This window comes from Rhodococcus sp. EPR-147, assembly GCF_001647185.1.
In the GTDB taxonomy this organism is placed as follows: Bacteria; Actinomycetota; Actinomycetes; order Mycobacteriales; family Mycobacteriaceae; genus Rhodococcoides.
This window is the reverse complement of sequence record NZ_LVCU01000575.1, coordinates 1-54118: the sequence shown is the minus strand read 5'-3', so window position 1 is coordinate 54118 and position 54118 is coordinate 1. Positions and strand designations below refer to the sequence as shown.

General features: G+C 63.3%; 53 protein-coding genes and 2 pseudogenes. 30 read left to right on the top strand and 25 right to left on the bottom strand.

The window, feature by feature from the left end; translation table 11 throughout:
* Both A2J02_RS25985 and A2J02_RS25980 read right to left on the bottom strand, forming a co-directional pair.
* Positions 1–324 (bottom strand): annotated as a pseudogene (locus tag A2J02_RS25985) (phosphoketolase); the annotation flags it as partial.
* Entirely contained in the window at positions 321–1199 is an 879-nt protein-coding gene (locus A2J02_RS25980) for a universal stress protein (RefSeq protein ID WP_068055612.1), read from the bottom strand. The pseudogene A2J02_RS25985 and the gene A2J02_RS25980, both read right to left, overlap by 4 nt.
* 151 nt (positions 1200–1350) lie before the next feature.
* On the opposite strand from A2J02_RS25980, the gene A2J02_RS25975 reads away from it, so the two are divergent.
* The 3 genes from A2J02_RS25975 to A2J02_RS25965 all read left to right on the top strand — a co-directional run bounded on the left by A2J02_RS25975 (position 1351) and on the right by A2J02_RS25965 (position 3865).
* Positions 1351–1746 (top strand): DUF6153 family protein, encoded by a 396-nt coding sequence (locus A2J02_RS25975; RefSeq protein ID WP_068055609.1) that lies wholly within the window; start codon positions 1351–1353, stop codon positions 1744–1746.
* 76 nt (positions 1747–1822) lie between these two features.
* Entirely contained in the window at positions 1823–2449 is a 627-nt protein-coding gene (locus tag A2J02_RS25970; protein WP_068055606.1) for a DUF305 domain-containing protein, read from the top strand.
* Between the two features lie 108 nt (positions 2450–2557).
* Entirely contained in the window at positions 2558–3865 is a 1308-nt protein-coding gene (locus A2J02_RS25965) for an NAD(P)/FAD-dependent oxidoreductase (RefSeq protein WP_068055603.1), read from the top strand.
* A 79-nt stretch (positions 3866–3944) separates the two neighbouring features.
* Here the strand turns inward: A2J02_RS25965 and A2J02_RS25960 are convergent, their stop codons facing one another.
* Positions 3945–4340: a hypothetical protein gene (locus A2J02_RS25960; RefSeq protein WP_068055637.1), complete on the bottom strand. Its 396-nt coding sequence runs from the start codon at positions 4338–4340 to the stop codon at positions 3945–3947.
* A 300-nt stretch (positions 4341–4640) separates the two neighbouring features.
* On the opposite strand from A2J02_RS25960, the gene A2J02_RS25955 reads away from it, so the two are divergent.
* Positions 4641–5606, top strand: a complete 966-nt coding sequence (locus A2J02_RS25955) for an alpha/beta hydrolase (protein WP_373455116.1) — start codon at positions 4641–4643, stop codon at positions 5604–5606.
* A gap of 105 nt (positions 5607–5711) precedes the next feature.
* The gene (locus A2J02_RS25950) at positions 5712–6008 is read left to right on the top strand and encodes a hypothetical protein (protein WP_032376174.1); all 297 of its coding nucleotides are present in this window, start codon (positions 5712–5714) and stop codon (positions 6006–6008) included.
* Positions 6009–6057: 49 nt separating this feature from the next.
* On the opposite strand, the gene A2J02_RS29120 is transcribed toward A2J02_RS25950, so the two are convergent.
* Entirely contained in the window at positions 6058–6648 is a 591-nt protein-coding gene (locus tag A2J02_RS29120; protein ID WP_068055598.1) for a CsbD family protein, read from the bottom strand.
* Positions 6649–6947: 299 nt separating this feature from the next.
* Here A2J02_RS29120 and A2J02_RS25940 point away from each other — a divergent pair, with 299 nt between their 5' ends.
* Positions 6948–8147, top strand: coding sequence for a lipid-transfer protein (locus tag A2J02_RS25940; protein ID WP_255137228.1), 1200 nt, complete (start codon positions 6948–6950; stop codon positions 8145–8147).
* Here the strand turns inward: A2J02_RS25940 and A2J02_RS28865 are convergent.
* Both A2J02_RS28865 and A2J02_RS25930 read right to left on the bottom strand, forming a co-directional pair.
* Entirely contained in the window at positions 8129–8374 is a 246-nt protein-coding gene (locus A2J02_RS28865; RefSeq protein WP_156516398.1) for a hypothetical protein, read from the bottom strand. The two genes, A2J02_RS25940 and A2J02_RS28865, sit on opposite strands and share 19 nt — an antisense overlap.
* Positions 8375–8633: 259 nt before the next feature.
* Entirely contained in the window at positions 8634–9308 is a 675-nt protein-coding gene (locus A2J02_RS25930) for a TetR/AcrR family transcriptional regulator (RefSeq protein WP_068055593.1), read from the bottom strand.
* Positions 9309–9452: 144 nt separating this feature from the next.
* Here A2J02_RS25930 and A2J02_RS25925 point away from each other — a divergent pair, with 144 nt between their 5' ends.
* The 6 genes from A2J02_RS25925 to A2J02_RS25900 all read left to right on the top strand — a co-directional run bounded on the left by A2J02_RS25925 (position 9453) and on the right by A2J02_RS25900 (position 17729).
* A complete protein-coding gene (locus tag A2J02_RS25925; RefSeq protein ID WP_068055590.1) occupies positions 9453–10373 on the top strand; it encodes an alpha/beta fold hydrolase in 921 nt (306 codons plus the stop codon).
* A 2-nt stretch (positions 10374–10375) separates the two neighbouring features.
* Complete coding sequence (locus A2J02_RS25920) at positions 10376–11254, top strand: metal-dependent hydrolase (RefSeq protein ID WP_037193972.1); 879 nt, start codon at positions 10376–10378, stop codon at positions 11252–11254.
* A complete protein-coding gene (locus A2J02_RS25915) occupies positions 11251–12357 on the top strand; it encodes a PDR/VanB family oxidoreductase (RefSeq protein ID WP_068055587.1) in 1107 nt (368 codons plus the stop codon). Before A2J02_RS25920 ends, A2J02_RS25915 begins: the two co-directional genes overlap by 4 nt.
* A 42-nt stretch (positions 12358–12399) precedes the next feature.
* Positions 12400–14181, top strand: coding sequence for an N-acyl-D-amino-acid deacylase family protein (locus A2J02_RS25910; protein WP_068055584.1), 1782 nt, complete (start codon positions 12400–12402; stop codon positions 14179–14181).
* Entirely contained in the window at positions 14178–16166 is a 1989-nt protein-coding gene (locus A2J02_RS25905) for an SDR family oxidoreductase (RefSeq protein WP_068055581.1), read from the top strand. Before A2J02_RS25910 ends, A2J02_RS25905 begins: the two co-directional genes overlap by 4 nt.
* A gap of 219 nt (positions 16167–16385) precedes the next feature.
* Positions 16386–17729, top strand: coding sequence for a lipase family protein (locus A2J02_RS25900; RefSeq protein WP_068055578.1), 1344 nt, complete (start codon positions 16386–16388; stop codon positions 17727–17729).
* A 30-nt stretch (positions 17730–17759) separates the two neighbouring features.
* Here A2J02_RS25900 and A2J02_RS25895 read toward each other — a convergent pair whose 3' ends face one another.
* Entirely contained in the window at positions 17760–17966 is a 207-nt protein-coding gene (locus A2J02_RS25895) for a hypothetical protein (RefSeq protein ID WP_068055575.1), read from the bottom strand.
* Positions 17967–18035: 69 nt separating this feature from the next.
* Positions 18036–18614: a TIGR03619 family F420-dependent LLM class oxidoreductase gene (locus A2J02_RS25890; RefSeq protein WP_068055573.1), complete on the bottom strand. Its 579-nt coding sequence runs from the start codon at positions 18612–18614 to the stop codon at positions 18036–18038.
* A gap of 98 nt (positions 18615–18712) precedes the next feature.
* On the opposite strand from A2J02_RS25890, the gene A2J02_RS25885 reads away from it, so the two are divergent.
* The 4 genes from A2J02_RS25885 (at position 18713) to A2J02_RS25870 (ending at position 21775) form a co-directional block, all read left to right on the top strand.
* A complete protein-coding gene (locus A2J02_RS25885; protein ID WP_068055634.1) occupies positions 18713–19777 on the top strand; it encodes an amidohydrolase family protein in 1065 nt (354 codons plus the stop codon).
* Positions 19774–20130, top strand: coding sequence for an EthD domain-containing protein (locus tag A2J02_RS25880; protein WP_068055570.1), 357 nt, complete (start codon positions 19774–19776; stop codon positions 20128–20130). The genes A2J02_RS25885 and A2J02_RS25880 overlap by 4 nt, the downstream gene beginning before the upstream one ends.
* 50 nt (positions 20131–20180) lie before the next feature.
* Entirely contained in the window at positions 20181–20825 is a 645-nt protein-coding gene (locus A2J02_RS25875; protein ID WP_197478144.1) for a TetR/AcrR family transcriptional regulator, read from the top strand.
* Positions 20826–20935: 110 nt separating this feature from the next.
* Positions 20936–21775 (top strand): NADPH-dependent F420 reductase, encoded by an 840-nt coding sequence (locus tag A2J02_RS25870; protein ID WP_156517222.1) that lies wholly within the window; start codon positions 20936–20938, stop codon positions 21773–21775.
* A gap of 5 nt (positions 21776–21780) precedes the next feature.
* On the opposite strand, the pseudogene A2J02_RS27485 reads toward A2J02_RS25870, so the two are convergent.
* Positions 21781–22718, bottom strand: a pseudogene (locus tag A2J02_RS27485) (lipase family protein).
* Complete coding sequence (locus A2J02_RS25860) at positions 22678–23538, bottom strand: GAF and ANTAR domain-containing protein (RefSeq protein ID WP_156516397.1); 861 nt, start codon at positions 23536–23538, stop codon at positions 22678–22680. The pseudogene A2J02_RS27485 and the gene A2J02_RS25860 overlap by 41 nt, the downstream one beginning before the upstream one ends.
* A gap of 270 nt (positions 23539–23808) precedes the next feature.
* On the opposite strand from A2J02_RS25860, the gene A2J02_RS25855 reads away from it, so the two are divergent.
* The 3 genes from A2J02_RS25855 (at position 23809) to A2J02_RS25845 (ending at position 25862) form a co-directional block, all read left to right on the top strand.
* Complete coding sequence (locus A2J02_RS25855; RefSeq protein WP_068055555.1) at positions 23809–24087, top strand: hypothetical protein; 279 nt, start codon at positions 23809–23811, stop codon at positions 24085–24087.
* Positions 24088–24490: 403 nt separating this feature from the next.
* Positions 24491–25258, top strand: a complete 768-nt coding sequence (locus A2J02_RS25850; RefSeq protein ID WP_068055552.1) for an alpha/beta hydrolase — start codon at positions 24491–24493, stop codon at positions 25256–25258.
* A gap of 394 nt (positions 25259–25652) precedes the next feature.
* Complete coding sequence (locus A2J02_RS25845; protein WP_068055549.1) at positions 25653–25862, top strand: hypothetical protein; 210 nt, start codon at positions 25653–25655, stop codon at positions 25860–25862.
* On the opposite strand, the gene A2J02_RS25840 is transcribed toward A2J02_RS25845, so the two are convergent.
* Positions 25822–26508, bottom strand: coding sequence for a TetR/AcrR family transcriptional regulator (locus A2J02_RS25840; protein WP_068055546.1), 687 nt, complete (start codon positions 26506–26508; stop codon positions 25822–25824). The genes A2J02_RS25845 and A2J02_RS25840 overlap by 41 nt on opposite strands.
* A 361-nt stretch (positions 26509–26869) precedes the next feature.
* On the opposite strand from A2J02_RS25840, the gene A2J02_RS25835 reads away from it, so the two are divergent.
* From A2J02_RS25835 to A2J02_RS25825, 3 genes are read left to right on the top strand one after another with little or no spacing between them, the layout of a single operon-like run.
* A complete protein-coding gene (locus tag A2J02_RS25835) occupies positions 26870–28468 on the top strand; it encodes a flavin-containing monooxygenase (protein WP_231893795.1) in 1599 nt (532 codons plus the stop codon).
* Positions 28465–29286, top strand: a complete 822-nt coding sequence (locus A2J02_RS25830; protein WP_231893796.1) for an alpha/beta fold hydrolase — start codon at positions 28465–28467, stop codon at positions 29284–29286. Before A2J02_RS25835 ends, A2J02_RS25830 begins: the two co-directional genes overlap by 4 nt.
* Positions 29283–29960, top strand: coding sequence for a TetR/AcrR family transcriptional regulator (locus A2J02_RS25825; RefSeq protein WP_082899556.1), 678 nt, complete (start codon positions 29283–29285; stop codon positions 29958–29960). The genes A2J02_RS25830 and A2J02_RS25825 overlap by 4 nt, the downstream gene beginning before the upstream one ends.
* Here A2J02_RS25825 and A2J02_RS25820 read toward each other — a convergent pair.
* The 3 genes from A2J02_RS25820 to A2J02_RS25810 are packed head-to-tail and all read right to left on the bottom strand — an operon-like array spanning position 29936 to position 33717.
* Positions 29936–30250, bottom strand: coding sequence for a hypothetical protein (locus A2J02_RS25820; protein ID WP_068055542.1), 315 nt, complete (start codon positions 30248–30250; stop codon positions 29936–29938). The two genes, A2J02_RS25825 and A2J02_RS25820, sit on opposite strands and share 25 nt — an antisense overlap.
* 33 nt (positions 30251–30283) lie before the next feature.
* Positions 30284–32095: a hypothetical protein gene (locus tag A2J02_RS25815; protein ID WP_156516396.1), complete on the bottom strand. Its 1812-nt coding sequence runs from the start codon at positions 32093–32095 to the stop codon at positions 30284–30286.
* 29 nt (positions 32096–32124) lie between these two features.
* The gene (locus tag A2J02_RS25810; RefSeq protein WP_068055536.1) at positions 32125–33717 is read right to left on the bottom strand and encodes an AMP-binding protein; all 1593 of its coding nucleotides are present in this window, start codon (positions 33715–33717) and stop codon (positions 32125–32127) included.
* Positions 33718–33877: 160 nt separating this feature from the next.
* On the opposite strand from A2J02_RS25810, the gene A2J02_RS25805 reads away from it, so the two are divergent.
* From A2J02_RS25805 to A2J02_RS25795, 3 genes are all read left to right on the top strand, one after another.
* Positions 33878–35029: a PucR family transcriptional regulator gene (locus A2J02_RS25805; protein WP_068055533.1), complete on the top strand. Its 1152-nt coding sequence runs from the start codon at positions 33878–33880 to the stop codon at positions 35027–35029.
* 204 nt (positions 35030–35233) lie between these two features.
* Entirely contained in the window at positions 35234–36970 is a 1737-nt protein-coding gene (locus A2J02_RS25800; protein WP_068055530.1) for a hypothetical protein, read from the top strand.
* 32 nt (positions 36971–37002) lie between these two features.
* The gene (locus A2J02_RS25795; protein WP_068055527.1) at positions 37003–37770 is read left to right on the top strand and encodes an SDR family NAD(P)-dependent oxidoreductase; all 768 of its coding nucleotides are present in this window, start codon (positions 37003–37005) and stop codon (positions 37768–37770) included.
* A gap of 6 nt (positions 37771–37776) precedes the next feature.
* Here A2J02_RS25795 and A2J02_RS25790 read toward each other — a convergent pair whose 3' ends face one another.
* The 11 genes from A2J02_RS25790 to A2J02_RS25740 all read right to left on the bottom strand — a co-directional run bounded on the left by A2J02_RS25790 (position 37777) and on the right by A2J02_RS25740 (position 49289).
* On the bottom strand, positions 37777–39126 hold the full coding sequence (locus tag A2J02_RS25790; protein ID WP_442971510.1) for an ABC1 kinase family protein: 1350 nt from the start codon (positions 39124–39126) through the stop codon (positions 37777–37779).
* Between the two features lie 61 nt (positions 39127–39187).
* Positions 39188–39766 carry a hypothetical protein gene (locus tag A2J02_RS25785; RefSeq protein ID WP_068055525.1) on the bottom strand — a complete coding sequence of 193 codons (579 nt, stop codon included), beginning with the start codon at positions 39764–39766 and terminating at the stop codon, positions 39188–39190.
* Positions 39767–39803: 37 nt separating this feature from the next.
* Entirely contained in the window at positions 39804–40958 is a 1155-nt protein-coding gene (locus tag A2J02_RS25780) for an MlaD family protein (protein ID WP_068055522.1), read from the bottom strand.
* Positions 40955–42088 carry an MCE family protein gene (locus A2J02_RS25775; RefSeq protein ID WP_156516395.1) on the bottom strand — a complete coding sequence of 378 codons (1134 nt, stop codon included), beginning with the start codon at positions 42086–42088 and terminating at the stop codon, positions 40955–40957. The genes A2J02_RS25780 and A2J02_RS25775 overlap by 4 nt, the downstream gene beginning before the upstream one ends.
* A gap of 11 nt (positions 42089–42099) precedes the next feature.
* Complete coding sequence (locus A2J02_RS25770) at positions 42100–43200, bottom strand: MCE family protein (RefSeq protein WP_068055517.1); 1101 nt, start codon at positions 43198–43200, stop codon at positions 42100–42102.
* Complete coding sequence (locus A2J02_RS25765) at positions 43197–44207, bottom strand: MCE family protein (RefSeq protein ID WP_082898755.1); 1011 nt, start codon at positions 44205–44207, stop codon at positions 43197–43199. The genes A2J02_RS25770 and A2J02_RS25765 overlap by 4 nt, the downstream gene beginning before the upstream one ends.
* Complete coding sequence (locus A2J02_RS25760; RefSeq protein WP_068055508.1) at positions 44204–45229, bottom strand: MCE family protein; 1026 nt, start codon at positions 45227–45229, stop codon at positions 44204–44206. Before A2J02_RS25760 ends, A2J02_RS25765 begins: the two co-directional genes overlap by 4 nt.
* Positions 45226–46503 (bottom strand): MCE family protein, encoded by a 1278-nt coding sequence (locus tag A2J02_RS25755; protein WP_068055504.1) that lies wholly within the window; start codon positions 46501–46503, stop codon positions 45226–45228. The genes A2J02_RS25760 and A2J02_RS25755 overlap by 4 nt, the downstream gene beginning before the upstream one ends.
* An 8-nt stretch (positions 46504–46511) precedes the next feature.
* Entirely contained in the window at positions 46512–47378 is an 867-nt protein-coding gene (locus A2J02_RS25750) for an MlaE family ABC transporter permease (RefSeq protein ID WP_037193998.1), read from the bottom strand.
* A gap of 1 nt (position 47379) precedes the next feature.
* Positions 47380–48201, bottom strand: a complete 822-nt coding sequence (locus tag A2J02_RS25745) for an ABC transporter permease (RefSeq protein ID WP_156516394.1) — start codon at positions 48199–48201, stop codon at positions 47380–47382.
* Positions 48201–49289, bottom strand: a complete 1089-nt coding sequence (locus A2J02_RS25740) for a ferredoxin--NADP reductase (RefSeq protein ID WP_068055618.1) — start codon at positions 49287–49289, stop codon at positions 48201–48203. The genes A2J02_RS25745 and A2J02_RS25740 overlap by 1 nt, the downstream gene beginning before the upstream one ends.
* 115 nt (positions 49290–49404) lie before the next feature.
* Between A2J02_RS25740 and A2J02_RS25735 the strand changes: the two genes are divergently transcribed.
* From A2J02_RS25735 to A2J02_RS25715, 5 genes are all read left to right on the top strand, one after another.
* Positions 49405–50412, top strand: a complete 1008-nt coding sequence (locus A2J02_RS25735) for an alpha/beta hydrolase (protein WP_269454874.1) — start codon at positions 49405–49407, stop codon at positions 50410–50412.
* Positions 50409–51287 (top strand): SDR family NAD(P)-dependent oxidoreductase, encoded by an 879-nt coding sequence (locus A2J02_RS25730; protein WP_068055500.1) that lies wholly within the window; start codon positions 50409–50411, stop codon positions 51285–51287. Before A2J02_RS25735 ends, A2J02_RS25730 begins: the two co-directional genes overlap by 4 nt.
* Before the next feature lies 1 nt (position 51288).
* Positions 51289–52209 (top strand): hypothetical protein, encoded by a 921-nt coding sequence (locus tag A2J02_RS25725; protein ID WP_037194003.1) that lies wholly within the window; start codon positions 51289–51291, stop codon positions 52207–52209.
* Positions 52206–53741 (top strand): flavin-containing monooxygenase, encoded by a 1536-nt coding sequence (locus A2J02_RS25720; protein ID WP_068055497.1) that lies wholly within the window; start codon positions 52206–52208, stop codon positions 53739–53741. The genes A2J02_RS25725 and A2J02_RS25720 overlap by 4 nt, the downstream gene beginning before the upstream one ends.
* A gap of 80 nt (positions 53742–53821) precedes the next feature.
* Positions 53822–54118, top strand: a 297-nt coding sequence (locus tag A2J02_RS25715) for a MerR family transcriptional regulator (protein ID WP_156516393.1), incomplete at its 3' end; no start/stop codon positions are given.

Here is a 54118-nt window from a genome sequence, read left to right as displayed (position 1 = left end):
AGATCTCGTGTAGGTTCCCTCGAGGTAGGTGTTCGCCACCAACGCCGGACCGCCGTGGCCAGGACCGGTGACGTACAGCCAATCCGAATGGGTTCGACGAATCACCCGATTGAGGAGGGTGTAGATCATCGAGAGTCCGGGACTGGTGCCCCAGTGCCCGAGCAGCCTCGGTTTGATGTGCGCCACCTCCAGAGGACGACGCAGCAATACGTTGTCCTGCAGATAGATCTGCGCCACCGTCAGATAGTTCGCCGCAGCCCAGTAGCGCAGGTCGGCGTCCAATTCATCTGAGCTGTAAGAAAACTTGATCGACTCCACGCTCATCGATCGGTGGGAACGACGACGACGGGAACATCCACCGAATGCAACACCGCACGCGAGGTGGAACCGAGAAGCATCGATGCGAATCCACCCCGACCGCGGCTACCCACGACGATCAACTGCGCTGCCTCCGACGCTCGGACCAGCTCACGAACAGGCCTGTCCTGAACCACCACTCGGTGGATGGTGACGTCCGGGTAGTCCTCCGACCAGCCGGCCAGGCTCTCCGCCAACGACGTCTTCTCGGCGAGTTCGGAATCGACCCACGGACCCTCGTCGTCGCGCGTCAACACGCTGCCGAGTTCGAGGTCGCTCCAGGCGTGTACAGCAACGAGGTCGACACCGCGCAGTGACGCTTCCTTCAGAGCGAATCCGATCGCAGGCTGACTGTTGGCGGTGCAATCCACCCCGACGACGACCGGACCATCGCTGACGATGTTCGATTTGATCACTGCAACAGGGCATTTGGCATGCGTGACCACTGCGGTACTGACCGACCCGATCAAGCCGCCGGTGAACTCACCGAGCCCCCTCGAGCCCACGACGATCATGGCGGGTGCGACGTCGAAGTGCGTCAGGTTGCGTGCAGCAGAGCCGTGTTCGAGGCGCGTGTCGAGAATCAGCGAATTGCCGGCGGCAGTCTTGTGCGCAACATCGACCGCAGCGGTCAGCACACGTTTGGCCTCGACGTCCGGGTCCGAGAATGCACCGATCCGGAGACTGATGGCATCCCCGTAGGTTCCCGGCGCGAACAGAGACGACGTGACCAACTCGAGCGGAGCGTGGCGTCGAACGGCCTCGCGCGTTGCCCAGCGGACCGCGTCGAGCGATGTGGCAGATCCGTCGACTCCGACGACTACCCGACTCGATGCATTCATGACGAATTCCCGTCCATTGACTTACGTGTGCAGATACCCACCGAGCATGGCTCGGATCGGCTCGTCGCCGACAGAGGCGGAAGTCCTTCGGTGCGGGGCGGAAGTCCCTGCCTGCTACCCCTAGGGGGTATGTCTTGCTATCGTCGGAGTCATGCATCCAGTGATCCGACGCCGTCGCCCGGGCATTGCCTCGGCGACCGGATTGCTGATCGCACTGACGATCTTCGGGGTGCTGCTGATGCACTCGGCGACGCCGACCGCGTCGGCGAACACCGATCATGCAGCCATGGCGTCGGCGATGCACCATGAGGGGCCCGTGCAGGTGGCGGTCGGTGAACACGACTGCCCGGCGGCGCACCAGATGATGCATCCGTGCGCGGGAACCACGGTGTCGTGGGCTGCGCTGTCGGTACCGTCGACGAGCGTCGACATCGGCTACTCGCTGATATCGGCGGACGGCATCGGTGGGCGCACCGACTCCATCTCGGAGCGTGCTCCGCCGTGGACCCTCTGGGAGCTGGACAGATCGGTGACCTTGCGAGTGTGACAGGGAGCCCGGTGAACGCACGACCACCGGCGGATTCACTCATCCCTGTATTTCGCACTCGTTCAAGGAGTTTCACATGCGTACAACACTCGTCGCTTCACTGGCTGCTGCCACCGTGAGCGCATTTCTCGTCGCAGGCTGCGGCAGCGACACCTCCGACTCGTCGATGGACGGCCATTCGATGGGCTCGTCGAACTCGTCGTCGGCGTCATCGACCCAGTCCGACGCGTCGGCAGAATTCAACGATGCGGACGTGATGTTCGCGCAGATGATGTACCCGCATCATGCGCAGGCGGTCGAAATGGCGGCAATGGTCCAGGGCCGCACCGACAATCCGGACGTCGTGGCGTTGGCGTCGGCGATCGAGGCCGCACAGCAACCGGAAATGGACCGAATGACCGCCTGGCTTGCCGAATGGGGTCAGCCCGCGCCCTCGTCCGACATGGGTGAGATGGGCGGAATGGACCACAGCTCGGGCATGGGCATGATGGCCCAGGAGGACATGGACGCGTTGAGTGCGGCCACCGGTGCCGAGTTCGACCGCCAGTGGCTGACGATGATGATCGAGCACCATGAGGGCGCAATCGAGATGGCGAACATCGAGATCGCCGACGGCTCGAACCCGGACGCGCAGGAGATGGCGCGCACGATCGTGGCCTCGCAGCAGCAGGAAATCGACACCATGCGGACGCTGCTCGGCTGACCCGGATCGACACCGAGGGCCGCACTCCTGACCAGGGGGTGCGGCCCTCGAGTAGGCTGGCCACTCGGAGAGTCCTTCTCTGCGGTCGGTCCGAGGGAGAACGTTCACATGGCACGTCCACGGGTATTGGTCATCGGCGGAGGGTTCGGCGGGCTGCACGCGGCCCGGCGCCTGCGTAACGAGGACGTCGATGTGACCGTGCTCGAGCGTGGCACCTCTCACGTCTTCCAGCCACTGCTCTATCAATGCGCCACCGGTCTGGTGTCCGAGGGTTCGATCGCCAGTCCGCTGCGGCACCTACTGCGTAAGCAGAACAACGAGTATGTGGCGCTGGGTGAAGCGACCTCGGTGACCGCGGTGGGTGACGGTGGAGTGGTGACGGCCAGTCGGTTCGACGGCTCGACCTTCGAGCTGCCCTACGACTACCTCGTCGTTGCCGTCGGAATGCAGCAGGCGTATCACGGCCACGACGAATACGTGCAGTGGGCACCGGGGATGAAGACCCTCGACGATGCCCTCGCGATCAGGCGAAAGCTGATCTCCGCCTTCGAGATGGCGGAGTCTCTGCCCACCGTGGAGGAACGCCGACCATGGCTCACGTTCGCCGTGGCGGGGGGAGGCCCGACCGGAGTCGAATTGGCCGGTCAGATAAGGGAACTCGCGACTCGGGCGTTGGCGAAGGAGTTCGACACCATTCAACCGTCGGAAGCGCGAGTGCTGCTCTTCCACGGCGGTGACCGCGTCCTCGAATCGTTCCCCGATTCCCTGACGAAGAAAGCGCAACGCACCCTCGACGCGGTAGGCGTGGAAACCCATCTCGGAGTTCACGTCACCGACGTCACGGCCACCGACGTCGAGGTCACGGCCAAGGCCGAACCCAAGACCGTCACTCGCTACGACACCCACACCGTGCTGTGGACCGCAGGCGTCGAAGCCGTTCCGTTCGTGAAACGACTCGCCGACGCGATGGGCGTCGAACAGGATCGCTCCGGACGCATCGCCGTGCAGCCGGACCTCTCGATCCCGGGACACCGCAACGTCTTCGTCGTCGGAGACATCATGTCGCTGAACAAGCTCGCGGGAGTCGCCGAAGTGGCGATGCAGGGCGGACGCGCTGCGGGCGCGGCCATCGCAGCAGACCTGTCCGGCTCTGCGCGTATGGATTTCAAGTACCGAGACCTCGGCACCGCGGCCTACATCGCCCGCGGTCACGCACTCGTGCAGGCCGGACCGCTGAAGATGTCGGGCTTCGTGGGCTGGGTGTCGTGGGGAGTCATCCACATCGCATTCCTGGCCGGCAACCGCAATCGCGTCGGGACACTGATCAACTGGGCCGCAACCCTGGCCACCGGTACCCGACGCGAACGGGCCATCACCTCCGGCGACCCGGAAACGGCGCGTAAGCCGTACAACTGAGCGAACGCCAGCGTTCAGTACCGTCGCCGATCGGCGGAAATCCGCTATCGGTCGACGATAGTGAACAATTAGGTGCGGGTCAGCCGATGCCGGGAATGAAGCCGGGGTAGACGAAGTGCCCTGGACCTCCGCCGGGCAGCAGTTGGCCCGTCGAACCCGGATAGTTCATGTTCAGCAGAATCAGCTTTTGCGGGTTGCCATTCGAATCGGCCTGCCAGCAGGAGGACAGCACTCCGTGAAATCCGGTGCAGACGATGCGGGTGCTGTTGCCGTAGGGCGAGGTCAGTCGATTCTTGCTGACGAACGGGTTCCAGTAGTCCGGGTCCTGCGGGGTGAGGAATCCGGTGACATCCTGTGGAGCCGACGGACTCGGATACGGCGGCGGAGTGGGCCACTCGTCGGCTGCGGCCGTTCCCGTTCCGAAGGCAGCGGCACCTGCAATGACGCAAGCAATGACAGCGGTGCGACAAAACATCTCGATCGACTCCTTCGCGGGACGGGCACCCAATAGACCACAGACACGCGTCTCGTGGGAACACCTCTGCGTCTGCGTTGCCGAGCGCATCACGATCGCGTCTCGGATTCGTCCGGTCCATAACGCTCGGGACGTTTGCTCGAGGTAACGTCACCTCATCTTCGGCCGATGTAGAGACTCGACCGGTGTAACTCGACGAAAAGGTGAAACAGCGTGCCACGATCTCGACGACACGGCTTCCGGCGAATCGGTTCGGCTACGGCCGTCGCCCTCGCAGTGGCGATCCTCCCGACCGCGCTGATGACGCCCGTCGCGTCCGCGGAAGAGCTGCCTGCGGCTACGACGCAGTCGAGCAACGGATCGAGGATCGAGTCGGTGAACACCCTCGAGAACCGCCAGGTCCAGCTCCAGGTGTACTCGGCGTCCATGAACCGCACCATTCCCGTGACGGTGCAGAAGCCGGCCGACGACAGCGTGTCCCGCCCTGTGCTGTACCTGCTCAACGGCGCAGGCGGCGGCGAGGATGCCGCATCGTGGCAGTCGCAGACCGACGCCGAGGCCTTCCTGTCGGACAAGAACGCCTACATCGTGACTCCGCAGAAGGGCAAGTGGTCCTACTACACCGACTGGCTCCAGGACGATCCGAAGCTCGGCAGCAACAAGTGGAGCACCTTCCTCGGTGAAGAGCTGCCCCCGCTGATCGACGCCCAGTTCGACACCAACGGTCGCCAGTCGCTCGCAGCGCTGTCCATGACGGGCACCTCGGTCCTGAACATCGCGATCAAGTACCCGGGCAAGTTCACCGGCGTCGCGGCGTACAGCGGCTGCGCTCAGACCTCCGACCCCATCGGTCAGCAGTTCGTCAAGCTCGTCGTCGAGACCTACGGCGGCGGCAACGTCGAGAACATGTGGGGACCGCTCGACGGCCCCGTGTGGCGCGAGAACGACCCGCTGCTCAACGCCGAGAAGCTCCGCGGCACGCAGATCTACATGAGCACCGGCAGCGGCCTGCCCGGTGCCCCGAACGACACCTTTGCCAACCCGCGTCTGAAGAACGACCCGGCAACGCTTGCCAACCAGGTCATCGTCGGCGGTGGCATCGAAGTTGCCACCAACTTCTGCACCTCGAACCTGGCCAAGCGCCTCGATCAGCTCGGTATCCCGGCCACCGTGGACTTCCGCCCGGTCGGAAACCACTCGTGGGGCTACTGGCAGGACGACCTGCACAACTCCTGGCCGTTCCTGGCGGGATCGCTCGGAATCTGATCTTTCCAGCACCGAACAACGGCCACCTGCACCTCGTGTGCGGGTGGCCGTTCTTCGTTGTCCAGGGCGGTGGATCGACGTACTGATCGAACGTATGATCGAACGATGGCACGGCGCGCACAACCTCGACCGGCGTCTGCCGTGCGCCCGTTCAAGCTGCTCCGACCACCGCTGAAGGTGTGGATCGACCTGAACATCCTCTACCCGCTGCCGCCGCACCACGCGTCGAAGTTCAATCCCGAGGGATTCGATGTGCGACGCGTCGTGCCGGGAGATCTGGTCGAATGGTCCATCACCGTGGACGGGGATTGGCTGGGCCGCGTCACGTACGAGTTGATGTCACGAGACCGCAGCGAAACCGTCACTCACTGGGTGCCCAGCCGGGCGCTCAAGCCGCTGTAGGACGCAGAAGGCCCCGCCTCGATCGAGGCGGGGCCTTTCGTCATCACCTTCAGAAGCTGTGCTTGCGGGCCTTCTTGGCGAGCTTGCGGGTGGTGCGCTTCGACGGAACGAACAGGTGCGCAGCGCTACGGCGACGGTTGCGTCGACGGATCAGCACGAACGCGACGGCACCGGCTGCGGCTGCGACGGCTGCGATGATCGGAGTGCCGACCTTCGCCGCCTGGGCGACATCCTCGGAGTCGATGTTGCGAACCGTGTTCTTCACGTCGTCGGCGACGGCGGAGGCCTTGTCGGCTGCCTTGTCGGCGACCTGGGAGGCCTTCTCCTTCACGTCGTCGGCATCGACGTTCGAGACCTTGTCCTTGACGGTGTTCTTGACGTCCTCGGCCACGTCGGACGCCTTGTCCGCGACATCGGCGGCTGCGTGCTTGGCCTCCTTGGCGGCACCGGCTGCGGAGTCGGCGGCGCTTTCGGCGACGTCGGAGACCTTGTCGGCGGCCTGATGAGTGTTGGCCTTCGCCTGATCCTTGGCACCCTCGGCGCGAAGGCTGTCGTCACCGGTTGCCTCGCCGGCCTTCTCCTTCGCAGTCCCGGCCAGTTCCTCTGCCTTGTGCTGAGCCTTGTCGATGAAGTCGGCCATCGGTGCGTACCTCTTTCGTGTAGGTCGTCTCCGGATACCCGGAGCTGGGGGCGTCGCGGACGACGCCGTTAGGTATGAGTCGAACCGGCTGCTCCGAAACATACGTCCGACGGGAGTGTGATGGGTCACTATCGACCGGGCGCACTCGGCGTTGTGCATTGTGTCCATCCGGGCGGTCGAAATGTCGGAGAAGTGCACCTGTCGAAAAGATCGGTTCTACGCCACAGTCGACGGGTGTCCGCACGGATGCGCCGACCGCCACTGTGGTCGATTCCATGTCGAGGGGAGCGCCCAGAACCGTGAGCGGCAACAGAGTGTTCGTCATCGGCGTCGGGATGACCAAGTTCGAGAAGCCCGGCAGCAAACCGGGGTGGGATTATCCGGACATGGCCCGGGAATCCGGTACCGCGGCCCTCGCCGACGCAGGTGTCTCGTACGCAGACGTCGAACAGGCGCATGTGGGGTACGTGTACGGAGATTCGACGTCCGGTCAACGCGCCGTCTACGAGCTCGGCATGACCGGCATTCCGATCACCAACGTCAACAACAACTGCTCCACCGGATCGACGGCCCTGTATCTGGCGACTCAGACGATCCGGGGCGGCCTCGCCGACTGCGTCCTGGCGCTCGGGTTCGAGAAGATGCAGCCCGGTTCGCTGTCGGTGGCCTACGAGGATCGAGCCATGCCGCTCGGGCTGCACATCCAGGCCGAGGCAGAGCTGTTCGACTTCCAGTTTCCGGCCGCGCCCTGGATGTTCGGCGCAGCGGGGCGCGAACACATGGACAAGTACGGCACCACCACCGACCAGTTCGCGCGGATCGCGGTGAAGAACCATCGCCATTCGGTGAACAATCCGTACGCGCAATTCGACGACGAGTACTCGCTGGACGACGTCACGGCATCGAAGATGATCTACGAGCCTGCGGGATTGACACGCTTGCAGTGTTCGCCCACCTCCGATGGATCCGGTGCGGTGATACTCGCCAGTGAGGCATTCGTGGAACGGCGTGGTCTGTGGGATCGGGCGGTCGAAATCGTGGGGCAAGCAATGGTCACCGATCTGCCGTCCACGTTCGACGACCACAGTGCCATCAGCATCGTCGGCGCGGACATGACCCGTCACGCAGCTCGAAAAGTGTACGAGCAAGCGAACATCGGCCCCACCGACATCGATGTCATCGAATTGCACGACTGCTTCTCGGTCAACGAGCTGTTGACCTACGAGGCTCTGGAGCTGTGCGACGAGGGCATGGGCGGGACGTTGATCGATCAGGATCTGACCACCTACGGCGGCACCTGGGTGGTCAATCCCTCCGGTGGACTGATCTCCAAAGGTCATCCCCTCGGTGCGACCGGTCTGGCCCAGGCCAGCGAATTGACGTGGCAGCTGCGTGGGACAGCCGGGGACCGTCAGGTGCCCGGTGCGCGAATTGCTCTGCAGCACAACATCGGGCTGGGCGGTGCTGCGGTGGTGACCGCCTACCGTTCGGTGATGTGAAGCCTGGGCGCCACGCGGTGCCGGACTTGCTGACGTTGAACAGGGATCGCGTTCGTCGCCTCGACGGTTTCTACGATGTGGATCGCTTCACCGTCGACGACGAAGCTCGAACTCACATGCAGCACTGGCTCTTTCGAGCTGCTATCGATGTCGGGGCGATAACCTGGGATATAGCGAGGTGGGGGCACCCGGAATTCGTTGCGGTGTTCGCGCATCGGAATCAACACGAACTCGAATTCGCGATAGTCTACGACGTTCGGTCGGCGCCTCCGGTCCTGTCCAGTGACGTGACGGCTTACCCTGCGAATGCTCGCTTGCTGTCCGGCGACGCATTCGCTCGCCTGCCTTCGACTCTGATTCCCGATCCTCCGACAGAGTTGGCGTGGCTGGCGTATCTGGTCTGCCGTTTCAACGATCTGCATCGTCGCACCGCAGCGCTGGTGGACAGGTGGCCTCGATGAAGACCACGAGTGTCTCAGCGGCATCTCATTGCTTGAGCTTCGCCAGGATCACGAACACAGGTTCTTCCGGGTCGATCTCGACTCCGGTTCGCTCCAGGAAGGCTCTCAGGAGTCCGCCGATCAGATCGGTCAGCTGGTCCACGAACCGATCGATATCCATGGTCTCGGATTCCTCTTCGAGCCACAGATCCGTCGTCGCGACGATCGCGCCCACCGCAGCTCGACTGGTGAACTCGACCCCGTCGTTCTCGAGGCCTATCGACTGCAGCACGGAGGTTGCCACTCCGGCGAATCGGCGCGCAACGTCCCTTCCGATATCGAACGCACCCGAGGAACTGTCCTCCGTCCACGAACGCGATTGGGCCAGAACGCGGAACACATTGGGGTGTCGATCCACGACGTTCGAGTAGCCACGCAGCGCGTGGCGCAATGCCGACGACGGAGCGTCCAGAAGGAAGTTGAAGTCCGCGACGGCGAGTTGATACACCTCGTCGGCCATGCGTTCGCCGAGCGCGGAGAGCAGGTCGGACTTGTCCGAAAACTGTCGGTACAAGCGAGGTTTCGTCGATCCGGCCTCACGAGCAATGGCGTTCATGCTCGGATTCGGACCATCGGCATCGATGACTCGGATCGCAGCATCGACGAATTCCTCGCGGGCGCGGGTCTGCCGGGAGTTCGGAGATCTTCGAGAGTCGGGCACGGCGGTCAGTCTAGGACGCTCTCGCGAGCTCGGTGTTGTCCGACAGGGGTTGACATACCGCGTCGGACTGCGCCATGGTGTAGCCGTAACCGCCGGTAACGAAAAGCGTACCGACGGTCCATTTCGTTGAGGAGCGTCCTGCCGATGCCAGTCTCCTACGACCGGTCGTTTCAGCCACAACACAGAACGGTGGAGGTAGCCGGTGCGCAGCTGTCGGTATTCGAGCAGGGAAACCTGCACGGTCCGACGGTGATTCTCGTGCACGGGTGGCCGGACACCCACCACCTGTGGGACGGCGTCGTGCCGGGTCTGGTGGATTCGTTCAGGGTGGTCACCTACGATACCCGCGGTCATGGACGGTCCACCTCGCAAGGAACTGTTGCCGAGATGCGGATCGAGCAGTTGGCGGACGACTTCCTCGCTGTCGTCGACAGCGTTCGGGCCGATCGACCCGTTCATGTTCTCGCGCACGATTGGGGATCGGTGCAGGTGTGGGATGCCGTATGCAGGCCAGGAGCGCATCGGGCCATCGCATCGTTCACGTCGATCTCGGGACCGAGTCTCCATCACATGGGTCGGTGGATGCAGTCACGGCTCGCCGCGCGAACCCCGATAGCGCTGTGGCAGTGGTTCACTCAAGTCATCTCGGGCATGTACACGCTCTTCTTCATGTCGGGGATTCTGTCGAGGACCTTCTTCAGGGTCTTCGGGACGCGGTATCTGTGGTCGTTGTTCCTGCGCCTCGTCGAACGGGTCGACCGCCGAGACATCCACCTGGCAGAGAGTTTCACCGACGACATGGTCTCGGGTCTACGGATCTACCGGGCCAACATCTTCCGCACCGTTCTGTTTCCGAGCATCCGTTTCACCTCGGTGCCGACCCAGTTGCTGATACCCACTCGCGACCCGGCCGTTCGCCCGGCCTCGTTCTCGGACATCGACCAGTGGGCCGCCGAGGTCGACATCCGTCGAGTGAAGTCCGGGCACTGGCTTCCCTTCAAGAACCCCGAGCTGGTGGCCTCGGCCACAACAGCTTTCATCGACAAGCACACAGCAAAGGATTAGCCGTGGACCCCCTCGATCCAGGTGTCGTCTCGCTCACCGCGCGCAACGTCGAGTTCGATTGGACGGATACACCTCTGCACTGGCTTCCCGACGAGCCCGTGGCCTCGCACACGATCAGCGCCCTGAACTTGTTGCTTCCGGAAGGTGAGCGCTGGTTCTGCGCCACGTACGCCGAAGCCCTCCCGTTGATCGAGGACGACAGGCTGCGCGAAGACGTCCGTGGCTTCATCGGACAGGAGACGATGCACGCCGAGACCCACAATGTGGTGCTCTACGACTTTCTGGACACCCATGGCATAGATCCTCGGCCGTTCGCTGCGCAGGCAGAGTTCCTGATGCGACGTGTCCTCGGTCCACGCCCCGGCCGCTCACCGAGGGGTGAACGTCAGCAACTCGTCGAACGTATTGCGTTGATCGGTGCCATCGAGCACATGACGGCATTTCTGGGTGACTACGCACTGAATTCGCAGTGGGACACACTGGGCGGCGACCCCACCATGATCGATCTCTATCGATGGCACGGTGCCGAGGAGGTCGAGCACCGGAATGTCGCACACGATGTCGCCCAATACTTCGGCGTCGGCTATTTCCGACGCAACATCGCCATGATCATTGCGTTCGTCGGGTTCTTGATACTCATGCTCCGCGGCACGAAGTACATCGTTCGACAGGACCCGTCGTTGAAGAACAGTGGATACCTGCGCATCTTCGTCGCCTGGATGGGCGCGATGAGGCGTGACGCATTGCCATCGCTTGCGCATCTGACCTGGGGCGTCGCGCGATATCTCAAACCTTCCTACTCGCCGGAACACGAGGGCAACACCGCGCAGGCGGTGGCCTACCTGGCCTGGTCTCCGGCCGCGCGAGCGGCTGCGCGATGACAAGCGCACGTCCGGTGCCCACGGCCGTCCCGCCGGATCTGTACGGACGCCGCCGCCGGGATCTGTTTCTCGGTGTCATCTCTGCGCTGATGAACGCGCACATGGCCGCGGTCGGTCGGCTCCGCAGGACTATGCCCGCCGGGCAACCGGTGGACAGATCCCTCACAGTCGTCGTCAGCGCCCGTAGCGTCGAGGCCCGCGACGACAACGTCGTCGCCCTGACCTTCACCCGACCGTCAGGAGGCGCTCTCCCGCCGTGGCGACCCGGCGCACACATCGATCTCACGCTGCCCTCGGGGCTCCGCCGTCAGTACTCGCTGTGTGGAGATCCGGCCGACGCGGACCGATACCGGATCGCTGTGCGGCGAATCCCCGATGGCGGGGGCGGGTCGGTGGAAGTGCACGACGTTCTGGACGTGGGGACCGAGATCGTGATTTCGGAACCGCGCAACGCGTTCGCTTTTGCCGTGCCGGGCTACGGATCGCCGGCCCGGCATCTGCATTTCGTTGCCGGCGGTATCGGGATAACCCCCATACTGCCGATGCTGCGCCTCGCAAACAGCCTCGGCATCAGCTGGTCGATGGTCTACACCGGTCGCAGCACCGACTCGTTGCCGTTCGTGCCGGAGGTGCTCGCATTCGGTGACAAGGTCACTGTCCGCACCGATGATCTCGACGGCCTACCGACTTCCGCCGAACTTCTCACCGGCATCCGCCCGTTCGCAGCGATCTATGCCTGCGGACCCGCGCCGATGATCGGTACGCTGCGGACCGGTGCCGATGCCCTCGCCGACTGCGAGTTCCATTTCGAGAGATTCTCGGCACCGACGATCGTCGACGGTCGAGCGTTCACGGTCGAACTCGCCCGATCCGGTCGAGTCGTCGACGTGCCCGCCGACGTCTCTGCACTCGACGCGATCGTTGCGGCGCAACCCGACACCACGTACTCCTGCAGACAAGGATTCTGTCGCACGTGCATCGTCGGAGTGCTCAGCGGCACACCGGATCATCGCGACGGCGCTCTGACCGATGCCGAGCGAGCGGACCACATGCTGATCTGCGTATCACGCTCGCAGGGCGAACGGCTCGTGCTCGACCTCTGACCCTTTTCAGGACCACATTCCGAACCAGAAGGAGCACCAACGATGCACGACTTCGATCTCGTCGTAGAGAACGGGCTGTGGTTCGACGGCACCGGAGCCGAAGGGCGGATGCGCAACCTCGGCATTCGCAACGGACTCGTTGCCGAAATCTCCGCCGACCCGCTTCCCGTGGGTCGTGACACCGACGTTCTCGATGCCCGGGGAAAGTGGGTGATGCCCGGATTCGTCGACATACACACGCATTACGACGCCGAGGTGCTGGTAAACCCGTCTCTGCCGGAGTCCGTTCGACACGGGGTGACGACCGTCGTCATCGGAAATTGCTCGCTCTCGACCGTCTTCTCCAGCCCGGAAGAATGTGCGGATCTGTTCAGCCGAGTCGAGGCGATCCCTCGACAGTCGATGCTCGATATCCTCGACGATCACCGTAGTTGGACAAGCCCTTCCACGTATGTATCGGTCCTCGAATCGCTACCGCTCGGTCCCAACATCGCAGCGTTCATCGGCCATTCCGACATCCGCACCACCGTCTTGGGAATGTCAAAGGCCACCTCTAACAGCTACCGGCCCTCGCCGATCGAACTCGATGCCATGGGCGAGATGCTGAACGAGAGCCTCGATGCCGGTTTCCTGGGCCTGTCGTCGATGACCAACAAACTCGACAAGATCGACGGCAAGGAATTCCGATCCAGATCCCTGCCCTCGACGTACTCACGCTGGCGCGAAATGCGTTTCCTCAACCGGATCCTGCGTGATCGCGGACGAATCCTGCAGAGCGCGCCGACCATCAATTTTCATCCCAACATCGCCGGTTTCTTCGCCGAGAGCTCCGGTTTCGGCGGTCGCCCAAAACTGAAGACATCGTTACTCTCGGCCGCAGACTCCAAGGCGTATCCACCGATCGTCTACTTCATGCTGGCCGCAGCTCCACTGTTGAACAAGTTCGCCAAAACCGACTTCCGCTGGCAGCACCTGCCTGTCCCGTTCACCGTCTACGCAGACGGTATCGACCTCGTGGTGTTCGAGGAGTTCGGTGCCGGTGCCGCGGCATTGCATCTGCAGGACGAAGTGGAACGAAACGAACTGCTCCAGGACGAGAAGTACCGCCGCTGGTTCCGTAAGAACTACGACGACAAGCTCAGCCCACGTATCTGGCACCGAAATTTCTACGACGCGGTGATCGTGGCGAGCCCCGATGCATCCATGGTCGGCAAGACATTCGGCCGACTAGCCGATGAGCGGGGAATCCACCCCGTCGATGCCTACCTCGATCTGGTTGTGCTGTACGGAAAGTCGCTGCGTTGGCGGACGACGATAGCGAACGACCGGCCCAAGTATGCGGACAGACTGGCCCGAAGTTCCGGAGTGCACATGGGTTTCGGCGATGCCGGGGCACATCTGCGCAACATGGCGTTCTACAACTACCCGATTCGATTGCTGAAGCGAGTGCACGACACCGGCTTCATGAAGGTCGAGCACGCCGTGCACCGACTGACCGGTGAACTGGCCCAGTGGTTCGGAATCGATGCCGGTCATCTACGGCTCGGTGACCGTGCCGATCTGGTGATAGTCGACCCATCGGGACTGAACGCGAGTGTCGACGGCGTGTACGAGGCACCGATCGCGCAATTCGGCGGAATCTCTCGCATGGTCAACCGCAACGACGAAGCGGTCGACGCAACCGTCGTTGCCGGAGAAGTCGTGTTCCGCGGCGGGCGATTCATTGCGGGCAAGAACGGCGGTAAGACCGGCCGCTTCCTCAGAGCCGGTGCGTATTCCAGAGACATCGACTCGACCGAACAATTGATCAGGAGTGCACTGTGAGCGTCAATTTCTTCGTCACCGGCGGAACCGGATTCCTCGGCAGGCGAGTGGTCCAGGAGATACTCGATCGGGATCCATCGGCCTCGGTCCACGTGCTGGTGCGAGCGGGATCGCTGGATCGCGTTGCGTCCCATCACCGGGTGCTGCCGATCATCGGGGATCTCACCGAACCGGGTCTCGGTATCGACGACGGGGTGTTGCCGGACCGTCTCGATCACGTCGTGCATCTCGGTGCGGTCTACGACCTGACCGCGGGTGACGATCAGGCCGTGACGAACGTGGAGGGAACACGCGAGGTAGCGCTCCTGGCCCTGCGCACCGGTGCCGTCATGCACCACGTGTCGTCCATCGCAGTCGCGGGCGATTTTCGGGGACGATTCACCGAGCACGACTTCGATCTGGGGCAGGGCTTTCCGACTGCCTACCACCGCACCAAGTTCGAGGCGGAGAAGCTCGTGCGAGGCATGGACGGACTTGAGTGGAAGGTCTATCGCCCGGCAGCTGTGATCGGAGATTCGAGAACCGGCGAGATGGACAAGATCGATGGTCCGTACTACTTGTTCGGCGCGTTGAAGTTGCTCTCCGCACTCCCTGCCGGTCTCCCGGTGGCTGTGCCCGCTATCGGCGCGACCAATCTGGTTCCGGTCGATGTGGTCACTCGCGCGCTGGTGCATCTGATGCTCACCGACACCGGGACGGAGCGGGTGTTCCATCTCGTCAACCCCACACCTCAGCCCGTGCGCGAGGTGTACAAGGCATTGGCTTCTGCGGCCGGAGCTCCGCATCCGGTCGCGTCGCTGCCCGGGTCCGTGGGGCGATTCGCGTTGCGAAATCCTCGTCACCGGCAACTACGGCTGCTCCGGTCGGCGGTACTGAGACGTCTTGACCTACCGGGCGTCGTGCTCGAACACTTCGCGATCCCCACCGAATTCTCCTCCGCGATAACGTCGTTGGCCCTGAGGGGGAGTGACATCACGTATCCGCCGCTCGCCGACTACGCCACCGGTCTGTGGACGTACTGGTACAACCACCTCGATCCCACTCGCGCCCGGCGCCCGTCCACCCGGGGCCCGTTGGTGGGCCGACACATCGTCGTCACCGGGGCGTCGTCGGGCATCGGCCGCGCGACTGCGATCAGGGTGGCCGAAGACGGTGCCCTCGTCGTACTGCTGGCCAGAAACGAAGAACAGTTGATGGCAACGGTGAACGAGATCCGCAGCAACGGTGGGCGGGCGTTCGGTTACGTGTGCGACGTGACGGACGCAGAGGCCGTGGACGCCACCATCATTCGTATTCTCGCCGACCACGGTCACGTCGACATGCTGGTCAACAATGCCGGCCGATCCATTCGTCGCTCTCTTGCTCGGTCGACGGATCGGTTCCACGACTTCGAGCGAACCATGGCCGTGAACTACTTCGGTGCCGTCAGAATGACCATGGGTCTGCTTCCGCAGATGCAGGCACGCAGATTCGGCCACGTGGTCAACATCTCCAGTGCTGCGGTGCAGAATCACGCGCCCAGGTTTGCCGCCTACGTGGCGAGCAAGTCGGCACTCGACGGATTCAGCGAGGTGGCAGCGACCGAGCTGTTGCACGAAGGGATCACGTTCACCACCATCCACCTCCCGCTGGTCGATACGCCGATGATCTCCCCGTCCGACGGCTATCACGCCGGACCGATCACGAGTCCCGAGACGGCGGCCGCCATGGTGGTGCGGGCTCTGGTCAAGCGACCTCGGAGAATCGACGTTCCTCTCGGCACGATCGGCGAATGGGGACATACGTTCACACCGCGCTTGAAGCTGTGGATCGCGAGCGCCATGCATCAGGCCATGGGCGACTCTCCGGCTGCCCGGGGTGCGTTGCGGTCCGACATGTCCGACACTGCGGTGCTCGCGGACGTGCCCGCATCGGATCGACGTGATCGGCACGCGCCCAAGCCCTTTCGTCGTCTCGCTGCGATGGTTCCCGGCGCGCAGTGGTAGACCCTCCGGGGTCGTCGTTGGGAAACGGCGTGGATCCGTCCCGTCTCGATAGCCGGATTCGATTCCAATGCAGGCAAATTCGACGCCGCCGACCAATAGTGAAAATTCATCTTGTCAGATGAGTGTGGCGTGGCTTACGCTGATTCTCGGAAGCCACTCGGCTCACTCACACTCTCTCGCGGGTAGTTCGTCGGGACAGCAGAACGGATATCTCATCCAATGATCGATTCAGGTGGTCGGTGGGCGCGACGCGCTCAGGTAGTTCTTTTGGTGGCCGCGTCGGCGCTGGTCGGGGGAGGAGTCGCAGAGGCGAATCCGCAATTCCCACCGGCCTTTCCGTCGGACCAGAATCAGCTGCCACAGCTCCCGTCGGAACCGCAGTTGTACGAGGTGCTGCCTGTGCCGGTCCCCGACGAGGATCCCTGGTACGACGACCCGTCGGATATCGAGAACTTGGAGCCTGGTGCAGTCGTGCGCACGCGTGAGGTGCAAACGCGGATTCTGGGTATTCCCTTTCCCGTCTACACCCGGCAAATTCTGTACCGGACATCGGACGTGCACGACACACCGACCGTGACTGCGACGACGGTTGTCGTTCCGGGAATTCCGTGGACGGGAAGCCCACGACCCGTGGTGTCTTTCCAGGAAGCGATAGATTCCACCGACTCGTCGTGCAATCCTTCCTTCACCCTTCAGGTCGGAACGATGAAAGAGTCTGCGCTGCTTGCAGGGTGGTTGGCGCAGGGATTTGCCATCAATATTCCTGACTTCGATGGCAAGAACAACACGTTCAACACGTACGACGAGGGCAAGATGGTGCTCGACTCGCTGCGGGCGATGAAGAACGAGATGAGCCTGGGGTTGTCGGAATCCGCGATTGCGCTGTACGGCTACTCGGGCGGCGGTTCGGGATCGTTGCGTGCTGCCGAACTTCGGCAGAGCTACGCGCCGGACATCGCGTTGAGTGGTACGGCGATCGGCGGGACGCCCGGCGACCTCGTAACGCTCTCGAATTACGCGACCGAACCACAGACGGGAATTGCAGGCACCGGAAACTTCACGATGTGGCTCGGATTCGCTGCGCTCTCGCGTCAGTACCCCGAAGTCTTCGACAGCAGTGAATTGTTGACCGTGGAAGGTCAGCAGTTGGTGGCCGATCTGGAGAGCCGCTGCGTCTACAGCGCAGCCCTCACCGGCGTGTATCGGCCGATCAGCGAATACTTCCAACCCGGAAAAACTCTGGCCACCGCACCGGGTGTCCTGAAGGTGCTGCAAGACAACAGTCTCGGCCAGCACATTCCGGACAGTCCGATCCTGTGGTGGCACGGAGTGTGGGATGAGCTCATTCCGCAGTCTTCGGTTCTGCCGACGGTAGAAGAATACTGGGCGAGCGGAGCCGATCTCCGGTTCTACACCTCACCGATACCGGAACATCTCGTGAACTCCACAGTCGGTTTTCCGCCGGCGGTGGCATGGATTTCTGCCGTGCTTCGCGGACTTCCCCCCGGCCCGACCTTCAAGGCCGATTTCGCGCCACTGCCGGAGGGATTTCCAGGAAGTTGAGGTGGCGTTGGCTCGGTGTTCGTCGAAGCGCTACTCGTCCGTTGCCTCAGCGATGAGGTCGGCGTGTGCTCGGAGAAACTCCTCGGTATCCGGTGGTCTGAGATCGTTGGTCGCCGGACCGATGAGTATCTCGTCCACCCCGAGGCGGCGGTATCGGTTCAGATCTGCAGTCGCGATGACGCGCCCGGACGGGTTGTAGACGATCCCGAGCGGTCCGAGTGACGACGGCCGATCCACCTCGTCGGCAGCGCGTTCGAGCCCCTGGATCGCCAGTTCCAGGCTGTCCGGACGGGTTTCGTATCCGATTCAACTGTCGCCGCGGGCCACTGCCCGCCGGAATGCGCGTCGGGAGTGGCCACCCACCGCGAGACGCATGCATTCCGGACGTGGATATGCCGCTACGCCCTCGAACGATGTGTACGTACCTCGGTGAGTGGCTGGATCCGATGTCCACAGCGAATTCATTGCGTCCAGGTAGTCGTCGAGGCGATCCCCGCGCTCACTCATACGCACGCCGAGTGCAGCGAGCTCACCGTCCACGTATCCTGCCCCGAGGCCGAATGTGAAACGTCCTCCGCTGAGAACGGACAGGCTGGCGAGTTGCTTTGCCAGGGCGATCGGCTCCCGTTGGGGCAGTACCAGGACGCCTGTACCCAGCCGAATCTGCGAGGTTGCCGCCGCCACGAAGGCGAGGTGTATCAACGGATCGGTGAACGACGTCGAGGGTGCCAACGGTGACTCCGGGGTCTGAGGACTCGGGAGAACGAGATGATCTGCAGCCCACCATGAGTGGAATCCGATCTCTTCGGCCAGCGCGGAAAGTGACCTGACTTCCTTCGGTTCGATCGCAAAACGTCCGTTCAGTGCGGTGACACCGATCTTCATACGTGCTCCTGTCCATTCAGCGGGCGTGTGTAAGCTCGCGATGAACACGATACTACTCCGTCCTAGTTGAAAGGCGTACCGTGCAGAACTTTCACGGAATGACGAATGTCGTCGATGCGCACATGCATCAGATCGACCCCCTGGCTACACCTCGGGCCTTCAGCGGCGCAGCGAGGCGGTGGGCTGCGGATGCGGAAAACCTCTCTGCTGCAGTCGACTTACTCCCGCCAGGCTTCGCCGACCTCGGCGACCCGCTCGCATTGTTCGTGCCGTATCTGCCGACGGACTACGTAGCGGACGCGGTTGGTCTGCCTGTGTGCGAGGCAGTTCACATCCAGGTGGGGTGGGCAAGCGAGGACCCCTCGGAAGAGACGGCATGGGTATCCGGTCTTCAGTTCGAGGGCATGGACATCGGCGCGATCATCGGGGCCGGTGACCCGCGCGACGCCGGTTTCGGTGCCCTTGTCGAGGCCCACATGCGCGCGAGCCGAAAGTTTCGGGGAGTCCGGTTCATGACGGCACATCATGAAGATCCCGGGGTGATTTCGGTGTCCTCTCGGCCATCGGTACTGATCGAGCCCGACTCGATGCGCGGGATCGCGGAGCTGGCCGATCGTGACCTGATTCTCGAGACCTGGGTGTACGCTCACCAACTTCCTGATATTGCAGTGGTGGCCGGGGAGTACCCGGAGTTGTCCATCGTGGTCGATCATCTCGGTCTTCCCGCAGGCGCTTTCGGTCCGGCGGGTGAGCACGCAGGTGCGAGCAAGCGAGTGCGAGAAGAGCTGTTCCGGCGATGGTCCGACGCGATCGAGGAACTGGCGGCGCACCCGAACGTCGTCCTGAAGCACTCGGGCCTCGGCTCGTCCTATCTGGGCATGCCCGAAGCGGCATGGTCCGACCTCGATCGGCTGGAGGCCTGGGTCGGCCCCTACCTCGAGCAGGCCTTCGAGGCTCTGGGAGGCGACCGATCGATGTGGGGGTCGGACTTCCACAACAGCCGAGGGCACATGTCGATGCACGACATCGCCGAGTTGCACGCTCGCTCCAGGTCGCCGAGGGAACTCGACCTGTTGTTTCGTGAGAACGCTCGGAAGATCTACCGAATAGGTGAATTGCCCGACAATCCCTCCGCGGTCGCGGAGGAGTCTCGAGGGTCATGACGGATTTCAGGGTCGTGGCGTTCATCCGTAGAGCCGATGGGGTCAGCGCCGAGGATCTTCGCGTCTTCTACGAAGAAAAGTTGACCGGGATATTCCGTCGTCGATACCCGGATGCTACGCGCTACGTGCGCCGGTATCTCACCTCGTTCCCGAACCCACTGACACAGGAAACCACGCCGATTCGGCACGACATGATGACGGAAGCATGGTTTGCCTCCCGTGCGGACTTCGAGCAGGCACAACAACGCTTGTCGTCGGCGGAGAGCGTCGAAGACAGGCGAGCAATCCGGCTGTTGGAACGCCGCTTCATCGGGTCGATAGAGGTCGTCGTGGTCGACGACGTCGAGGGATGATGGCCTCGTTGGACGACATCCGCGGTGTACTTCGCCGGTACGATCACGTCATGACTGCTGACGCCGCGGGAACCAATCAGTGGCGGCGGCCCGCCGGTCGCTCGGGTCCGCAACGTGACCCGGACCGGGACAAGCGGATTCTCGATGCCGCTATGACGCTCATGATCGACGGCGGTTTTCCCGGTCTGACCATGGACAAAGTGGCAGGTGCGGCCGGAGTGGGTAAAGCGACCGTCTATCGACGGTGGGCTTCACCTGCTGTTCTCGCCGCCGAAGCGTTCGACCGGGCTGGGGTGGTGAACGAGGCGGCGGTCACCGAATTGGGTCAGGGGCACCTGCGAGAGGAGCTTCTTCGCACACTGGTCGATACGGCGCGGTGTTCTGCCGATGACCAGTACTCCGACATCGTGCAAACGATGTTCGAGACGACCCGTACGCATCCCGAGGTGTCCCAGGCCGTCCAACAGCGCTACGTGGACTCGCTCAACGATTGCGTCATGGCGGTGCTCTCGAATGCTGCCCGGCGCGGCGATATTTCGCCACAGCGAATGCGCCGGCTCGGCCCCCGCCCTGTTCCCATCGCAGCTGCCATCACTTTGCTGGTGCATTGGAAGACGATGTACGGGCACGGGCTGAATCGCGAACACATCGAAACGATCGTCGACGAATTGTTACTACCGATCTTCGAGCGGTAGGCGCGATCCAGCGGTAAATGGCTGCGCCACAGGGTTTGTGGCCAGTCGATCGGCATTCTTGGTCGATCCTTGGGCGATCGGTGTACAGTCGAAGTTCCAACTAGGACCAAATCGTATCGAGTTCTGATTCACCGCAGGCTCGCTCGGAGGTCGAAGGAGTGCACATGACGACCGTAGGAATTCTGGGAGCAGGCTACGTGGGGGAAACCCTTGCCCGTCGACTTGCCCAGGTCGGATACACCGTGAAGATTGCCAACACCCGTGGCCCGGAAAGTCTGGGACGCCTCGACGCAGTTGCCGATGTGGAACCGGTGTGGGCAACAACAGTTTTCGAAAACGCCGACATTGCAATTCTCGCAATACCGCAGACGCAGTCCGCGAACTTGGGGCCGGAGGTGTCGAGTGCGCTCGGCCTGGTGCCCACAGTCATCGATACCGGAAACTACGGTAGCGACCGCGACGGTAACGTAGCGGACATCCTGAACGGTCTCCCCGCGACGCAGTGGCTGGCGGATCGACTCGATCGTGTTCTCTACAAGACGTTGAACAACATCGAGGCCCATTGGATGGCCGACGGTGGCCGACCTGTCGGTGACCCGGACAGGATCGCGCTGCCCGTGTCGGGGCCCGCGGGCCCCGGCCTGGAAACGGTGAAGCGCCTCGTCGACGACCTTGGATTCGACCCCTTTCACTACGGTGACATCGACGAATCATGGCGACAGCAGATGGGAACCAGAACGTACTGCACCAACTCGAGCCTGACTGCTCTGCGCACTGCGCTGGCCGGGGCCACGCTCGATCAAACCCTCGAACCGAACCAGGTCGCCTACTTCGTCGAGGGAAGGCTCGATCATGTGGCGGTTATGCGTAACCAAGCGATCAAGCTGAAGGAGAAATTCGGTAGCAGCTTCGGAGACCCTCGTATCAACGCCCGACGCGAGAACCCCTGATCGCGTCAGCGGGGCGAATGCGCCTGCGGGGCAAGTGAGTTACCCGGAGCGATGCGGCCGCAGTTGCTCGGAGCGGGGCGATCCGAGAATCGATCCGTCAACCATGCCGACGCGCCGGGAAGCCACAGAGCTGCGCCGACGGTGTGGCTGATGGTGTCGTACTCGTCGTACTGAATGGACAGGCCGGCGTCGCAGTACGTGTTCATCGGGATGGTGGGAGTCGAAGCCTGTCCCATGTTGATCTTGCGTCCACGGTCGTTGTAGTACGGACCGAAGTCGATGTCGTAGGCACGTCCGAGGCCGATGATCGCCATACCTGCGACGCCTGCGCATCCGATACTTCCTTCGATGCAGCGCAGGTTCTCGGCCGGATCGACCAGCAATCCTCCTTGGGCCGCACCGATCAGGTTGCCGTCGATGTCAGGTGCGTAGCTGGGGGCGAGAATGGCCGCCCAGTTGGTTGCGATCGCGCCACCCGAGTACTCGATCAGCCCGATCTCTGCGTCGTCCTCGATGCCGTCTCCGGTACTCGCTGGGACGCCCTCAGTGAGTCGAGAGTCATCTGCCCGTACTCGGGCCCTGCGGCGAAATTCGCTGTGGGGCATTGTGTATCGGCAACGACGACGGTGTACCCGAGGAGGAGGAGAGGTGCCAGGATGGCAGCTTCACCCGATGCGACCACACCGCCGACCGCGACGTTGCGGCCGCTCGGGGTCAGACCGAGCAGCGGTGTGTTTCCGGCTATGGCGCGTGAGGGGCTGTCGTCGGGATCGAGTGAGTCGTAGGCGGATCGGTATGCGACCACTTTGTCGGGTTGCGCGTTAGGTGGCCGCAGAATGGAGGTGACGTTCGCGACGGGACGGCCCTGCGAGTCCGTCGGAGAATTTTGTTGTTCAACCAAGTCAGAGTGTCGTCGGCGCGGGCCGCTCGTTTCGTGGGCCATGTACCGCAGCGTCGACAATTCGGGCTGCGAGGGCTCCGACGTGTGTGTTCTCGTGCAGTGATTGTTCGGTCAGAGCGGTGAAGGCGGTATCGACGGACATCGCGTGCACTGCCATCAAGATTCCTGTGGCCTGTTCGATGGTTGCCTGAACGAGCATCCTGTGTTGCAGGCCGTCGATCTGGGAGAGGGCCTCGGCGGTGCGGCGTGAACTCCGTACAGTCGCCTCGGCGAGGGTGACGAACAGTGTCACCAGGACCTCGTCTATGTCGGTGAATCCGTCCCCGTCGAAGCTGTACAGATTGAGCGAACCCGCGTGCTCGGCATCGACCTCCAGTGGTGCCGACAGATAGCTTCGTACGCCGACGTCGACCGCGTTGGTTGCGAAGCGTGGCCAGTGGCTGTCTATGTCGTCGGTGCCGACACATACGATCCGCCGTTTGCGAGCGGCATCCAGGCATGGTCCTTCACCGGCGCGGAACTGATCGGAATCTATGTCGAGGACAAGGGCATCCGAGCATGCCACCGTCATCGGATTTCGGTGCCCGGCTCGTGTCAGGGTTACCCCGGCAAAATCGGCACCGGGTACTACTGCAACGGCACGATCGCACAGGCCCTTCAGTGTTCGGTCGGTGGGACCATCGGCGAGCATGCGACCTCGAAGTGCATCGAGGGCTTCGAGTGCGTCATCCCTGCGGTAGTGCGCGAGCGGACCGATCGGCGGGGCCCGGTGGCGAGCCGGTCGCGACAATGCCGCCGATAACTCGGCGTCGAAGGCATCGGCCGATGCTTGCTCAGCCGCCTCGATCGCGTCGTCGTTCATGTAGTCGCTCCATGACTTTGCCTGATCGGCATGCCCCTGCTGCTCGCGGAACCACGCCGCGCCGTCCTGGTTCTTACAGCTGATGAGTAACCCCGGGCCTGGACGGGTCTCGTCGGCATCGCTGATGGATGGCTCTGCGCACACCTCGTCGATCGTGCAGTCCTCGGAAGCGTGGTGATGCGGATCGACTCGCGAAACGATAGCATTCCACTAGGCTATGAGCCATTCACAAGTGGCTTATTCGGATGCACTGTTGACGAGGGCAGATACATGATGTGGGTGATCATCTACGTCGCATTTCTCGGTTGGCTCGTCCTTTCGACACTGCTCGCGGTGTGCATGGGCACGGTCATCTCCCGAGCCACTCTCGAGGACGAGGCCGCCGAGCTTCGTCAGCGTTCGCGCACTGTCCCGCGCAGACGAGAGCGCGAGGACGTTGCTGCGCGTGCCGACCCCTCGCGCCGCGCGAGCGACCGGCACCGCACAGCGGCGGCAGAGCATCACCGCAATCGGGTCGAGGAACAGGCGAGGGTCGAGCGCGAGCGGTAGTCGCCGATGTCGATCGCGCACTGTGCGAGAACATCCTCGGTCGTAGGTCCGCCTCAGTGATTCCGCATTGCCGCAGAGTCGATCAGGGAGTCGATCGAATCACTGTCCACGACTTCCTCCGGTGTTCGTCGATTTACCTTTCGCGCGGACTGGATGCTCAACGCAGTACCGCAAATGTTGCCTCCGACTGGGTCGTTCAGGCCTGTTCAGTTGTACCGCCGCATCAGACGTGACAGGGGCGTGGTTGTAAAGATGCACAGGCCTTTCGCCCCGGAATGATGCAGTTCGTCATTGGACGACGATATGTCGATCGATACAGTATGAGGATCAATCAGCTTGCACTGCACTATTTCTCATGACCACCATCGTCCCCGGATCAACCTGAAAGTGCGTTGTTCGACGTATGGCAATCGTTCTCGTGCACGGAAACCCCGAAACCGCCGCCGTGTGGGACCCACTGGTAGCAGAGCTGAAACGATCGGATGTGGTGCGACTGTCACCGCCCGGATTCGGTGCACCTCTGCCCGAGAAGTTCACCGGTTACCTCGACTACCGGCAGTGGCTCGAAGACGAGCTGGCCGAGTTCGATCATCCGGTCGATCTGGTCGGTCACGACTGGGGCGGCATCCACGTGATGAACGTGGTCATGCATCGTCCCGAATTGGTGCGCAGTTGGGCCAGCGACACGCTCGGTGTCTTCCACCACGATTACGTGTGGAACAACTACGCGCAGGCCTGGCAACGTTCGGGTGAGGGAGAGAAGCTCCTCGAACAGTGGATCGGTGGCTCGATCGACGATCGAACCGGGCGCATGCTCAGGGCCGGCATGCCGATCGACGTTGCCCGCAGAGTTGCTGCCGCCCAGGGGCCCGAAATGGGACGCGCGATCCTGATGCTCTATCGCTCGGCAGCGCAGCCCGCGCTGGCCGACGCGGGGCGCAACCTCGCCAGAGCTGCGGCGCGGCCGGGGCTGTCGTTGCTGACCACCGACGACCTTCACGTGGGATCCACGGGAGCGAAGTTCGAGGTGGCCGCGCAGGCAGGTGCTCGCATTGCAGTAGTGGGCGGAGCGAGTCATCGGTGGATCTTCCGTTGTGCCGCGCGTGGGGCAGCTGCACTGAACGAGTTCTGGGACTCACTCGACTCGTGGCACCGTCCCCGACGCTGCTGAGCAGTTCAGCGGTTGCAGGCCGGAGAGCTGTTGCCCACCGAAGTCCGTCGAGGTGTAGTGCGCCCGTTGACGAAGTGCACAATCGGATGCCCTGAGCGCCCGCCTATTTCCGATGGACGGTCGCGCTGTTCCGGTGGTGGACTGAAGCAGTCGTGTTGCCACCCTCGAAGACAGGACCGAAACGTGGGTAAGGCCGAGAATTCCCCGGATCGCAGGGCTATCGCGGCCACTGTCTGTGTTGCCGCTGCGAGCCCGATACTGCTCTCCAATGGGGGAGCGCCACCGGTCGCGGTGCTCCTGATGTTCTCGCTGTCGTTACTCGTGCCGACGGGCATTCTGGTCACGCGGTACGTCGCACGTGTTGCGGCAGTAGATCGATAGAAACGGAGGCGTGATGCTCAGCACCACGGAGGATGCGATTCTGCTGAATTTCGCGGCGCAATGGCAGCCGTACGGCGGTCCCGAGGCGTCCGAGATCTTTCTCCGGTTCGGCATCGGGCGCGGTGAATTCCGAGCCCGAGTCCACCGGGCACTGACACGCGCCGGCGCTGCCGACATGGACATCAAGGTCTATCGGAGCCTGCTGCGGTATGCGAGCGGGTGACGGCGAGATCGTCGTTCGCTCGGTCGTGATCCACCAGGGCTGCCCTGGCCAGTTCGACCAGGGTGTCGACGTACGGCGCGAAAGTGGCATCGGGCGAAGGTGCAAGTGCCCATTCCTGGGCAAAGATGTTGGCAGCACCGATAATTGCGAGAACGACCAGCCGATAGTCCCTGTCCGCCAGTTCCCCTCGGGCCGCCGCAGCCGATGCAAGTCCACCGAACATATCGACGATCACGTCTCGCTGGCGGGTTCGCCACAACTCGATATCGGTGCTGACGCCGACGACCTCGACGTAACAGACGCGAGCTGCTGTGCGGGTGTGGCACGTGACGTCGAGATACGCGCGAATCGCGGCTTCTATCGATGTCGTCACCGGTTGCGGGCCGGTCGCACCGATGGCATCACGCGCCGCGTCTTCGCCGCTGCGGTTCAGTGACGTGACGAGCAGCTTGAGCAACTCCGAGCGACTGCCGATCTCGCGATAGAAGTGTCGCGTGGAGACATTGGACTCGGAGCAGAGCATGCCTATCGTCGTCGCGGCGTATCCGTGGGTGCCGAACAGCGCCAGGGCTGCGTCCAACAGTCGGGTGACACGCTCGGATGCGCGCTCCTCCGCAGATCTGCCTGCATACTTCCTGTCGGACATGACGCGAGCTTACTGACCGGTGTTGTGGGCGGTCAGCTCGTCGAGCGCAGCCTGCACTTTTCTCGGGGAGCGCGCGCCGAGCTCGAGGCGTACGCCGCCGTGAGGGAACGTCGGTTGAAATCCAGACCCGATCCCCTCGACGCGAGTAGGACGAGGGCGATGACTCCTGCGGCCCCGACCACCACAGGAGTCATCGGGTACTGGTTCCGGGCGCGATGGGGGTGCAGCCGACGGAGGGAGTGAAGTTCATGGGGGTTCCTGTCTTCGGTATGCCTTGAAGACTGTCATTGACACCACCACTCGTCAATGGCACATTATGTGATGTAAGTCGCGATCCGCTGCTGAGTCGGTCGACATTGCGATGGTGTTCGGCAAGACAGTGAGGCGTGGCGTGACGAAAAGCCCAGGTAGGTGGCCCGAGGTCGACGATACTGGGGACAACTTCAAGGACGTTCTCATCATCGGTGCCGGCATATCGGGCGTCGGCGCCGCGTATCGCTTGCAGGAGATGGCTCCGGAGCTGAGCTACTCGATCCTCGAGGGTCGCGAGCGGGCAGGCGGTACCTGGGATCTGTTCCGATACCCAGGAATTCGGTCGGACAGCGACATCTTCACGTTCTCGTTCCCGCACACGCCGTGGCAGGGGGACACTCTGCTCGCGCACGGCGAAGACATCCGCAACTACATTGTCGATACCGCCTACGCCAACGGTATCGACGAGCACACGCAGTTCTCGACCATGGTCACTGCGGCGAACTGGGATTCGTCGACGGACCTGTGGACGGTCGACGCCCTGACGAACGGTGTTCCCACGACGTACCGCAGTCGATTCGTGTTCCTGTGCACCGGCTACTTCGACTACTCGGGTGGGTACACCCCGGACTTTCCCGGACTCGACGAGTTCACCGGGCAGGTGGTGCACCCCCAGCAATGGCCCGAGGACCTCGACCACACCGGCAAGAAGGTCGTCGTGATCGGAAGTGGTGCCACCGCAATCACGTTGGTCCCATCGCTGGCTGCCGACGCCGCGTCGGTGACGATGCTGCAGCGTTCACCCACCTACATCGCGTCACTACCGATGACCGATCCGTTCACCACGATCACCAAGCACCTCCTGCCGGACTCCCTGGCGCACAGTGCATTGCGGTGGCGCAATGCGCTGCTGATGGTCGGCTCGTATCAGTTGTGTCGACGCGCACCGAAGACGGCCCGCCGGGTGTTCCGGGCGATGACGAAGGCGCAGTTGCCGCGTGGATACGACGTCGACAAGCATTTCAAGCCGACCTACGCCCCGTGGGACCAGCGTCTGTGCGTCGTGCCGGACGGCGATCTCTTCAAGGCCATTCGTTCCGGTCGCGCGACGGTGGTGACCGACCGGATCTCCGGTGTTACCGCCGACGGCATTCGGTTGGACTCGGGCGACGAGATCCCCGCCGACATCATCGTCACCGCAACGGGGTTGAAGCTCCAGGCCTTCGGCGGGATCGAGCTGTCGCTGGACGGCAAGCCGTTCGAGGCGCACGACAAGTTCGTCTACAAAGGCCACATGCTCGAGGATGTGCCCAACGTTGCCTGGTGCATCGGGTACACGAATGCTTCGTGGACGCTCAAAGCCGACATGACGGCCCAGGCGGTAGCGAAACTGTTGGTGTACATGCGATCTCACGGATACACCCACGCGACCCCGGACCGCCAGGGCAAGGCCGTGGAATCTCGTCCGGTCGTCGATCTCGCCTCCGGCTACGTCACGCGGTCTCTGAACGAACTCCCCAAATCAGGGACCGAGCGTCCGTGGTCGGTACGCCAGAACTACATTCTCGACAGAATAGATGCGCGCTTCGACGATCTGACGGAATCGATGACGTTCGGCCTTGCGGCGCAACCGAAGGTGGCCGGATCGGACCCGTCGGGTATGGAGAACGTGTACCGCATCGAGCCGAGAAAGATTGGTATGCAGTGACTTCGGACATCGATGGGCTGGCTCTGGCGCACACGATCCGGGGTGAGGGCCCGACGTTGGTACTTATCCACGGCATCGTGCACCGGCAACATGCGTGGGACAGTGTCGTCGAGATCTTGGCACGGCACCGGCGAGTGGTGACGGTGGACCTGCCCGGCCACGGTGATTCGCCGGAGCTCCCCACCGAAGAGTTCGACCTCGGCCCGTGGATCGTCGCCGAGCTCGAGCGATTCCTCGAGCACGTGGCGGTGGACGGTGAGAAGCCACATGTGGCCGGGAATTCGTTGGGCGGATACTTCGCACTCGAACTCGCCGCCCGTGGGTCGGTCGCCTCTGCCACCGCACTGTCTCCGGCCGGCTTCTTCCGCGGACACTGGGATCAGACGCGTGCGCTGCTCGTGTTCCGATTGCTGCGCGCGTTGTCCCGGGCGATCAGTCCGATCGCACCGGCCGTGATGCGTTCGGTCGTCGGTCGCACGATCGCCAATGGCGTCTTCTACGCCAAGCCGTGGCGAGTTCCCGCGGCGACGGCCACCATCGACGCGCTCAGTATCACCACCAACCGCGCGATAGACGCTGCCGGTAACGCCGTGCCGCGCTTCAGCATTCCAGTCGAGGAGTCCGTTCCCGTCACGGTTGCGTGGGGCCGTCGCGACTGGGTTCTGCCGGTGTACCAGGCACCGCTGGTGCGTCGAACATTCCCGCAGGCGGACGTGACGACGTACCCCGGCCTCGGGCACGTACCGATGTCGGACGATCCCGAGCTGGTGGCGTCGATTCTGTTGAGGGGATCACGAACCGTCTCGCAGTCGGCGTGAGCGTTCCGGAGAAGGTCGACGGGCGAAGCCATCGGTGGCGCGATCACCGGATCGCCCGGCGGCGTGAACTGCTCGACTGCACTCTGGCCGCGATTCGTCAGCAGGGGCACAACATCGGCATGGACGACATCGCATCGGCGAACGGTGTCTCGAAAACCGTTCTGTACAAGCACTTCGCCGACAAGAAGGGCCTGGCTGACGCTGCGATGGCTCGATACGTCGAGACGGCGCTGGTGCCTCGTATCCAAGACGCGATGTCCGACGACCTCGACGAGTACCACCTCACCCGCGCAGTGATTTCCGCCTACGTCACGACTGTCGCCACCGATCCCGAGCCCTACATCTACGTTCACGCCAACAACGCCGTCTCCGGCAACCGAGACGTCATCACCGCCGCGGAGGGACTGATCGCAGAATTGCTGGCCGGTGTCATCGCCGACAGATTTCGAGAGCGACAGTTTTCCACGGCCGGCTCGATGCCCATCGCCTTCGCGATGATCGGTGCCGTTCGGCTGGCGTCACACTGGTGGATCTTTGATCGGACCATGACGGTCGACGAGCTCGTCGACTACCTCACCATGATGGTGTGGGGTGGAATCGCGGGTATAGCGCGCGCCGCGGGATCCGCTGCGACGTTCACGTCGGCACCTCACTCGTTGACGCTGGAGGGCTGAGCATCCTCACCATCGGTCATCGGGTCCAACTCGGCATCGTCTGCGAACGCGAGCCGTCCCGAGTCGAGTGCCACGGCCCAGCGACGGGGCGGAGCCCAGTCGCGATCGAGACGACCGTCGACGACCATGAATTCGGCGTAATCCGCGACCAACCTCCCGGATTCACCGGTCCACCGAGGTCCGTCGAAGCGAACTCTGTCGCCGACCGAGAATTCCTCCGCACCGTCATCCGCCCGCCCGTCCACCCCTGAAGCAGGGGGAGCCGGACGGGCCTTCTTCTTACCGACCATCGGTTACCTCCGTTTCGTGAGGTGGTGCGGCCGTCATCGACCGTTGGTGACGAATGCTGCGATGGCTGCACTCGCCGGCTCGGGCAGACCGTTGTTCTGCTTCTCGGCTGCGGTGACGACGTCGTAGTGTCGGTAGCCTGGAATGTATTTGGCGTTGGCCGGAACCAGGCCGCCGTATTTGATGTTCTGTACTGGTGAATCACCGGAGAGCAGGGTGAGGACAGGCACCGACGTCGGCGTGCTCTGCCAACGCTTTCCGTGCAGGAGGTGCTCGAGAATCCCGCCCTCACGGTTCTGTAGACCGGCGAGTTCACCGTCGCGGATACCGCCGAGTGCGAATACGATGTCGGTGAGTAAGCGAACCGGGGTAAACCGCTCGAAGAAGTCCAGCGGTGCAATACCCGGAGTCATGGCACGCGCCAGCTGATCGATATCTGTCACCTCGTGATCGGCGTCGGTCGGCGTGCCGTTGGGTGAACCCGGCAATTCGATCGACGACGGCCACACCTGATCGTAGTTTCTCCATCCGCACAGTGTGTTCGGGTCGGCGGGAGTGTAGTTCTGGCCGAAGCCGACGCGGTGCGGAATCACCAACAACTGTCCGATGATCGGCAGCGACGTCAGGCCGTTGGGTACGGGGTACGTCTTGCCCACCACAGGACAGTCGTAGAATCCGGTACCCGCCTGCAGCACATACATCGAGGAGTTCTGATCGAAGTACATTCCCAGCGCGGCCTGGTTGGTCAGCCGCTGCTGATCCGGCAACGACTGTGGCACAAGGAGATCGATGTAATCGCGAGCGTAGAAGGTGCGCATCCAGGCCTCGGTCGTCAGATCGCGTGGTGCAACCTGCGGCAAGTCGCTTTCGGCCTCCGGTGCTTGGTGCGCGGCCATCGCGGCCAGGCTGTAGGTGTTGAGGATATTCGCGCCGCTCGCTATCGGGGTCTCTGCTACGGGCAGGAAGTCGGTAACAGATCCCGCGATATCCCGAACGCCACCGAGCGAGTCGGAGAGCAGATCGTCGAGCAGGCCGGTGCCGGCGAAGCCGGCTGGATCGGTGACCACCAATCCATCGAGCCCGATACCACCACCGCCGCATAGGGAGAACCCCGCATCGTCCACAGTGTTGGGGTCGGTGTCGAAATCCCAAGCCAGCATGGGCCCGACCAGCCACGCGCCGAGCGAATGCCCGCCGCAGAAGGACTTGCTGCGGGAAGCTGGGTCCGGGAGCGCCTGTTCGATCACGGCGCGCCAGTCGTCCATCGTCAGCGCCAAGCCGAATTCGCCGAGGTAGGAAAGTGATTGCGTTGTCGGCTTCTCGTATCGCCTTCCGTCGACCTCCTTGTTCTGGAAGTAATACTCGGCTGCGCGGTGATAGTCGCCCTCGCGAGCTGCGGCATCCCAACCGGAGTTGTCCTCAGCGCAGTTGGCACGTCGGTCGAGAGCGATGTACTCGACGAACTTGCCCTGTTCGGCTGCTTTTCTCACGACTTGGGGTGCCTGCGGAGCCAAATTGGTCGCGCCGGAGAAGGTGCCGGGCTGGATGGTAACGACAGCGTCGGCGTCGGCACTGTTCTGTGGACCGTCCTTGTGCCGATATCGCAGATAGCTCAACCACTCGCACTCCTGCGGAACGTCGGTGCCGGCGAGGTAGGGGCTCCGATAATGGATCCGCACGTAGGTTTCCTCGATGTCCGAGCCCAGGGCGGAGTCTCCGACGACGGGTTCGGTCACGACATCGGTGACTCCGGTGGCGGGGGCGGCACTCGGCTGCGCAGGAGCGACAGCGGAGTTCGTCAACACGACACCGAGTACCACCCCGCACACAACAGTCGTTCGGGCCAAGCGTCGCAGTGTCGTGTTCGTAGTCGGCATCATTCGACACCCGCAGTGAGAGCAGTCATGACGCGGCGGTCGATCTTGCCCGTGGTGGTGCGAGGGAGATGGTCGACGAACACCACGTCGCGCGGAGCCTTGAAGCGGGCGAGTTCGGTTCGGATGTACGTTCGGACGGTCTCCGCAGTCAGAGTCGGATTCGATCGCACGATGACCGCAGACAAGCGCTGCCCGAACTCTTCGTCGGGTACGCCTGTCACGGCTGCTTCTTCGATGTCGGGATGCGCGTACAACGTTGCTTCGATTTCGCCGGGAAACACGTTCTCTCCGCCGGAGACGATCATGTCGTCGTCTCTGCCGTCGACGAACAACAGTCCGGTCGAATCCCAATGTCCTACATCGCCGGTCGACATCAGGCCATGCGCGAAATTCTTGCTTCCACCGGACGAGTAGCCGTGGAACGAGATGGAATTTCCGACGTGGATCGTGCCTCGGCGGCCTGGCTCGGATACCAGTTCACCATCGCTGTCCACCAATTTCACGACGATGCCGAGGGGTGGACGCCCCACGGTTCCAGGACCCGCCAGCCAATCTGCCGGAGTGGCGACAGTTGCCGTTCCGGTCTCGGTACAGCCGTAGTAGTTGTAGATGACGGGGCCGAACTTCTCGATGGCGCGGTTGCCCAGACTCGGAGCGAGAGCTGCTCCTGCAGTGAAAATGATGCGCACGCTCGAGGTGTCGTGAGTGTCGATGTCGGGGGAGCGGAGAATGCGGTGCAGCATCGTCGGCACCAGGACGACGGCCTCACATCGGTGAGATTCGATCTGGCGCAAAGCCTTCGCGGCATCGAAACGCCCGTGAAGTACTACGGTGCATCCCAAATTGATGGCAATGATGAACTGAGACAAAGCAGTTCCATGGAAGAGGGGAGCGCACAGGAGCACTGTCTGACCGGTCTCGAGGGGTACTCGGTCGAGAAACTGCGCCGAAGCGAAGGCCGAGCCGACCTCACGCGGTGCGCCCTTGGGGGTTCCCGTCGTACCGCCGGTCAGCAGGACGAACTGCCCTTGGCGTGTGGGCAACGGTAGTGCAGTGTCCACCCCGCCCTGGTCGAGACCGTCGAGGGCGCTTCCGAGTCTGGTGATGTGCGGTGCCAGTTCGCCCGCGAGATCATCGAATTCCTCATCGTTCACCACGGCAGAAACACGTTCTCGCACTGCAACATCCGCAAACTGCCGAGCGCTGAATCCGGTATTCATCAGCACCAGCCTGGCTCCGAGTTTGGCTGCCGCAATCATCGCGAGCACCAGACCGCGGTGATCACGGCACAGCACGGCAATGGTCGATTCTTCGCTCAGGCCACACGCATGCCAGTTGTGGGCGATGGCGTTCGTGGCTCGGTCGACCTCCCGATAGGTCAACGGACCGGCATCGTCGACGATCGCGACGTGGTCTGCGTGCCACGCGGCACCGGTGGCGATCCCACTGGCGATCGGTCCGAGAGTGCGTACGGCTCTGGACTTCTGCCGAACGCGTAGCGGACGCTTCAGGTCGATCATTCCGCTGCGCTGCATCACTGCGATCTGTCGAGCGCGCAGCACTGCGGACTCGACGGCTTGGTATTTGGACATCGAAACGTGAGCCCCCTCGGTGTTCCCGTCGCATAGACGAGACGGGTGAAATCGGTGTGCTACCGATCACACAGCAGCTCGAACCGTCCGCACAGTGACGATCCGACGATGTTGAACATCCACTGTTGTGCACATTGCCAATGGGTGAAAGTGTGAACGGATGGACGGCGATTCGGTGCCAGGTTCGGAGTCGACAGTCAGCGAGCGCGTTGCGGCAGTCATCGGTTGGTACGCAAGCCAAGGCGGACCGTCGTATCGTCGTGTGCCCAGTGAGCTGGTGGCACACGAATTCTTCGACGGAATCGAGCTGAACGTCAAAGCACTGTTGGCGTTCATCGAGAGCGGAAAGATGCCGACCGCGCACGAGCTTCGGCCGGTGACCGAACTCGCGATGGCGCGCATGGCCAACGGGGCAAGTCTGCAGGAGGTGATCGGGTCCTACCAAGTGGTGTCCGCCGACCTCTGGCGTCGGTTCATCTCCGAATCCGACCCGTCCGAGCGCGAAGGCCTGCTCGAACTGATGCCGAAGGTCACCGACTACATCTTCAACGTCGTCACCCTCATCGCCACCGAAGCTGCGCACCGGTCGGCCGATCCTCGCTCCGAGGCACGCGAGCGGGACCGCGCGGCCGTCGATGCTCTGCTCGCCACCGGTGAGGCGACGGGGCCATTCGAAATCGATCACCCGTGCTTCGTGATCGCCGTGTTCACGCTCGCAGGCTCACCGGGTGCCGGCTCGTCGGTCGCTGCACTCAAGTCCGGAATCGAATCGATTCCCGACGTACGAATTCGACTCGACCTCAACGGATGGGTAGCGGTCCACTGGTCGGCGCAGGGACGCGAGGCTGCCACAGTCGATTTCAGGAACGCGCTCGAACTCGCGCACGACGCCGCGGCAGTGCGGTGCTGGGCAGGTATCGCAGCGTCGACCACCGCCCACGGTGTGCCCGACGCGTACCGCGTGGCGCGAGGCCTGTCCGGCGCGGCACACAAACTGGACAGACCCGAATTCGTCGCCGATCTGGCGCACCTGACCGTCGAATATCTGGGTGCCGCATCGGGGCCCGATCTTCCTGCCGTCGCAGAACTCGTGGAGCCACTGGCGAATGCAGATCCGATTTTCGAGCAGACTCTGCGAATCTTCCTGGACGAGAACTGCAACCAACTCGCCACGGCCCGTCGCATGCACGTGCACCGCAACTCGGTCACCTATCGGTTGGGCAAAGTGCAGACCTTGACCGGCTTGAACCCGATGGTGTTCACCGAGGCAGCGTCACTGCATGCAGCCCTCGTCGCTCGCGGCATGCTCTGACCTCGTTGTCGAAGTGCACAACAAGCCGATGCCAGACCGTACGCTTTGCCCCTGGACCCTCTGATCGACCCGTGTTGCACTGATCACATCGGGGCGCGTCGAGTCATCCGCAATCGGATCGCACAGTTCTGCCATACATGCGCATCGCACCCCCCGAAATACTCACGAGCACACAGGGGAACGATGTCAACTTTCATTCGAGCCATGACGATTGCGACCGTGGCAACTGCCCTCGCCCTCGGCACGGCTCCGTACGCGACGGCCGATCCGGCACCGGTCACGTCCGCGACCGACCGCCAGGAAACCCCGATTCGGGAGAGTGGCGGGATAGCGGTGTCCTATGTGTCCCTGTATCTTCCGCTGTCCGCCCCAGGGGTCGCCTATCCCGCGGAGTGCGACAGGGTGGGTTACTGGCGGTACCGGCCGGTGGACGGAGCAGAGAATTCCTCGGACGCCGACGCGGTCGTGGTGCAGCAACAGGGACTGGGTGCCGGGGCAGTGCACTCCGAACCGGTGGCACGCAACACCGTTCTATCTGCATTGGACCAGGGCAGGCACATCGAATTCTGGTCGCTCGCCCGCCGAGCGTCCTGCCTCGATGAGATGGCCGGGTTCGACGAGGCACTTCGAACCGGAAACTACCTCGACGCCGTCGACTACTACTTCGGCGACAAGCAGATCGACGGACACGGATTCCCCGGATTTCGACACGGCGAGGATCTGAGGGCACTCGACGTCATGGGACTACCGCGGGTGGTGCGCGACCAGTACGAGGTGATGCTGCACGAGCTGCCCGATCAGAAAGTCCGACAGAGCAAAGCGATCTGCACCGGAATCTCGCTGGGCGGACTCGTCACCGGATTGTTCTCCGACTGGGACTTCGACGGGGACGCGCGGACCTCGGCCGATGCGGGATACAACCAGTGCCAGTCGTTCGCCGCACAGGATTCACTCATCAGCTCGGATCCCGCTGCGCTGCAGAACACTCCCGTGCTCGCCGGCCTGACAAATCTGGTCACCGGTAGTGCCGCAGCCGTCCTCGATGCCGGCCTGACGGCCGGTGTCATTCCTCGCACGTTCGGCGAAGCGCCGGTGCTCGGCACCAAGAGTTTCTTTCTGCTCAGGTTGGCCGGCCTGGCGGCGCACTTGAATCCGCAGGGGGAAAGCCAGCTACTACAACATATTCCGCAAGACGCCGGTTTGGAGCTGTCACTGAACTTTCTGTTCGCGCGTAGCGCAGTGGAATTCGCATCCGATCTCGTCGGTCCGGCTGAGATCAGAAGCTACCGTTTCACCAACGAAGCGTTGCTCGGTGTGCTACTGGACAACAACTCCGTCAACTTCACGTTGTTCCAGATGAGCGTGGGTGCCCTCGACGGTGGCCCGGTGGAGGAGAAGACTTTCCCAGTGGCTGGATCCGTCACGCAGATACCGATTCTCGGCTCGTTTCTGACGCTGGCCGCGGGCAAGCAAACCCGCGTAGCCCCGACCGATCCGACGGCGCTCTACACCTGGCGGGACTACCGCGACGTTCGCGACGTGCCCTACACCTCACCCGCCTTCGAGGTCACCGACATCACGAAGCTGGCAGAGGTGCTCTCGACCGGTAGCCCGAACGGTTATTGGGAGACCTACTTCCCGCTCGAGCTTCTGAAGGACATCGGTGCCGCATACGGCGGTTCGCGAATGGGCGAGTTGTCGCACCTGGCCACCGCCGGAATGAGTCGCACCAAGCCGAACCTGGTTGTGTTCGCCGGTGACAGCCCCGTCAGAGGCACGGCAGGCACCTTTTTCCCCGCTCCGTCGCTCGCGATCGAGCGGCTGCTGCCCGGTTACACGCACGCAGACACCATCGGGGCAGCGGAAATACAGAACGACGGTCACCGGGACTACAGCGGACAATATCTGGCCGAATTCGTTGCGCGTCAGACAGCCGGCTGATGTTGCGAAGCGACTGAAAGAGCAGGGTTTTCATGGATATCGCAGGAACGACAGCAGTGGTGACAGGGGCGGCGTCGGGACTCGGTGCGGCGGTTGCTCGCCGGCTCGTCGACGGCGGAGCACAGGTGCTGGGGCTCGATGTGCCCTACTCGATCGAACGCGCCGGAGACCGCGTGCCCGACGGCATCACCTTGGTCGCAGCAGACGTCACCAGTGAGGCGGAGGTGCAGGCGGCGCTGAGCGCGCTGACCGGTTCTGCCCCTCCGCTACGGGTGGTGGTCAATTGTGCGGGAGTGGGGTGGGCCGGTCGCATCGTGTCGAAGAACGGGCCCCACGATCTCGAGATCTTTCGCACGGTGATGACGGTCAATCTGCTCGGGACCTTCAACGTCATGCGGCTGACAGCGGATCGGATGCAGTCACTCGACCCCGTGAACGACGACGGACAGCGAGGACTGATCGTCAACACTGCCTCGGTCGCTGCATTCGAGGGACAGGTAGGTCAGATCGCGTACGCCGCATCCAAGGGCGGCATCCATGCAATGACCGTCGTGGCGGCACGTGATCTGGCGCAGTTCGGTATTCGTGTCAACACCATCGCCCCCGGCACCGTCGACACACCGATGCTCGCGAGTATGGACGCCGGTTATCGAGCCGCGTTGGAGGCAAGCGTGCCGTTCCCCTCACGACTGGGGCGACCGGAAGAGTTCGCGCAGCTGGTGCAGATGTTGGTCGAGCACGACTACATCAACGGGGAAACGACTCGAATGGACGGTGCGATCCGAATGGCACCCAGGTGAGGGCGGTCAGTCGGGCAGCGTGATGTTTCGCGCGAGAGCGGCGGCCGCGACCTCGTTGGGCAGTATGTTTCGGAAGAGGAAGAGATCTCGGCCCAGTATCCAGTCGGGAGCCAGTGTGGCCGAGTATCTTTCGAAGTAGCCCAGTTGTTTGCCGAACAAGACCAACTCTTCCGGCGTCGCGACGCCCCAGCGCCTACCGGTCTCGACGAGCGACCCCACCAGCCTGCTCAGATCCAGTCGGCCGGCACCTCGGCCGAGAACCGGCTCGAACAGCTTTCGCAACTGGAGGCCGATCAGTTTGTCGCCCAACGTCGTTCCCTCGGTGATGCCCAGCATGCGGATGCGTCGCGCAGCCTCGGTGTAATTACCGTCGAACAGAGATGCACGGAACATTTCGCGCAACACGTCGCGCCACTCTTCGGGCAGCTCGCCGACGATCCCGAAGTCGAGGAACCCGACCCGTCCGTCGTCCAGCTCCCACAGATTGCCCGCGTGCACATCTCCGTGGAACGGCCCGTGCAGCACAACGGCTTCCAGCCAGACCTTCACGCCACGACGAAGCTGTAGCTCCGAGTCGACCGTGGCCAGATCGTCCGACATGATGCGGCCGACCGGAGTGCCGCGAACTCGCTCCATACAGATCACCCGAGGTCCGCAATGGCTCCAGAAGATCTCCGGAACCATCACGTGGGAATTGTCCCCGAACACGTACAGATTGTCGCGAAAACGTTCCTGGCGCAGCGCTTCTGCTGCGCTGTTGAGTTCCTGGGCCGTCAGGTCGTTGAGATCGCGGACGACGGCCGTCGCATTCGTTATACGGAAGAACTCGAAGAATCTCTCCAGCAACGCGGCTCCGGTGTATGCGACCCGGAGATCGACCCGCATGCGACGTCGAATCTCCGGCCGTTGCACCTTCACCACCGCCTCGCGGCCGTCGGGCAGCACGCAGGCGTGTACCTGCGCCACAGATGCAGCCGAGAGGGGCACGTCGTCGAACGACCGAAACAGCTCAGCAATGCCGCCGCCCAGGTCGCGCTCGACCGCGCGGCGAGCCTTGTGCGCCGGGACGGGTGGGACACCGTCGAGCAGTCGTAGACATGCATCGGCCAGAACCGGGGGAAACACTCCGGGTGACGAGGCCATGAACTGGCCCAGTTTGACGAACGTCGGCCCCAGCGCCTCGAACCCCTTCACCACACCTTCGGCGAGAGCAACCGTGAAGCGACGCCGTTTGGAGAGCCAGGACACCGGCCATCGGATGACGGCTATCGCAGCGGCAGCAACGAGGACCACGGTGATCCAGGCGGCGCGGCCCAACTCCTCGAGTCCGAAATGCGTGAGGTCCGGGTATTCGATGTCGAGGGCTTCGGGAGGCGGGCCGTCCGAGTACGGCCCCGGGGAGAACGCGTCGCCCGAACTACTGCGCGGAGCTGGGATTGGCGACGTCACTGGTCAACCACCTACCGTCTTCCTGCTTTTCGAGCGTCATGACCACTGCATTCACCGCCTGACGCGGTTCGGTGACCGTGGCGTTCGATGCCGTCTGATCGATGATCACCAACACTTCCACCCGGTCGACGGCCGTGGACTTCGCAGCGATGTCGAGGACCTGTGCCGTCGATGTGGCACCGGCCTCCACCAGAGTCGCCTGCAAATCGCTGCTGGTCTCGGTAAACGTATCAGCCAATGACCCAGTGGCACCAGATAATACGTCGTCGACGTAGGTGTCGAACGTATCTGCACTGTAGGTGAACAACGTGATCGCGAAGGTACGAGCGGTATCGACGGCCTCGGCGCGGGAGGTGTCGAGCGAGCGTCGGTGTTCGAGCTGGTACGCGAAGACACCCGCACAGGCGATCGCGGCGATAAACGCCAGCGCCAGAGCAGACACCACTGCCGACGGCCGCCGACGTGCGCGAGCCTGCACCGCGGGCTCCTCGGGGGTCTCATCCAGTTTTTCGTCGGGTATCGGGTCGTCGGTTCTCAGGTCGGTCATGTGTACTCCTTCGTTGGGAAGACGGTCGAGGGGTCGGTCAGCCGCCCGTCCGCTCCTGCCCGGTAGCGCCGGCGGGGGGACCGCCGGTGTCGTCGCCTGGTGGACGAGGAACGTTCTGCGCGCCCCGAACCTGCAGCCCCGGGTCGGTGCTGTTGCAGTACATGTACTTCAGCGGCGGAGTCATCGCGGCGATGGACGGCGAGACAGTGGGGTTGAGGTAGTCGCAGGTGGGTCTCGGATACGGGTCGGCGACGACATTGAGCTGGTTGTCGTGGCCGGCGAGTCCGAACGCGCCTGCGCCGGCCGACATCGCCGGGAACAGGGCCTCGATCGCGGGTGTGTGCAGGCGAGCGGCCCTGGCGATGCGGGCGAGGTTCTTCAGAAGATCCCCGCCGGCATCGCGATTCTCCCCGATGACCGCCTTGGCGGAATCGAGTCGAGCAGGGGTGTCGTCGAGCAGAGCGCGAATCTCGGCGTCCGACGCAGACAACTGCTCTGCCAACGCCGTGCCGCCGATCGAGAGTCGGGTCAGATCGGGTTCGATGTCGCCGACGGTCTGCAGCAGCGTCCGACCGGTGCGAATCAGGGTGATCGTTTCGGGAAGAACGGAATCCAGACCGGTGAGCAGTGCGCCACCGCCGTCGATGATCGCTTGCAGTTCCGCGGGCCCACCCGCCGTCGCAGCATCGAGCTCGTCGATGATCGAGGACAGCTGCGCCGGGTCGATCTGGCTCACCAGATCGGTGACACTCACGAGCATCGTGGCGAAGGGGACCGGGGTGTCCGTTCGATCCTGTTCGACCACGTCGCCGTCGGCCAGGTACGGAGCATCGTCGGAATCGGGGCGGAAGTCGATGTACTGCTCGCCCGCAGCGGACAGCGCTGCCACCACGACGGTGCCGTCGGCCGGAACGCGGTGCCCGGCGGAGATGTCCAGTTGCGCTTCGACACCGTCGACGGTGATGTCGACAGCAGCTACTCGCCCGATTCGTTGCCCGCGCACGGAGACATCTCCGTTCGCCTGCACCCCACCGGATCCGTCGAGCCGCACGGTGACGCGGTAGTCGTCCGAGAGCGGATCGATGCGCAGCGCTCCGACGGTCAGGTATGCCGCCCCCACGAGAAGGACGAGCGCGAGTGCTGTGTTCGAGACGAGTACAGGATGTCGAGTCACCCAGTGGCGCAGTGTCATCGGCCGGCCCCCGTGTCGTCGGGAGACGGGGTGCCGGTGGGGGTCGGCAGTTCGACGGTCGGCGCGGGAGTGAGTCCCTGTCCGGTCACCCGACCGTACACACGGTTCAACGTGTCGGTGAGGCTGCCGACGAAGTCCTCGCCATCCTGGGCCCCCGGCCAATGGCTCTCCGGATCGTCCAGCGCAGCCAGGCTCAGCCAGGAGAGCCGAACATAGATCGCGACGGAATTACCCTTGGTGTTCGAGGCCAGTTTCGGTGCGAGCTGCTCGAGTTGCTTCATGGCCACGTCGAGGTCGTCGCCGATCGCAGCGACCGACGAGAGCGTCTGCTCGGTGCCGACCAACAGATCACGCAGCGCCGGACCTGTTTCGTCGGTGAAGGTTGCGAGCTTGCCTGCGGCACCTCCCGCGGCGGCGATGACGTCGGTGATGCCTTTGCTGTTGTCGGCCAGCGTCTGGGTGAGTTCGGGTAGCTGCTGTGCGATCGCGTCTATCGCGTCGGTTCTGGCACCGAGAATCGAACTGAGCTCCTGCGTTCGGTCCAGCATCGAATCGATTCGATCGGTGCGCTCGTTCAGGTCCGTCACCGTGTCGGTGAGCTCGGTGAGAATGTTCGACGCGTCGGCGCTCCGACCGTCGATCGCCGTGTCCAGTTCTGCGATGATGGTCTGCAGTCTGCTGACCCCACCGCCGTTGACGACGAGCGACGCCGAGGCGAGCAGTTCCTCGACACTGGCACCCGCGGAGGTGTAGGCGATATCGATGGTCGAATCGGGTTGCAGCCGAGGGGTATCGGGGCCTGCGCCGGGCGAAGACAGAGAGACGAAGACATCTCCCAGCGGAGTCGCCTGTCGCAGTTCGGCCCGTACGTCGCTCGGAAGGTTCACACCCGACCGAATGGCCATCTGTACCCGCGCCGTGTAGTTCTCGGCGTCGATCTCCTGGACCTGACCGATGTCGACCCCGCCGAGTTTGACCTTCGCCTGCTGAGGCAGGTTGAGTGCATCGGTGAAAACGGCGTCGATGCGGTACGAGTCGGCGCCGACCCCCGGGCTCGGCAGCGGCAGGTCCTCGAGGGTGGTACTGCAGCCGGTGAGAACCGCCGTCGCCGAGATCGCTGCGATCGGCATCGTCCAGTACTTCACGGCTGACTCAGCCCCAGCAGCGCCGCCGAGATGCCGAAGTCCGGTCCGAAGTCGTACACGCGGCCGGTACGGCAACCCTCCGACTTCGACTGGATTCGCTGGCAGAACTCGTTGACCAGTTCGGTATCGAACAGCGTTCTGTCGGTGAGGAAGTGGACGCGCAGAGCTCTGGAGACCGGATCGGTGGCGTTCTCGAGATTGCGGAACAGCGTCGGTGCCGTGTCGATCGTCTCCGACAGTTCACGGCTGTGGTCGGTCAGCCCCGCGACCGTGGTCTCCAAGTTGGCGAACAGTGCAGGGAAGGACTCTCGGTTCGCGTCGATCAGGCCCGTCAGTCGACTCGTCAGCCGATTGATCTGTGCGACGGTATCTCCGAGCGCGGCCGACTGATCACCTGCTTCACCGATCACCTGCGCCATGTCCGTCGAGAAACCACGAATCTGCGTATCATTCTCTGCCGCAACGCGGGTCAGCTCACTGACCGAGGTGATCAGGCGGGTCAAGGAGTCCTTGTTGTCCACCCCGACCGCCAACGCTGCGGACAGATCGTCGAGAGTGGACCGGATCTTGGCCCCGTTTCCCGTCAATCCCTCGTTCGTCACCGCCAGTAGATCTGCGATCGGCCGATTGCCGTCGCTGCTGTCCGCGAGAGTGGCCGACAGCTCGGTGACGGCGTCGAGCACCCTGTCGATCTCGACGGGTACGTGCGTTCGGGAGAGGGGCACGTGCGCCCCGTCCTCGAGAACCGGCCCGTCTCCCGAATACGGTGGCGTCAACTCGACATGCCGATCGGTCACCACCGACGTCGAGATGGTCGCCACGTCCAGATCGGCTGGTAGCTGCACCGATTCGTCGACCGTCATGCTGATGCGTACGTGCGAACCCTGCGCCTCGATGCTGTCGACTGTTCCGACCGACATGCCCAACACCGCAACCTCGTTTCCCTCGTAGAGACCGGCCGCGTTCTCCAGATCGGCGGTGATGGTGATGGTCGAACCGGTCGCCGAGGAGAGCGGTCGAGGCATGCCGCAGCCGGTGCTCGTCAGCAGCACAGCCGACGCGCATACGGCCGTGGCGACCCGAATCCCGGCTCTCATCGGCAACCCTGAACCACGTGGGCCGAGCACAACCAGTTGTCCGGCAGCAGCGACCACGGAGTGGCGATGTCGACGTAGGGACCGTTGCCGAAGGCGTTCGTCATCTGCCGCACGGTGACCGGCAGACTTTCGTACACCCGCCGCAGCGTGTCGTCGTTGTTGGCCAGACCCTGACTCAGCGCAGTCAATTGCCCGATCAACGGGTCTATCGCAGCACGGTTCTCGGCGAACACGGTGTCGAGCTGGGCGGTGAGCGCATCGGTCGAGGCAAGCAAGTTCGCCACCGCGCCCCGCTGCGCGGCGATGGTGTTTGCGAGAGCCGCACCTTGGCCCAGCATCGACATCAGGGCGGCACTGTTGTCCGACAATCGCGCCGTCACCCGATCTGCATCGTCGAGCAGCGCCGCTATCTGATCCTCTCGATCGGCGATCACCCTCGACAGGGCCGAGATGCTGTCCAGTGCCTGACCGGTCAGTTCGGGAGTGCCTTCGAGTTGATCGGCGACCGTGGTCAGTGACTCGCGCATCGTTCTGGCATCGATCTGCTCGATCACCGGTGTACCGGTCTGGATCGCTTTCTGCAGATCGAAGGGAACTGTGCTGTGCGACAGCTCGATCGGACGATCACCCAGCGGGGCGTCGCCGTCCGGTGTGAGTGAGACGTAGCGCGACCCCAGAATGGTGGACAATTTGATCTCGGCTTTCGTCTCGGAACCCAACTCGACGGAGTCGTCCACATCGAGCACGACGTGAACGTGATCGCCTGCCAGCGCCAGAGAATCGACCTTCCCGGCGGAGACTCCGGCGATGCGGACGTCGTCACCGCTCCGCAGCCCGGCGGACTGAGCGAAGAGAACGTCGACGGTCCGATCGCCGATGCCTGCATGCTGATAGCCGAGCACCGCACCGAAGATCAGGACGATTGCCACGCATCCGGCGATACCGCGCCAGAAGTCACGGGGCATCGCCCGGGTCGAGGCTCGAACGCGAGCCGATAGCGACGTCATTCGAGGCAGACCTCCGACTGTGCGGTGCCGCCGACTCGACTGAAAACACCTGGTGGGAAAAGAAGTCCGGCGAAACTGACGTCCAGATTGCAGACGTACATGTTGATGAAGCTTCCGTTCTCGGTGATGCGCGAGAACGACGAGAGCACCGAGGGCAGCATTCCGATGGACGTGCTCAGTTGCGCGCCGTCGCGGTTCACCAGATCGGTGTTCGCACCTAGTCGATCGATGGTGCCCGAGAGCGTCGGCCGTACGTCGTCCACCATCTCGGCGACGGGACCGGCGGAATCTCCGATCGTGCGCACCGCGGTGGCCAGAGGTTCTGCTTGCGCATTGAGATCGGTCACCAATCTCTGCGTGGATTCGATGAGAGCCGTCGTATCGTCACCGCGATCGGCCACCTCGGCCAGTACCTCGCCCAGGTTGGCTACGATCAGACCGAGTATTTCGTCCTTCTCCGCGAATTCTGCTGCCAGCGAGGCGCTTTGCACCACCAAAGTGCTGATCGAGACGCCGTCTCCCTGCAGGGTGGCAACGATGGACTCGGACAACGAATTGACCTGCTGGGGGTCGAGCACGCTGAACAGTGGTTGGAAGCCGTTGAGGAGAGCGGAGACGTCGAACGACGGCTCGGTGCGCTCGATCCCGATCGTTGCACCCGGCTCGACCGTACCGGTGGATTGCCCGATGGTGTCGAGGGCGAGGTAGCGCTGACCGATCAGATTCTGGTACTTGATCGAGATCGTAGTGTTCTCGTACACGGTCTGGCCGCGCTCGAGGTCGAATTGCGCTCGTGCGGTGTTTCCGTCGAGCGATACATCCTCCACTTTGCCCACGCGCACACCGGCGATCCGGACGTCGTCGCCGCTCTGTAGCCCTGATGCATCCTCGAAAAGCGCAGCGTACGTCTCGGTTTCACCTGCCACCGAACGGCCGAGGGTGGTCCAGATCAGCGTGGTCACCGCGATGGCCAAGACCATGAAGATGCCGAATCCGATGAGGGGCCTGCGAATCGACGTCATGGTGCACCGACCGGATCGGCGTTGTCGATCGCGATGGTCTGCCCGCGCAGCAGCGGCCCGAGGAGAATGATCGAGGTGGGATCGGCCGGCCTACCGAGCACATCGTCGATTGCGGCCTTCTCCTCGTCGCTGCCGACGGATCCGATGTTGCCCGGCGAGTACGAGATTCCCTCCGCCGGAACACTCGTGCCGTCCAGCGCGTCGCCGCCCGAGGCTCGCGACGGCGGTGCAGTGGAGCAGCTGGCTCCGGCCATGTCGCCGTAGCGGGGGCAATCTTCCCGGGTGTACGGGGTGAATGGGGTGGCGGTGATGTCGATCGACCAGATCAGTCGCCCGTTGGGGCCGGTGAAGGCGCGGTTGAAGCCTTCCAACGTTCGGCCGAACTCCCGCACACCGGCAGGAAGGTCGTCTCCGTTGACGGCCAGAGCTCCCATGACCGGGTCCAGGTCTCGAACCAACGAAATCGCCCCGGACAGGTTGGGTGCCAGCGCCGCGTCGAGACTCGACGTGGAACCGGCCGCGCTGGTCAGGAATTGCGTCAGCTGATCGCGCTTCTCCGCAATGGTCGCCGCGGGAATCAGCGAACTTTCCAAGGTGTCCAACAACAGCGGTGCCGTTCTGCTCAGGCTGCCGATCGAGGTGTCGAGCAGGTCGATATCGGAAGTGAGATCCGGCATTTCGGCTCGGAGTGTGGTCAGGTACTCACTGGCTGTCGAGATGGTGGAGCCGATCGATTCACCGCGGCCGTCCAGAGCGTCGGCGAGCGTGGACAGCACCGAACTCGACTTCTCGGGGTCGACTGCGGTCAGCACGTTGCGCAGACTCGTCATCGCGGTCTGCAGTTCCAGCGTTTCCTGTGAGGCGTCGCCAGGAATGGTTGCGCCCGCCTCGATGCTCTGTCCGCCACCGGTGTCCACCAGTTCGATCGAGGAAACGGCGAAGATGTTGCTGGGCACGACCCGTGCGGTGACGGTGTCCGGGATCGTCTCGGCACGTGCGGGATTCAACCGAATTTCCACGGTGCTGTTGCCGGTGGGATCGCTGTCCACCCCGGCAACCGCGCCGACCAGAACTCCGCGGAATTTGACGTCCGCATTCTGCGGCAGACCGTCTCCGAGTGTGGACATCGACGCGACGACGTCGACGGTGTTGCGCCAGACACCCGTGTAGCGCGCCAGCAGAAGCCCTGCGATGGTGCTGAACAGCAGGAACACGCACAGGCCCCGGATCACGAGCGCGGACATCGACGGTGCGCGCCCTCCCACATCGAACATCCGGGCCCCTATCCCGAGATCCTGATGCCGGGATCGGATCCCCACATCGCAAGGGTCATCAACGTATTGACGAAAATGACGACGATGATGCTGGTGCGAATCGCCTTGCCTGCCGCCACCCCGACTCCTTCGGGGCCGCCGGACGCGTAGTACCCGTAGTAGCACTGGATTATCGTCGTGAGAAGAACGAAAACAACAGCTTTGGTCACCGAGTACAGGACGTCCTGGACGGACAGGAACGAATGGAAGTAGTGCAGGTACGTGCCCGCGGATTGGCCGCTCTGCACCCCGACCACGATTTGAGCCGTGAGGTAGCTCGCGCTCAGTCCGAGAACGTACAGCGGCAGAATTGCGATGACGGCGGCCATCATTCGGGTGCTGACCAGATACGCCAAGGGGTCGATCGCGAGTGACTCGAGCGCGTCGATCTCCTCACCGATTCGCATCGAACCCAGTTGCGCGGTGAAGCGACAACCGGCCTGGGCGGCGAACCCGATGGCAGCGATCAGAGGAGCAAGTTCTCGGGTGGTGCCGAACGCGGACACTGCCCCGGTCAACGGGCCCATGCCCAGAAGATTCAGTGCGGTGTAGCCCTCGATGCCGACGGTGGCTCCGGCGAAGGCTCCGAGGAGAACGATCACTCCGATGGTGCCGCCACCGACGACGATGGCACCGTTTCCCCAGCTCACGTCCGAGAGCAGACGCCACAGCTCGGGCCGGTACCGCCGCACCGTGTAGGGCATCGATCCCACGGATCGGCTCAGGAAGGTCGCCTGGTGGCCCAACGTGGCCAGGGCGCGCGTCGGTGCGGCGACCGCGGCGTTCGCCGCGCCGACGAGGGGGCGTAGCAGCGGCGGTGTGTAGCGAGTGGCCATGTCAGATCAACCGAGCCGGGAACACGATGGTGTAGAGCCGGGTGAACAGGACGTTGACAGCGAAGAGCAGGATCACCGAAATGACCACGGCCGCGTTGACCGAGTTGGCCACACCACCGGGTCCACCGCGAGTGGTCAACCCCTTGTCGCAGGCCACTATTGCCACGATCGCGCCGAAGACGACGGACTTGATCAGAGCCAGCACCAGATCACCGATGGTGGCGAAGGCCGCGAAAGTACCCAGATAGCTACCCGGTGTACCGGACTGAACGAACACGTTGAACATGTAGCCGGTGATGAATCCGACGAAGCAGACGCTGCCGCAGAGCAACACACTGACCAGCATCGCGGCGGCCAATCGTGGCACGACGAGTCGTTGCAGCGGCGAGATGGCCATGACTTCCATCGCGTCGATCTCGTCCCTGATCGTGCGAGAACCCAGGTCCGCGCACACCGCCGACCCGACCGCCCCGGCCATCAGCAGCGCGGTCACCAACGGCGCGCCCTGACGGATGATGCCGAGACCGTTCGCGGCACCGGCGAACGAGGTGGCACCGACCTGGCCTGCGATGGCACCGACCTGAACCGACACGATGACTCCGAAGGGGATCGCGACCAGCAAGGTCGGGATGACCGATGTGCTTGCCATGAACGCACATTGGCGGATGAATTCGGAGAAGGGAAACGTCCGGTGGACGATGTCCGAGGTCAGTGATCTCCCGGCCCTGACACCCATCCCCATCTGGCGGCCGAAAGTGGAGATCGCGACAACGGGGTGCTGCCGAAGGTAATTCGAGGCCATCCGGCCCATCGCGTTGGGCATCAGCGGTCGAACACCGCGCGGACCGTCTGGGACTCTGGCACGGACTGACATGCCAATCGCACCCCGTGTTCCATCTCGTGCTCGTCGAGCGTCTCGTTCGCGAGCATCGTCACGGTGCCTTCGGTGAGCGTGTACGCGCAGCCGCCGCAGGTTCCTTCGCGGCAGACGTACGGCGCGTCGAGACCGAGTTCGAGGAGGCGGTCGAGAAGCTTGGTGCCCGCACTCCAGGCGAACTCGGTCTCGGTCCCGTCGATCTCGACCCGAGCGGTGACGGAGTTCGCACCCGATTCGTGAGCAGTTGCGGTCCTGTCGTCCCGAAACGGGTTGGAGTCGAAGGAGGAAAAGACCTCTCGATGTGTTCTACGTGCGACCGTGCCGGTGCGGGCGAGCCACTCCTCGGCGACGTTCATGTACTGCGGGGGACCGCACAGGAAGGCCTCGCAGTCGGCCGGAACGGTCGCGCCCGTCGAGGCCAGTCCTGCAGCGGTGGGCAACCCCGATTCCGAGGCGTACCAGTGGTGCACCTCGAGTTGTTCGGGAAAGCGAGACTGCAGTTCGGTCAGTTGCTCAGCGAAGATCACCGAGTCGCGGTTCTGATTGGCATAGACGAGGGTGATCCGGTTGTCGTGCCGCAACAGGGCGGTCTTGATGATCGACATCATCGGGGTGATTCCGCTGCCTGCGGCCAGAAGGACGAAGTCGACGTCCCAGTTCTCGGGTCCGAACATGCCCGACGGCTTCAATGCCTTGAGCCGCATCCCGCGAACAGCATTGTCGTGCAACCAGTGTGACGCTACCCCGTCCTGGATTCGCTTCACGGTCACGGTGGGGTACGGGTCGCGTACCGGGGAGCTGGAGAAGGAATAGCAGCGGGCAACCGAGCCGCCGTCGGTGCACGGAATCTCGAGGGTAAGAAATTGCCCGGGCTCGTACCGAAAGTGCAGTTCCCGGTGCGCGGGAACCGCAAAGCCGAGGGAGATCGCATCCTCGGTTTCGTAGGTCACCTCGGCGATCTCCAACTCGAAGATTCTGTCCTCGTGACCGACGGCAGACGCATCGAGGTCTGCCGGTGCTGCGTTCCCGAACATCGTCACGTACTCCCTCCTTCCGGCTTGCTTTGTTGTGTCGGTCGTCACTCTTGCACACTGGACCACTAATTAATAGGCCATTGACAAATGGCGAATAGCCAGTGAAGGTGACGAGGTGACTTCCACCACAAACCACGACTACCTGCCTCGCGGTGCCTTCGCGGCGGGTTCCCGACGAACTCGGCTGGCTGCCTTGACGACTCGGCTGACTCTGCGTCCGATCACCAACCTGCTTCCGACGGCCCGCGGCGGCATAGAGTTCTCCCGACGCCTCGTCGCCACCTCGATGAACCTCTTCGGTCCCGTTCCGAAGGGAACGAGAGTGGACCTCGTCGCCGACGGCCCGGTGCGCGGGGAATGGGTACGCGCGCCCGGACTGGCCCCGGGACCCCGGGTGATTCTCTACATCCACGGCAGTGCATACGTCATCTGTTCGGCACGGACCCATCGTGGCCTGACCGCGCGATTGTCCGGCTCGACCGGCCTGCCCGTGTTCACGGTCGACTACCGGTTGGCCCCGGAACACCCGTTTCCCGCCGCCGCCGACGACCTCGAAGCCGCCTACCGCTGGCTACTCGGCCAGGGGCACGACGCGGCGAACATCGTCATCGCCGGGGACTCCGCCGGCGGTCACCTCGCCGCCGACCTGCTCATCGAGAACGACCGGACCGGAACGCCGCAGCCCGGCGCGATGGTGTTGTTCTCGCCGCTGGTGGATCTCGACTTCGAGCTCTCGGCGCGGATGGAGCGCACGCGCAAGGATCCGATGATCTCGGCGAAGGCAGCGCGAGGACTCGTGGCGCTCTACACGGACGGTCACGACTCGAGCCTCCCGCGGTTACGGCTCGATCTCGCCCGCATGCGCGATCTGCCACCCACGCTCATCCAGGTGGGCGGAACCGAGATGCTGCGAGGCGATGCGCGGCACCTGCACACGATGATCGAGGCAGCAGGCGGACGAAGCGAACTCGAGATCTGGCCCGACCAGATGCACGTGTTCCAAGCTCTCCCGCGGCTGATCCCCGAGGCCGCTCACGCGCTCGAGCATGCAGCCGAGTTCATCGCCCACACACTCGACAACCAAGCAGTGCAACATGATTCGAAGGAACAGGTAGGTCGATGAGAAGCAAGACCGGAAAACCCTCGTACGGGTCGAGAGCGGTAGTGACCGGCGCAGGCAGCGGCATCGGCCGGGCCTTCGCCCTCGAGCTGGCTCGACGCGGAGGAGCCATCATGTGCGCCGATATCTCGTTGCCGCGCGCACAGGCGACGGTAGCGATGGTGAACGCCCTCGGTGCCACCGGATACGCCGTCGAATGCGATGTGTCGGTGCGCGAGAACGTCGAGGAACTGGCGCTTCGTGCCGGCATCGAATTCGACGGACCCACCACGGTGCTCATCAACAACGCAGGCGTCGGAATCGGCGGAAAGCCCGTCGGAGACATCGGTTTCGAAGACTGGAACTGGGCTCTGGGGATCAACCTGTGGGGCGTGATCCACGGCTGCGAGGTGTTCACGCCTGCGCTGCGGGCAGCCGGTGAGGGCGGAATCATCAACGTCGCCTCCGCCGCAGGCTTTGCCGCCGCGCCGCTGATGGGTCCCTACAACGTGGGCAAATCCGCGGTGATGTCGCTGTCGGAGACGATGGCAGCGGAACTGTCGGGTACCGGTGTGCGGATATCGGTTCTGTGCCCCACGTTCGTCAAGACCAACGTTGCCGTCGACGGCCGGATCACCGCGAGTTCGTCCCGGCTGGCCGAGTTCGCGATGCGCTGGACCGGACGCTCACCGGACAAGATCGCTGCCCGAACACTCGATGCCTTCGACAAGGGTCGGCTCTACGTCGTTCCCCAGTTCGACGCCAAGGCCGTCTGGCGATTCAAGAGACTGCTGCCCGCGGTGTACGTGCGTTTTCTCGGGTTGCTCAATCGTGTGATGCCCGCCGAGCAGGAGCCGGCGAAGAACGAATCCCTCACCTCGACAACCACAGGAGCCTGACATGGCAATGGATTTCGAAGACATGTTGACCAAGATCAAGGACCGTCAATGGGCGCTGGCCGATATCGACTGGGACGGTCCGGGTGCGGAGACCATCAGTCCGGAACTGCACGCCAAGCTCAAGCCCTTCATGTCCGATCTGATGTGGATCGAGAACGTCGGCGCTCGGGGCTTCGCGGCCATGGCGCTCAAGGCCCCGAACGAGACGCTGGCAGAGATCTACCGCTACTTCCACGCCGAAGAACAGAAGCACGCCAATGCCGAGCTCGCTCTCATGCGACGCTGGGGCATGCTCGACGGTGACGAGATGCCCGAGCCCAACATCAACGTCAAGCTCGTCATCGACTGGCTCGACAAGCACTCGGACGGGCTGTCTCTGGCAGTGCTGGGAACCGTGATTCCCATGCTCGAGGTCGCGCTGGACGGTGCATTGGTCAAGTTCATCATGGACGAGATCGACGATCCGGTGTGTCAGGCAGTCTTCAAGAAGATCAACTCCGACGAATCACGGCATCTGGCAGTAGATTTCGCCGTGATCGAGCTTCTCGGGCATTCGCGGATGCGCAAGATTCTGGTCGACACCGTCGGCGCATGGATGAACCCGGCCCTCATCGTCGGCACGCTGCGGTACATCCCGCTGCTGAACAAGATGCGAGACAACATCGTCGAGATGGGCGTCGACGAGGAGCGCCTGTACACCGCGATGAAGCGATTCCGCAGTGTCGGGCAGCGTAGCCCCGAGGCACTGCGTGTGCCGATGTACCGAATAGTGCAGTGGCACGGCAGCATCGTCATCAATCGCAAGCACCCGTATCACCTCCTGGCGGACGGCCTGGTGAAGCTCACTCGCCGGTACCCGAGCAAGACTCTCAATTCCGAGCCGACCTGGGCCAAGGAACTGACCTACGAGCCCGTCGCATGAGCGAGCTCGATGCGCGCGAAGGTGTCCTCGACGCGGTGATCGTCGGTGCAGGCTTCGCCGGAATAGGTTCCGCTATCCGACTGCGCAACAAAGGTATCGACAACTTCGTCATCCTCGAACGCGGAAGCGCGGTCGGGGGGACCTGGCGCGACAACACCTATCCGGGCGCAGCCTGCGACATCCCGTCCAGGTTGTACTCGTACAGCTTCGCGCCGAATCCGAACTGGTCGCACACCTACTCCGGTAGCGGTGAGATTCTCGACTACATCCACACCATGGTGGACGAGTTCGACATCGAGTCGCGTATTCGATTCGGGCACAATGTGGTCGACATCATCTGGAACGAGGCGGCCGGGCATTGGCACCTGAGCATCGACGGGCACCCCGATGTTCGAGCGCGCACGGTGGTGATGGCGTCGGGGCCGCTCGCCAATGCCAGCCTGCCGAACATCCGGGGCATCGACACCTACGAGGGGCACAAGATCCACAGTGCTCGGTGGGATCACGACTACGACTTCGAGGGTAAGAAGGTCGCCGTGGTCGGAACCGGGGCGAGCGCGGTGCAGATCGTTCCGGAACTGGTGAAGATCGCCGACACGGTGAAGGTGTTCCAGCGCACGCCCGGTTGGACGCTGCCGAGAGTGAACCGAAAGACACAGGGCGGCACCAAGCGTCGATACGCTCGGTACCCGCAGGCCCAGACCATGGCGCGTTCGCTGTGGTTCTGGGGCCACGAGTCCGTCGCCCTCGGAGTCGTCTGGAAGACCCCGCTGACCCGCATCGTCGAACTGGTCGGTCGCGCCCATCTGCGGCGCCAGGTTCGTGATCCATGGCTGCGGCGTCAGCTGACTCCGCGGTTCAGGGCCGGCTGCAAGCGACTGTTGATGACCAGCGATTACTACCCGGCATTGCAGAAGCCGAACTGCACGCTGGTCACGTGGCCGATCGCAACGCTCTCGCCCAAGGGCATTCGCACCGTGGAAGGCATCGAGCATCAGTTCGACGCCATCGTGTTCGCCACCGGATTCGACGTGTCCAACACCGGGACGCCGATCCCGATCACCGGGCGCGACGGTCGGGTGCTGGCCGACGAGTGGAGCGCAGGGGCCAAGGCGTACAAGAGCATCGCTGTGTCGGGCTATCCGAACATGTACTTCACCTTCGGCCCGAACTCCGGACCGGGGCACAGCTCTGCCCTGGTGTACATGGAGGCCCAGATCGACTACCTCGTCGAGGCGATCTCCCTGGTTCTCGACGGCAATCTGCACAGCGCCGACGTGCGCCAGGACGTTCAGGATGCGTACAACGAGGAGATGCAGCGCAAGCTGGCCAAGACGACCTGGAATTCGGGTTGCAGCAGTTGGTATCTCACCGAGGACGGCTTCAACGCAACCATGTTCCCCGGTTTCGCCACCCAGTACGTCAACCAGCTCAGAGGCGTCGAGCAGGGCGATTTCACGATGGTCCCGCGCCGCGTCGAACGTCCGCGGGAACCGCTACGGGCCGCCGAGAGCATGCTTCCGTCGCGATGACGTTCGGGTTCGGGTCCACCTTCCGCCGCGTCGTCGACGTATATCCTGTGGGTCGACGCGCGGCGGAGGTAGGGAGATCGGTGGAGTATCGAATCGACGACTTGGCTCGAGAGGCCAAGACGACCACTCGTAACGTGCGGGCGTACCAGGAGCGTGGACTGCTTCCGCCGCCCACACTCCGCGGCCGAGTCGGTATCTACGGCGACGATCACCTGACGCGGCTGAAGGTGATCGATTCGCTGCTGCAGCGAGGTTTCACCTCGGTGCACATCGCCGATTTCCTCTCGGGCTGGGAGCAGGGCAAAGACCTCGGTGAGATCCTGGGCCTTCAGGAGATCGTGACCCGCAAATGGTCGTCGGAAGAGACCACGGTCATT

What these genes read in the sequence shown, in the direction of transcription:
- A2J02_RS25980 (WP_068055612.1), bottom strand. Translation starts at nt 1,199, where the DNA reads ATGAATGCATCGAGTCGGGTAGTCGTCGGAGTCGACGGATCTGCCACA.
- A2J02_RS25975 (WP_068055609.1), top strand. Translation starts at nt 1,351, where the DNA reads ATGCATCCAGTGATCCGACGCCGTCGCCCGGGCATTGCCTCGGCGACC.
- A2J02_RS25970 (WP_068055606.1), top strand. Translation starts at nt 1,823, where the DNA reads ATGCGTACAACACTCGTCGCTTCACTGGCTGCTGCCACCGTGAGCGCA.
- A2J02_RS25965 (WP_068055603.1), top strand. Translation starts at nt 2,558, where the DNA reads ATGGCACGTCCACGGGTATTGGTCATCGGCGGAGGGTTCGGCGGGCTG.
- A2J02_RS25960 (WP_068055637.1), bottom strand. Translation starts at nt 4,340, where the DNA reads ATGTTTTGTCGCACCGCTGTCATTGCTTGCGTCATTGCAGGTGCCGCT.
- A2J02_RS25955 (WP_373455116.1), top strand. Translation starts at nt 4,641, where the DNA reads ATGACGCCCGTCGCGTCCGCGGAAGAGCTGCCTGCGGCTACGACGCAG.
- A2J02_RS25950 (WP_032376174.1), top strand. Translation starts at nt 5,712, where the DNA reads ATGGCACGGCGCGCACAACCTCGACCGGCGTCTGCCGTGCGCCCGTTC.
- A2J02_RS29120 (WP_068055598.1), bottom strand. Translation starts at nt 6,648, where the DNA reads ATGGCCGACTTCATCGACAAGGCTCAGCACAAGGCAGAGGAACTGGCC.
- A2J02_RS25925 (WP_068055590.1), top strand. Translation starts at nt 9,453, where the DNA reads ATGCCAGTCTCCTACGACCGGTCGTTTCAGCCACAACACAGAACGGTG.
- A2J02_RS25915 (WP_068055587.1), top strand. Translation starts at nt 11,251, where the DNA reads ATGACAAGCGCACGTCCGGTGCCCACGGCCGTCCCGCCGGATCTGTAC.
- A2J02_RS25910 (WP_068055584.1), top strand. Translation starts at nt 12,400, where the DNA reads ATGCACGACTTCGATCTCGTCGTAGAGAACGGGCTGTGGTTCGACGGC.
- A2J02_RS25900 (WP_068055578.1), top strand. Translation starts at nt 16,386, where the DNA reads ATGATCGATTCAGGTGGTCGGTGGGCGCGACGCGCTCAGGTAGTTCTT.
- A2J02_RS25890 (WP_068055573.1), bottom strand. Translation starts at nt 18,614, where the DNA reads ATGAAGATCGGTGTCACCGCACTGAACGGACGTTTTGCGATCGAACCG.
- A2J02_RS25885 (WP_068055634.1), top strand. Translation starts at nt 18,713, where the DNA reads ATGACGAATGTCGTCGATGCGCACATGCATCAGATCGACCCCCTGGCT.
- A2J02_RS25880 (WP_068055570.1), top strand. Translation starts at nt 19,774, where the DNA reads ATGACGGATTTCAGGGTCGTGGCGTTCATCCGTAGAGCCGATGGGGTC.
- A2J02_RS25875 (WP_197478144.1), top strand. Translation starts at nt 20,181, where the DNA reads ATGACTGCTGACGCCGCGGGAACCAATCAGTGGCGGCGGCCCGCCGGT.
- A2J02_RS25860 (WP_156516397.1), bottom strand. Translation starts at nt 23,538, where the DNA reads ATGAACGACGACGCGATCGAGGCGGCTGAGCAAGCATCGGCCGATGCC.
- A2J02_RS25855 (WP_068055555.1), top strand. Translation starts at nt 23,809, where the DNA reads ATGATGTGGGTGATCATCTACGTCGCATTTCTCGGTTGGCTCGTCCTT.
- A2J02_RS25850 (WP_068055552.1), top strand. Translation starts at nt 24,491, where the DNA reads ATGGCAATCGTTCTCGTGCACGGAAACCCCGAAACCGCCGCCGTGTGG.
- A2J02_RS25845 (WP_068055549.1), top strand. Translation starts at nt 25,653, where the DNA reads ATGCTCAGCACCACGGAGGATGCGATTCTGCTGAATTTCGCGGCGCAA.
- A2J02_RS25840 (WP_068055546.1), bottom strand. Translation starts at nt 26,508, where the DNA reads ATGTCCGACAGGAAGTATGCAGGCAGATCTGCGGAGGAGCGCGCATCC.
- A2J02_RS25835 (WP_231893795.1), top strand. Translation starts at nt 26,870, where the DNA reads ATGGTGTTCGGCAAGACAGTGAGGCGTGGCGTGACGAAAAGCCCAGGT.
- A2J02_RS25820 (WP_068055542.1), bottom strand. Translation starts at nt 30,250, where the DNA reads ATGGTCGGTAAGAAGAAGGCCCGTCCGGCTCCCCCTGCTTCAGGGGTG.
- A2J02_RS25810 (WP_068055536.1), bottom strand. Translation starts at nt 33,717, where the DNA reads ATGTCCAAATACCAAGCCGTCGAGTCCGCAGTGCTGCGCGCTCGACAG.
- A2J02_RS25805 (WP_068055533.1), top strand. Translation starts at nt 33,878, where the DNA reads ATGGACGGCGATTCGGTGCCAGGTTCGGAGTCGACAGTCAGCGAGCGC.
- A2J02_RS25800 (WP_068055530.1), top strand. Translation starts at nt 35,234, where the DNA reads ATGACGATTGCGACCGTGGCAACTGCCCTCGCCCTCGGCACGGCTCCG.
- A2J02_RS25795 (WP_068055527.1), top strand. Translation starts at nt 37,003, where the DNA reads ATGGATATCGCAGGAACGACAGCAGTGGTGACAGGGGCGGCGTCGGGA.
- A2J02_RS25785 (WP_068055525.1), bottom strand. Translation starts at nt 39,766, where the DNA reads ATGACCGACCTGAGAACCGACGACCCGATACCCGACGAAAAACTGGAT.
- A2J02_RS25780 (WP_068055522.1), bottom strand. Translation starts at nt 40,958, where the DNA reads ATGACACTGCGCCACTGGGTGACTCGACATCCTGTACTCGTCTCGAAC.
- A2J02_RS25775 (WP_156516395.1), bottom strand. Translation starts at nt 42,088, where the DNA reads ATGCCGATCGCAGCGATCTCGGCGACGGCGGTTCTCACCGGCTGCAGT.
- A2J02_RS25770 (WP_068055517.1), bottom strand. Translation starts at nt 43,200, where the DNA reads ATGAGAGCCGGGATTCGGGTCGCCACGGCCGTATGCGCGTCGGCTGTG.
- A2J02_RS25765 (WP_082898755.1), bottom strand. Translation starts at nt 44,207, where the DNA reads ATGACGTCGCTATCGGCTCGCGTTCGAGCCTCGACCCGGGCGATGCCC.
- A2J02_RS25760 (WP_068055508.1), bottom strand. Translation starts at nt 45,229, where the DNA reads ATGACGTCGATTCGCAGGCCCCTCATCGGATTCGGCATCTTCATGGTC.
- A2J02_RS25755 (WP_068055504.1), bottom strand. Translation starts at nt 46,503, where the DNA reads ATGTTCGATGTGGGAGGGCGCGCACCGTCGATGTCCGCGCTCGTGATC.
- A2J02_RS25750 (WP_037193998.1), bottom strand. Translation starts at nt 47,378, where the DNA reads ATGGCCACTCGCTACACACCGCCGCTGCTACGCCCCCTCGTCGGCGCG.
- A2J02_RS25745 (WP_156516394.1), bottom strand. Translation starts at nt 48,201, where the DNA reads ATGCCCAACGCGATGGGCCGGATGGCCTCGAATTACCTTCGGCAGCAC.
- A2J02_RS25740 (WP_068055618.1), bottom strand. Translation starts at nt 49,289, where the DNA reads ATGTTCGGGAACGCAGCACCGGCAGACCTCGATGCGTCTGCCGTCGGT.
- A2J02_RS25730 (WP_068055500.1), top strand. Translation starts at nt 50,409, where the DNA reads ATGAGAAGCAAGACCGGAAAACCCTCGTACGGGTCGAGAGCGGTAGTG.
- A2J02_RS25725 (WP_037194003.1), top strand. Translation starts at nt 51,289, where the DNA reads ATGGCAATGGATTTCGAAGACATGTTGACCAAGATCAAGGACCGTCAA.
- A2J02_RS25720 (WP_068055497.1), top strand. Translation starts at nt 52,206, where the DNA reads ATGAGCGAGCTCGATGCGCGCGAAGGTGTCCTCGACGCGGTGATCGTC.